44 protein-coding genes are annotated in these 57,671 nt (G+C 44.6%); 21 read left to right on the forward strand and 23 right to left on the reverse strand.

What is annotated here, in order from left to right; genetic code table 11:
* Window positions 1–124: 124 nt before the first annotated feature.
* Window positions 125–766: an outer membrane beta-barrel protein gene (locus tag MSG38_RS21650; RefSeq protein ID WP_029405474.1), complete on the reverse strand. Its 642-nt coding sequence runs from the start codon at window positions 764–766 to the stop codon at window positions 125–127.
* Between the two features lie 150 nt (window positions 767–916).
* On the opposite strand from MSG38_RS21650, the gene MSG38_RS21655 reads away from it, so the two are divergent.
* Both MSG38_RS21655 and MSG38_RS21660 read left to right on the forward strand, forming a co-directional pair.
* Entirely contained in the window at window positions 917–2,806 is a 1,890-nt protein-coding gene (locus MSG38_RS21655) for a DUF294 nucleotidyltransferase-like domain-containing protein (RefSeq protein ID WP_048609207.1), read from the forward strand.
* A gap of 5 nt (window positions 2,807–2,811) precedes the next feature.
* Window positions 2,812–3,528, forward strand: a complete 717-nt coding sequence (locus MSG38_RS21660) for a 3'-5' exonuclease (protein WP_248337639.1) — start codon at window positions 2,812–2,814, stop codon at window positions 3,526–3,528.
* A 77-nt stretch (window positions 3,529–3,605) separates the two neighbouring features.
* Here MSG38_RS21660 and MSG38_RS21665 read toward each other — a convergent pair whose 3' ends face one another.
* A complete protein-coding gene (locus MSG38_RS21665) occupies window positions 3,606–4,298 on the reverse strand; it encodes an MOSC domain-containing protein (RefSeq protein ID WP_248402583.1) in 693 nt (230 codons plus the stop codon).
* A 151-nt stretch (window positions 4,299–4,449) separates the two neighbouring features.
* Between MSG38_RS21665 and MSG38_RS21670 the strand changes: the two genes are divergently transcribed.
* Window positions 4,450–5,265, forward strand: coding sequence for a helix-turn-helix transcriptional regulator (locus tag MSG38_RS21670; RefSeq protein WP_248402584.1), 816 nt, complete (start codon window positions 4,450–4,452; stop codon window positions 5,263–5,265).
* Between the two features lie 25 nt (window positions 5,266–5,290).
* Here MSG38_RS21670 and MSG38_RS21675 read toward each other — a convergent pair whose 3' ends face one another.
* The 4 genes from MSG38_RS21675 to MSG38_RS21690 form a co-directional block, all read right to left on the reverse strand.
* Window positions 5,291–7,180: a GGDEF domain-containing protein gene (locus tag MSG38_RS21675; protein WP_248402628.1), complete on the reverse strand. Its 1,890-nt coding sequence runs from the start codon at window positions 7,178–7,180 to the stop codon at window positions 5,291–5,293.
* Window positions 7,181–7,200: 20 nt separating this feature from the next.
* On the reverse strand, window positions 7,201–8,325 hold the full coding sequence (locus MSG38_RS21680; RefSeq protein ID WP_248402629.1) for an extracellular solute-binding protein: 1,125 nt from the start codon (window positions 8,323–8,325) through the stop codon (window positions 7,201–7,203).
* A 375-nt stretch (window positions 8,326–8,700) separates the two neighbouring features.
* Entirely contained in the window at window positions 8,701–9,795 is a 1,095-nt protein-coding gene (serC, locus tag MSG38_RS21685; protein ID WP_086970254.1) for a 3-phosphoserine/phosphohydroxythreonine transaminase, read from the reverse strand.
* Window positions 9,796–9,958: 163 nt separating this feature from the next.
* Window positions 9,959–11,221 (reverse strand): DUF945 family protein, encoded by a 1,263-nt coding sequence (locus tag MSG38_RS21690; RefSeq protein WP_050643193.1) that lies wholly within the window; start codon window positions 11,219–11,221, stop codon window positions 9,959–9,961.
* A gap of 183 nt (window positions 11,222–11,404) precedes the next feature.
* Here MSG38_RS21690 and MSG38_RS21695 point away from each other — a divergent pair, with 183 nt between their 5' ends.
* The 3 genes from MSG38_RS21695 (at window position 11,405) to MSG38_RS21705 (ending at window position 14,668) form a co-directional block, all read left to right on the forward strand.
* Window positions 11,405–13,348, forward strand: a complete 1,944-nt coding sequence (locus MSG38_RS21695; RefSeq protein ID WP_248402585.1) for an ATP-binding protein — start codon at window positions 11,405–11,407, stop codon at window positions 13,346–13,348.
* Window positions 13,341–13,838, forward strand: a complete 498-nt coding sequence (locus MSG38_RS21700; RefSeq protein ID WP_017071960.1) for a response regulator — start codon at window positions 13,341–13,343, stop codon at window positions 13,836–13,838. Before MSG38_RS21695 ends, MSG38_RS21700 begins: the two co-directional genes overlap by 8 nt.
* 287 nt (window positions 13,839–14,125) lie before the next feature.
* Window positions 14,126–14,668 carry a hypothetical protein gene (locus MSG38_RS21705; protein WP_048609214.1) on the forward strand — a complete coding sequence of 181 codons (543 nt, stop codon included), beginning with the start codon at window positions 14,126–14,128 and terminating at the stop codon, window positions 14,666–14,668.
* Between the two features lie 150 nt (window positions 14,669–14,818).
* On the opposite strand, the gene MSG38_RS21710 is transcribed toward MSG38_RS21705, so the two are convergent.
* Window positions 14,819–15,400, reverse strand: a complete 582-nt coding sequence (locus tag MSG38_RS21710) for a TfoX/Sxy family DNA transformation protein (protein WP_017060401.1) — start codon at window positions 15,398–15,400, stop codon at window positions 14,819–14,821.
* Between the two features lie 358 nt (window positions 15,401–15,758).
* Here MSG38_RS21710 and MSG38_RS21715 point away from each other — a divergent pair, with 358 nt between their 5' ends.
* The 5 genes from MSG38_RS21715 (at window position 15,759) to MSG38_RS21735 (ending at window position 21,317) form a co-directional block, all read left to right on the forward strand.
* The gene (locus MSG38_RS21715) at window positions 15,759–16,679 is read left to right on the forward strand and encodes an HDOD domain-containing protein (protein WP_052878172.1); all 921 of its coding nucleotides are present in this window, start codon (window positions 15,759–15,761) and stop codon (window positions 16,677–16,679) included.
* Between the two features lie 54 nt (window positions 16,680–16,733).
* On the forward strand, window positions 16,734–17,639 hold the full coding sequence (locus MSG38_RS21720; RefSeq protein WP_061039215.1) for a lysine exporter LysO family protein: 906 nt from the start codon (window positions 16,734–16,736) through the stop codon (window positions 17,637–17,639).
* A gap of 174 nt (window positions 17,640–17,813) precedes the next feature.
* Window positions 17,814–18,341 (forward strand): hypothetical protein, encoded by a 528-nt coding sequence (locus MSG38_RS21725; RefSeq protein WP_017065407.1) that lies wholly within the window; start codon window positions 17,814–17,816, stop codon window positions 18,339–18,341.
* A gap of 118 nt (window positions 18,342–18,459) precedes the next feature.
* Entirely contained in the window at window positions 18,460–20,103 is a 1,644-nt protein-coding gene (panP, locus tag MSG38_RS21730; protein WP_193842242.1) for a pyridoxal-dependent aspartate 1-decarboxylase PanP, read from the forward strand.
* Between the two features lie 359 nt (window positions 20,104–20,462).
* Complete coding sequence (locus MSG38_RS21735; protein ID WP_004734686.1) at window positions 20,463–21,317, forward strand: MurR/RpiR family transcriptional regulator; 855 nt, start codon at window positions 20,463–20,465, stop codon at window positions 21,315–21,317.
* A 123-nt stretch (window positions 21,318–21,440) separates the two neighbouring features.
* Here MSG38_RS21735 and MSG38_RS21740 read toward each other — a convergent pair whose 3' ends face one another.
* Entirely contained in the window at window positions 21,441–22,733 is a 1,293-nt protein-coding gene (locus MSG38_RS21740) for an iron-containing alcohol dehydrogenase (RefSeq protein WP_248402586.1), read from the reverse strand.
* 406 nt (window positions 22,734–23,139) lie between these two features.
* Between MSG38_RS21740 and MSG38_RS21745 the strand changes: the two genes are divergently transcribed.
* Complete coding sequence (locus MSG38_RS21745) at window positions 23,140–23,403, forward strand: GrxA family glutaredoxin (RefSeq protein WP_009847069.1); 264 nt, start codon at window positions 23,140–23,142, stop codon at window positions 23,401–23,403.
* Window positions 23,404–23,652: 249 nt separating this feature from the next.
* Window positions 23,653–25,335, forward strand: coding sequence for an aspartate:alanine antiporter (locus tag MSG38_RS21750; RefSeq protein ID WP_017060395.1), 1,683 nt, complete (start codon window positions 23,653–23,655; stop codon window positions 25,333–25,335).
* Between the two features lie 380 nt (window positions 25,336–25,715).
* On the opposite strand, the gene fabV is transcribed toward MSG38_RS21750, so the two are convergent.
* The 4 genes from fabV to MSG38_RS21770 all read right to left on the reverse strand — a co-directional run bounded on the left by fabV (window position 25,716) and on the right by MSG38_RS21770 (window position 34,349).
* The gene (gene fabV / locus MSG38_RS21755; protein WP_029405477.1) at window positions 25,716–26,918 is read right to left on the reverse strand and encodes an enoyl-ACP reductase FabV; all 1,203 of its coding nucleotides are present in this window, start codon (window positions 26,916–26,918) and stop codon (window positions 25,716–25,718) included.
* Window positions 26,919–27,127: 209 nt separating this feature from the next.
* Entirely contained in the window at window positions 27,128–29,410 is a 2,283-nt protein-coding gene (locus tag MSG38_RS21760) for an acyl-CoA dehydrogenase (RefSeq protein ID WP_248402587.1), read from the reverse strand.
* Window positions 29,411–29,465: 55 nt separating this feature from the next.
* Window positions 29,466–30,095, reverse strand: a complete 630-nt coding sequence (locus MSG38_RS21765) for a TetR/AcrR family transcriptional regulator (protein WP_017065403.1) — start codon at window positions 30,093–30,095, stop codon at window positions 29,466–29,468.
* A gap of 444 nt (window positions 30,096–30,539) precedes the next feature.
* Window positions 30,540–34,349 carry a VCBS domain-containing protein gene (locus MSG38_RS21770; protein WP_248402630.1) on the reverse strand — a complete coding sequence of 1,270 codons (3,810 nt, stop codon included), beginning with the start codon at window positions 34,347–34,349 and terminating at the stop codon, window positions 30,540–30,542.
* 301 nt (window positions 34,350–34,650) lie between these two features.
* Here MSG38_RS21770 and MSG38_RS21775 point away from each other — a divergent pair, with 301 nt between their 5' ends.
* Together MSG38_RS21775 and MSG38_RS21780 are read left to right on the forward strand one after the other, a co-directional pair.
* On the forward strand, window positions 34,651–35,958 hold the full coding sequence (locus MSG38_RS21775) for a TolC family outer membrane protein (protein WP_248402588.1): 1,308 nt from the start codon (window positions 34,651–34,653) through the stop codon (window positions 35,956–35,958).
* Window positions 35,958–36,569: an OmpA family protein gene (locus MSG38_RS21780; RefSeq protein ID WP_086773632.1), complete on the forward strand. Its 612-nt coding sequence runs from the start codon at window positions 35,958–35,960 to the stop codon at window positions 36,567–36,569. Before MSG38_RS21775 ends, MSG38_RS21780 begins: the two co-directional genes overlap by 1 nt.
* A gap of 241 nt (window positions 36,570–36,810) precedes the next feature.
* Here MSG38_RS21780 and nhaA read toward each other — a convergent pair whose 3' ends face one another.
* The 5 genes from nhaA to MSG38_RS21805 form a co-directional block, all read right to left on the reverse strand.
* Window positions 36,811–37,974, reverse strand: a complete 1,164-nt coding sequence (gene nhaA / locus MSG38_RS21785; RefSeq protein ID WP_248402589.1) for a Na+/H+ antiporter NhaA — start codon at window positions 37,972–37,974, stop codon at window positions 36,811–36,813.
* A 274-nt stretch (window positions 37,975–38,248) separates the two neighbouring features.
* Window positions 38,249–39,397 carry a lipocalin-like domain-containing protein gene (locus tag MSG38_RS21790; RefSeq protein ID WP_050648771.1) on the reverse strand — a complete coding sequence of 383 codons (1,149 nt, stop codon included), beginning with the start codon at window positions 39,395–39,397 and terminating at the stop codon, window positions 38,249–38,251.
* The gene (locus tag MSG38_RS21795) at window positions 39,387–41,840 is read right to left on the reverse strand and encodes an ABC transporter permease (protein WP_050648772.1); all 2,454 of its coding nucleotides are present in this window, start codon (window positions 41,838–41,840) and stop codon (window positions 39,387–39,389) included. The genes MSG38_RS21790 and MSG38_RS21795 overlap by 11 nt, the downstream gene beginning before the upstream one ends.
* Window positions 41,821–42,492: an ABC transporter ATP-binding protein gene (locus tag MSG38_RS21800; RefSeq protein WP_017060385.1), complete on the reverse strand. Its 672-nt coding sequence runs from the start codon at window positions 42,490–42,492 to the stop codon at window positions 41,821–41,823. The genes MSG38_RS21795 and MSG38_RS21800 overlap by 20 nt, the downstream gene beginning before the upstream one ends.
* Before the next feature lie 122 nt (window positions 42,493–42,614).
* Window positions 42,615–43,988, reverse strand: a complete 1,374-nt coding sequence (locus MSG38_RS21805) for an MATE family efflux transporter (RefSeq protein WP_248402590.1) — start codon at window positions 43,986–43,988, stop codon at window positions 42,615–42,617.
* A 98-nt stretch (window positions 43,989–44,086) separates the two neighbouring features.
* On the opposite strand from MSG38_RS21805, the gene MSG38_RS21810 reads away from it, so the two are divergent.
* The gene (locus MSG38_RS21810; RefSeq protein WP_248402591.1) at window positions 44,087–45,535 is read left to right on the forward strand and encodes a DUF2867 domain-containing protein; all 1,449 of its coding nucleotides are present in this window, start codon (window positions 44,087–44,089) and stop codon (window positions 45,533–45,535) included.
* Between the two features lie 237 nt (window positions 45,536–45,772).
* Here the strand turns inward: MSG38_RS21810 and MSG38_RS21815 are convergent, their stop codons facing one another.
* The 3 genes from MSG38_RS21815 to rsuA form a co-directional block, all read right to left on the reverse strand.
* Window positions 45,773–46,432 (reverse strand): DUF2913 family protein, encoded by a 660-nt coding sequence (locus MSG38_RS21815; protein WP_010441495.1) that lies wholly within the window; start codon window positions 46,430–46,432, stop codon window positions 45,773–45,775.
* Window positions 46,432–47,649, reverse strand: a complete 1,218-nt coding sequence (locus MSG38_RS21820) for a Bcr/CflA family multidrug efflux MFS transporter (RefSeq protein ID WP_248402592.1) — start codon at window positions 47,647–47,649, stop codon at window positions 46,432–46,434. Before MSG38_RS21820 ends, MSG38_RS21815 begins: the two co-directional genes overlap by 1 nt.
* A 199-nt stretch (window positions 47,650–47,848) precedes the next feature.
* Window positions 47,849–48,544: a 16S rRNA pseudouridine(516) synthase RsuA gene (rsuA, locus tag MSG38_RS21825; RefSeq protein WP_017060380.1), complete on the reverse strand. Its 696-nt coding sequence runs from the start codon at window positions 48,542–48,544 to the stop codon at window positions 47,849–47,851.
* Window positions 48,545–48,641: 97 nt separating this feature from the next.
* On the opposite strand from rsuA, the gene MSG38_RS21830 reads away from it, so the two are divergent.
* The 4 genes from MSG38_RS21830 to MSG38_RS21845 all read left to right on the forward strand — a co-directional run bounded on the left by MSG38_RS21830 (window position 48,642) and on the right by MSG38_RS21845 (window position 53,152).
* On the forward strand, window positions 48,642–50,384 hold the full coding sequence (locus MSG38_RS21830; RefSeq protein WP_048609230.1) for a DEAD/DEAH box helicase: 1,743 nt from the start codon (window positions 48,642–48,644) through the stop codon (window positions 50,382–50,384).
* 180 nt (window positions 50,385–50,564) lie between these two features.
* On the forward strand, window positions 50,565–50,963 hold the full coding sequence (locus MSG38_RS21835) for a hypothetical protein (protein WP_248402593.1): 399 nt from the start codon (window positions 50,565–50,567) through the stop codon (window positions 50,961–50,963).
* 78 nt (window positions 50,964–51,041) lie between these two features.
* On the forward strand, window positions 51,042–51,701 hold the full coding sequence (locus MSG38_RS21840) for a response regulator transcription factor (protein WP_017060377.1): 660 nt from the start codon (window positions 51,042–51,044) through the stop codon (window positions 51,699–51,701).
* A 104-nt stretch (window positions 51,702–51,805) separates the two neighbouring features.
* The gene (locus tag MSG38_RS21845) at window positions 51,806–53,152 is read left to right on the forward strand and encodes an ATP-binding protein (protein WP_248402594.1); all 1,347 of its coding nucleotides are present in this window, start codon (window positions 51,806–51,808) and stop codon (window positions 53,150–53,152) included.
* Window positions 53,153–53,285: 133 nt separating this feature from the next.
* Here MSG38_RS21845 and MSG38_RS21850 read toward each other — a convergent pair whose 3' ends face one another.
* Window positions 53,286–54,323: an alkene reductase gene (locus tag MSG38_RS21850; RefSeq protein WP_248337614.1), complete on the reverse strand. Its 1,038-nt coding sequence runs from the start codon at window positions 54,321–54,323 to the stop codon at window positions 53,286–53,288.
* A 156-nt stretch (window positions 54,324–54,479) separates the two neighbouring features.
* On the opposite strand from MSG38_RS21850, the gene MSG38_RS21855 reads away from it, so the two are divergent.
* Complete coding sequence (locus tag MSG38_RS21855; protein ID WP_248402595.1) at window positions 54,480–55,376, forward strand: LysR family transcriptional regulator; 897 nt, start codon at window positions 54,480–54,482, stop codon at window positions 55,374–55,376.
* 57 nt (window positions 55,377–55,433) lie between these two features.
* Here MSG38_RS21855 and MSG38_RS21860 read toward each other — a convergent pair whose 3' ends face one another.
* Window positions 55,434–56,690, reverse strand: a complete 1,257-nt coding sequence (locus MSG38_RS21860; RefSeq protein WP_248402596.1) for an LssY C-terminal domain-containing protein — start codon at window positions 56,688–56,690, stop codon at window positions 55,434–55,436.
* Window positions 56,691–56,704: 14 nt separating this feature from the next.
* Window positions 56,705–57,433 carry a glycosyltransferase gene (locus tag MSG38_RS21865; RefSeq protein ID WP_017079049.1) on the reverse strand — a complete coding sequence of 243 codons (729 nt, stop codon included), beginning with the start codon at window positions 57,431–57,433 and terminating at the stop codon, window positions 56,705–56,707.
* Window positions 57,434–57,671: the final 238 nt, after the last annotated feature.

Here is a 57,671-nt window from a genome sequence, read left to right on the forward strand (position 1 = left end):
ATTTTAGCTCACGGCTATATTTGGACATAAAAAGACCCCCAATAATTGGTGTCCAACTATTGGGGGTCAGTTCATTAAGCTGGCTTTTTTGTGTCTCGACTTTCAGGTTTAGATACTTTGTAAGTTAATACTCTAAGAAAAACTCCACGCCCAACTCATTGGTTCGTTCGCTACGAATTTTACCTTCACCATCTCGATGTTGATATGACCCACCAATCGCAAACTTATTGGTCACTAGATAACGTAAACCTAAGTGATAGATCTCTTCATCAAACAGGTCACTTCGGTTCACTTGCACACTGCCATTGGCAATCCAACGTTTCGCAAATCCATAGTTAAGCTCAGCTTTTACCCCTTGGATGAACTCGGTGTCTGAAGATTCAGTTCGGTTGGTGTCATTATCTTCAACCTTACCTTTCGTGATACCAAGCAGGTAGTAAGCCACTATATCTAAATCTTTCTTAATGCTGTAACGGTAACCAACACCTGGCATCAGCGTATCAATTCGAGTTGTGGTGTCATCAGGGTGAATAAAGCGTGCGCTGTAATCGCCCAGCAACAACCAATCATCCGTCATCGCGTAACTGACGCCTAATCCATACGACGAGGCATTGTTATTACTGCCTGCATCTTCATTTAAACTGCCCGAATGCGCCGTGGCATAAATATGGTCGTAATCTAAAATATCCACCGCGTTAGTGTCCGCCCACAAACTTGGAGAAAACATAAAAACCGCAGATACAAAACTAAGCTTCCACTTCGACATTCCTATCATCCTTAAACTGTCACTCCATTAATTGAAAGGTTAGTCTATCCATAAGACTTTAAAAAGGTTTTAGCTCACAGATTGATTTGTGACGGCAAAATATTATCAAATGTTGTACCATGAAATCATACAAACCAATGGATGATCATTATGGATGCTGAGTTATTAGAGATTCAAAACTTTCTGGCACAATACCCCCCTTTCACAGAACTCCCTGAGGAGATGTTGGCGAAAGTGACCAGTAGCGTGGAAATTTCTTATTACCGCCAAGATACCCCTATCATTCACTTTGGTGATCAAATTCATGACTTATACATCGTTCGAAGTGGCGAAGTCGAAGTCTACCGCCGTAAAGGCGAACTCTATAACCGCCTGGATGAAGGCCACTTGTTCGGTCAAATGGGCCTACTGACCAACAACAAGGTGCGTTTCCCTGTTAAAGCGACCGAAGATACCCTGCTCTACTGTATTCCTGAGCCTATCTTTCAAGAGCTCTACGACAACTACGACTCCTTTGCCGATTTCGTAGAAGTAGAAGATAACGCGCGACTGCGCCAAGCCAACTCCGACAGCAACGACGCTAACGACCTAACAACATCCAAGGTTAAAACGCTGCTGACCAGCGAAGCGCCAATGATCGAAAAAACGCGCACCATTCAGCAAGCTGCGACCATGATGGCACAGGATAATGTTTCCTCTTTGCTGATCATCGACCCAGATATCGTTGAAGATGATGAAGATGACTCAACACCCGTGATTGGCATCATCACCGACCGAGATTTATGTACGCGTGTCCTCGCCGAAGGTCTCGACCCATCGGATGAAGTATCCAGCGTGATGACACCCGAGGTTATCTCACTCGACCACAACGCCTATGTATACGAAGCCATGATGACCATGCTTCGCTACAACGTGCACCATTTGCCAGTACTTAAAGATAAGAAGCCGATTGGCATTATCGAAGCGACCGATATTGTTCGTTACGAATCTCAAAACTCACTGCTATTGGTAAGTAGTATCTTCCAGCAACAAAGTATTGAAGACCTGAAGGTACTATCCGAGCAAGTGAAAGACAGCTTTGTGCGCTTAGTTAACGAAGATGCGAATGCCCACATGGTGGGTACTGCAATGTCGGTAATTGGCCGTAGCTTTAAGCAACGTATTATCGAACTGGGCGAAGAGAAATTGGGCAAGGCGCCTATTCCTTACTGTTTCCTCGCACTCGGCTCTATGGGGCGTGATGAGCAGCTGCTGGTTACAGACCAAGATAACGCAATCATTCTTGATGATACCTACGATGAGAAAAAGCACGGTAAATACTTTGAGGAGCTGTCGACCTTCATTTGTGATGGCTTAGATCAGTGTGGCTATGTGTACTGTACTGGCGACATCATGGCGACTAACCCAACATGGCGTATGACTCGTCGACAATGGGAAGAGTGCTTTGCCGATTGGATTGATGATCCAAACCCGAAAGCCCTATTGAATGCTTCAATCTTCTTTGACTTAGATGGCGTTTATGGTCGTCTGAAATGGGCTGAACAATTGAACAGCTTTATTGTTCGACGCGCACGTAAGAACAACCGCTTCTTGGCGTGTCTTGCACGTAACGCACTCAACCGCACACCGCCGCTTGGCTTCTTCAAAGATTTCGTGATGGAGAAAGATGGCCGCCACAACAACTCAATCAATCTTAAGCGTCGTGGTACTGCGCCACTGGCCGATTTGATTCGTGTTCACTCGCTGGCGGTAGCCTCTCGCTCTAAGAACTCGTTCGAACGTTTAGATGACATTATCGACGCTGGTATTCTGCCGAAAGGCCGAGCTCAAGATTTGAAAGATGCGATGGAGTTTATCTCTCTGGTTCGTATTCGCCACCAAGCACACGATGTCGACAACAACATCGAGCCTGATAACAACATCGAACCAGAGAACCTGTCTGACTTCGAACGACGTAACCTAAAGGATGCATTCCAAATATTAAGTAATGCGCAAAACTTCCTTAAGTTCCGTTATCAAGCCAGCAACAAGTTTAAGTAGGGCCTATGAACAAACTATTCAGATCACCTGCGGTCGATTGGCCATTTAAGTTTGCTCAGAAGCTAGAACGAGCGAGAGACGAGCGCTTAAAGCACTTTTATAGCCAGCCTCTTCCTGCGCCTGATACGCCACTTTCAGAAGTGATGTTCTTGGCTGTCGACTTTGAAACGACGGGGTTAAACCCAAACAAAGACGGCATCATTACCATTGGTTTAGTGCCATTTACGCTCAATCGCATCTACTTGCGACAAGCCAAACACTGGACGCTGAGACCAAAACAGAAGTTAGAAGAAGAGTCTGTCGTGATTCATGGCATCACGCACAATGACATCATTGATGCGCCAGACCTTAGCGAAGTGTTGGGGGAGATCTTAGAATCAATGGCGGGACATATCCCAGTGGTTCACTATCGTCGTATCGAACGTGACTTCTTGGATAATGCATTGAAAGTGCGACTCGGTGAAGGCATTGAGTTCCCAGTCCTCGACACGCTGGAGATTGAATCTCAGATCCAAAATAAACTGGCTGGCGGCTTGTGGAATAAGCTGAAAGGTAAGAAGCCAGCTTCAGTGAGACTGGGGCAAAGTCGTCGTCGCTACCACCTGCCCGATTACACGCCGCATCATGCATTAACTGACGCTATTGCGACCGCTGAGCTTCTCCAAGCGCAGATCGCTCATCACTTTGACGCTGATATGCCTTTGAAGAGTTTCTGGCTCTAGCTAGCGTTGAATGGAACGTACACATTTAAAGCCCACTACTTCCCATAAGTGGGCTTTGTCATTTTTATCGTCTAGGTTTATTCGGCAGTTGGCCCGACTAAGCGCATTTCCCAATCTTCAACTTCGCCCGTTTCGAGACGACGCTCAACCAGTTTCCCCCAAGACTCGACCAAAGGAAGTTCAGCCATCTTGCTCAGTTCTTCTCTATCTAGGCTTCCGGTAAAGACAGCGCCCATAATGCGCGCGAGCGACCAATCAGGGTATGGTCTTTCACACAAAGTAATCTCATCACCTGCGCCAATAACGCCCTCTTCCAATACACGGAAGTACCAACCAGTTCGAAGTGTGTCTTGCAGTCTTCTCGCCATATCGTTTTGATCGAATCGCACATTAAGCTTCCAACAAGGCATGCGCCCTTGCGAAACTTCCAGCAATGTTGAACCAATCCGAATCTTGTCGTTTAAACAAATAGACGCTTCAGTCACTCCGCTTGAGCTTAGGTTCTCGCCAAATGCGCCTGCAGATTGGAAGATGATTTTGTCGCCTAAGTCTTTTTCCCAAACTGGGTAATGTTCGCTTGGGTAAATATGAAGGGCTTTTTGAATGCCACCATGAAAACGAGGGTCACCTTGTTCGTCATTGGTAAAACCAAGCTCTGTGGCGTGTTGACGTTCCGACAAAACCTGTTTATTGATGGCACTCTGTGTACCGTGAGCAAAGGCAACGGTTTTCCCTACCAATACGCTGTTGATTACACCTAACTTCTTCATATCCCTTCCTTATTAATGGAAACTTTCTTACTGAAAACATACTTGCTGAACTGTATGAGGTAAGACGGCATCACACTCGACTTCATTCACTATGCCGAGCATGATAGCCTAACAAGCCAATGTCAGAGTAGAGATGTAAGGACAATTAACAATGCCAACCCGCCAAATAGATTCTCACTCCGATGTCATGACTTCCAACGAGATGATGGCTGCCAACCCAAGCTCACCAGCGCTAGTAAAGACCATCGACATGCCTAAAGGTTTCATCGATGCAATGCACCAACATACTTGGCATCAAGTGATCTTTCCAATCAGAGGTTTATTGCAAACTAAGACTGATCACTACCAGCATCTTGTCCCGCACACTTCTGCGCTGTTGGTACCTGCGGGTATTCAACATGAATCCATCGCATTGAGCCATACGACGTTTGTCGGCATCTACCTTAACCCTGCCTTTGGCAGTGAATATGAGCCTGAAGTGCGAACCATTACCCTCACGCCATTTCTAAATGAACTATTGCAAGAGATCCGAAGGCAGTGCGAAGGATTGGTGAGTGATGATGAGGTATCGCGTTTGCTCGCGGTTCTGCACGACCAAATAATGAAAGATAATGTGCAAACCTTTCAATTATTGCTACCCGAAGACAGGCGCTTGAAGCTGATATTCGAAGCGCTGACAGACTCACCAATATTAGATTATTCGCTAAAAGATTGGGGAGAAAAAGTCGGCGCATCGGAGCGAACGTTATCGCGCTTGTTCTCAAAAGAGTTCAACACGTCATTTCAGTTGTGGAGACAACAAATCAGACTGATTTATTCGTTATCTTTGCTTGATGAAGAGCTCTCGATCCAACGTATTGCTGACCAAGTTGGCTATCAAAACGACTCTTCGTACATCAAAGCGTTTAAAGCATATTTTAATCTCACGCCGCAGCAGTTCCGCTCTAATGGGCGGCGAAAGTCGTGATAGCTATTTGTCAGCTTGATTAGCGTTATTTCCCCACCACAGACAACGTTTGGTAATAACGACGCTTTTGCTGATACATATTCTCATCAGCGACTGAGAACAGTTGCTCAACGTCTGTTGAATCACTAGAGGCTGCACCAATCGAGAATCTGACAGGAATAGCGATACCGGTTTTGGTCTCGATTGTCTGTTGCTCCTGAGCAATGTACAACTGCTCAGCCATCTCTGCGACATTGAGCGAATTCGACTCACCAGACGTTAAGGTAAGCACCGCAAATTCATCTCCACCCAAACGATATAGATTACTGGCAGGTGTCAATTCGTGGCTGATTACGTCTACGCAGCGCTGTATCAGCTCATCCCCGACTTCATGCCCATGAACATCATTGGTCGTTTTCAAACCATTGATATCAATAATGATCATAGAAATCTGATTTTGATTGTCGTTAATGCTGCGTTTACTGAATTCGAGATCTTCATTAAAAGCTTTACGATTCAAACAGCCAGTTGGCATGTTGATGCGCGTAATATTTTCGAGCTCTAGCCAACCGGCTAACTGTTTTTGGTACATGTCAAAAATCAGCAGGTCTTCTTCACTGAGTAGAGCAAATGAGCTCGAACAAAAATACCCAATTGCCGTCCCCTGCGAGTCACAGAGTATCAGGTCAGCCTCGCTAGTTCGGTTAAAATGAAACTGGGTCGAATGTTGAGCAAGTAATGTCTTTAACTCTTGATCGACCATTTGAGGAATCAACCGATATTCAGCCGCCTGTCTCGATGACGCAAACTGCACGATCTTCAAAATACGATGCTTCTGGGATTCTTCACGCGCAAGCGAATACGTTAACTTGCTGGTTTTCTCTTCAACTAAGTCCTCTAGCTGTACATTAAATCTTTCGAGTTTATCGTTGCTTTCGGTCAGTTCACGGACTTGGTATTGTATGCGACCCCACATGGTTTCCAATAAACGACTCAGTGTGACGAACTCAGTAAAACGATGTTCATCCACACTATGAGTCGGTGATTGGTTATGCGAATACGACTTAACAGATTCAGCCAACAGGTTTAACTGCCCTGAGAACCAGCGGCTTAGGAACAGAGCAAACACAATCGCGATGGCAAGCGTCGCCACCAATATTCTGACAAAGACCACCTGAGCTTGTTGCATCTCTAATAAGCGCGCACTGTCGGAAATATGATGTTTGACGTTCAGTACCAACTTGTCGGTAAAGAATTTACTGTCGATAGATATAATGTTCGCACTTTGTTCAGAAGACTGAGCATCCGTTGAATCAACATAGTTAAACTCAACCGACTCATTTTGATAAAGGAAAGGCGTCACTTTAGTGTTAAGTCTGTCATACCCCATAAGAACCACAAGATAACCCTGCGGCGTGTATGTAGAACCTTCAATCAAACGATAAGGTAAAATCGGCGCGACAAAAGCAATACCGGCAGTGGCATTATCCGCCACTTCCGTTTCGGTAAACTCGGTGTGGAACAATTTCCCTTGCCCATAAACCGATTGAGGACGCTTCAAGCTTTCTAATAACTGGCTCTGTTCAAAATGGTACAAGCTGCCTTTGCTGTCATAAATGGGCTTCCAGTTTTGGTCCAGAATATAAGTCGCGGACACACTCTCCGCTAGCGCATTGAAGCTATCCATCTTGTCCCAAACCACACTCGAGAAAAAGATATTACCACCCGCTTTAATGAGTGATCGGTCTTGCGAATACCATTGGGTTAGGCTCGCCGTCAGCTTAATTTGCTCTTGTACAGTTTGACGAATACCGGTCGTAGAGTTGTCCAGCTTGGTTTCTTTTTGCTCTAAAGAACTTTGGTTTTGTTTATTGAGAATCAACTGTCCCGCTAGGTAAACAGGGAGCATTGAGCAAGCCAGCAACACCAAGCCCATGGTGTATTTTAATGATAGCTTCAATCTCTTACCCTCATATTCGCCGAGTAATATTGAACAAAATCATTGTAAAACTTATGCAGTTCACTCTTTGGCATCCCTGACTTGTAACGCTGATACGCCCGAGCCGATGCCTCCCAAACGATCGCCATCTTGTAGTCACTCGACATCATTTGCGACGCTTGAAACTCATCGTACATATTTGAAAATGTCTGGTTACCTTCCTCAACACGACGTTGATTAACCTCATAAAACGGCGAAACCATGGCACTCGAGTGAGCTAAATAGGTAAAACTGTTTGATTGCAGGTATTGAACGACTTCTTTCAAAGCCAATTTCTTATCGGGGTTTTGCATGCCTTTTTCCGTGACAGCAAAAACCTTCGCACCACTAAATGAAGACATACTTTCACCACGGTAGGTCGGCAACGAATTGATGTACAAATCTCGACCAAAAGCGGCATCGAGTTCGCTGAACGCCCAGTCGCCGTCAATTAAAAACTCGACTTCCCCATTGATGAACCTCTGCCTCGCGCAAATATCACTGCACGATGATTCGATGACTTTTTTCTGCTGCAACATGTCGATGAAATCAAAGATAGCAACTAACCCTTCACCATTAACATTCTTCGACGATAATAAGTCTTCAGAAAAAAGCTGATAGAAAGCTAGATAGAAGTACATGTTTGGATTGGGAAAAAGCACGCTCACTTGATCGGACTGAGCAGAGCGTTCAATGAGACTTTCCCATGTCACGACTTGCGCTTGAGGTTTACTCGAATACAGAACGACCTGGTTTCCAATACCAACCGGTAACGCCTTAAGCTCACCGTTGATGACCACCGCGTCGAGCGCTTTTTTCTCATAGCGTTGGGTATCGACCCAAGCATCAGGAAGTGTCGCTAAATCGATATATTCAGTTAGACCTAAGAAGTCAGAAGGAACCCAAATGGCGTCGGGAAAGGTATTGTCTCGAGGATCAGCGACAAGAAGTTCAGAACGAATACTGTTGACGTCAAACGAACGAATTTCTACACGATGATCAGTCATCGCTTCGATATGTTCTTTTACATAATCGGCCGTTTCATAATTAATACCAGCCCATATTTCAAGTGTGGACGAACAAGCAACGGCCGGAAATAGCATCGCAAATAGACTCAATAACCTCACACTTGGTTCCTTGTGGTAAAAATTAGACGTTGGATTTTAATCGCCCATCAATAAACCGGGCGATGCGGCTTATCGCTCGCAGCTCATGATTAGAGATTCAGTTTTGGGCGACACGTTATATAGTAAAAACTGTCTAAAAAACAGTTGGTACTCTCGCTTTAAGAGAAAGGTCTGCTCATTCCGATACATCCGTCATATCTCTGGATGACTGTTCTTACAATAAATCAACATACCATACCCTTTATTATTAACGACAAAAAAAATGCCGCAAAAGCGGCATCTATCTCGTTCGGTGCATTCGACACAATAAAAATCAAATAAGCAATTTATCAGTCAAAGCCCTATCATCGATTAAGCGTATTTCTCTTCGAAATTTTTCATGAAGCTAACCAGCGCTTGAACGCCTTCCAGAGACATTGCGTTGTAAAGTGAAGCTCTCATTCCACCTACTGCTCTATGGCCTTTCAGTGATTTCAGACCTGCAGCATCTGCCAATTCTAGGAACTTGCCATCTAACTCAGGTTTCGCCAGTTGGAACGGCACGTTCATTCTAGAACGGTTTGCAGTGTGAACATCGTTTTTGTAGAAAGCTGAGCTATCGATTGCATCGTAAAGCAGCGCTGCTTTCTCTTTGTTCACCAACTCCATCGCCTCAACGCCACCTTGAGCTTTCAGCCACTTGAACACAAGGCCTGATAGGTACCAAGCGTACGTTGGTGGTGTGTTGAACATTGAGTCTTTTTCAGCAAGCACTTTGTAGTTCAGAATACTCGGCAACACGTCGTTTGCGAGTTCGAGTAGATCATCACGTACGATTGCAATGCAGATACCCGCTGGGCCAATATTCTTTTGTGCGCCCGCGTAGATAACACCGTACTGAGACACATCAATCTTACGAGACAGAATGTTAGATGACATATCTGCTACGATTGGCTTATCCGTTTGAGGAAGTTCGCTGATTTCAATACCGTCGATGGTTTCGTTTGGACAGAAATGTACATACGCCGCTTCCGGGTCAATTTTCCAATCTTTAGCTGGAACAACCGCTGCTTTGCCATCAATTGACGTCTTCGCGTTGAATACATCGATTTCGCAATATTTGCTCGCTTCAGTCACTGCGCTTTCTGCCCAGTAACCCGCATCGATGTAAGTCGCTTTGGTCGCGTCACCTAAAAGGTTTAGAGGAACAGCAGCGAATTGAGCACGAGCGCCCCCCTGACAGAAAAGAACTTTGTAGTTGTCTGGGATGTTCAGAAGATCACGTAGGTCCTGTTCGGACTCGTCAGCAACTTGAATAAATTCCTTGCTGCGATGGCTGATTTCCATCACGGAAGTCCCTAAACCATTCCAATCAATAAAGTCCGCTTGCGCTTGTTTCATTACCGGTTTAGGCAGTGCAGCTGGGCCAGCACTGAAGTTGAATACGTTATCTAATGTAAGTTCCATGGGGATGATTGCTCCTGCTAAATAATAACTATGCAAGTAATACCATGTTTTACCCAACATAAAAACAACAAAAGAGGTCTTAAGACCTCTTTTGTTTTGTACCGTATAAAATGTTTAAGCTTAACCTGCTAAATCACCCTATCAGTATTCAAGCCTGCTCTGTTTATTGAACAAAAACCGGCATAAGTAGAGCGATTAATGGAATTTCTTGTCCATTTTCGAACACTAGGTTTCCATTTTCTAGGTCAGCGCTGATTTCATAACCACTGTCCGTTTCCTTGATCATTTCCATCACAAGCAATTCATCGATGCCTTCACGGATGAATGGGTATTCTTCAACAAGCTCATTTGAGAAGCTAGAGTGAATGTTACCCGTTAATGCAGGCATGATCATCGAAGGGTTGCTGCTGATGTTTTCTGTCCCTTCAGGTACGCTCACCAACCACTTAGATTCGAACTGCCCTTTACCTAGCTCTAGTGACATGTTGTTCATTGAAAGGTCGAAACCTTTAGCAAACAGGATATCGATAAATGGAATGATCTCTGCAACGTCTTCTTGCGTCATCACAGGATTAGATTGGTAAATCTCAAAGATTTTCTCAAACGACTCGCTATCCAACTTCGACATTTCAAAATCGACGTTTAGGTTGTTCAACTGGCCTTCATTGGTCTCGATGTTTGCGATATCCAGCTTAAGGTTGCTGCGCAGACGCTTAGTAGCTTCATCTAGATGTGATTCAAAATCGTACTTAGAGTTTTCAATGGTCATGAAAGGCTGCATTGCAGAGTCTGAAACCAAGAAGCTATCGATAGTAAAATTCTGAGTACCCAACCAGTAGCCTTTCGCTTGTTGGCCTGAACCCACACCTTTCAGATTAGACAGCGTTACCTCTTCACCGGTTTCAAAATCAATTTGAACTGAAGGGATTGAAAGCTCGTAATCAACTTGGCCTAAAACAGTCGCATGGCCAGAAAGATTCGATTTAGTGATCGATACCGACGTACCATTCTCATCAGAACCTTGATGATTGAACTGGCTTAACTCGAAGTTAAAGTCAGTGTTGCCGTTTAGCTCAGTGCTAGTCGTCAGAGTTAGAGGCAGAATATCGGTATTCTCAAACGTCGACAGTGCATTTAGGCTCACCAAACCGTGGCTAACCGCACTATTGATGACAAACTCACTCGGCAGCCCATCAATCGCAAGTTGCTCTTTCAGGTTTTCATCCGTCACAGTTAGACGAGTGGTGACGTTGGAAGACAGGTAACCTCTATCGTATTCCACGATCTCAGCTTGAATGCTTGAATTGTTAAGCTTTGCAACGCCATCAGTAATCGCATTTTGTCCAATTTGGCCAACCGCTAGTGGCCAACAAAGTGCCAATGAGATTGCGCCGCCAATTGCACCAATTTTTCTTAACTGTTCCATGAGTTCTCTTTCTACACGTGTCTGTTTTTTTTAGTCTAACCCATCAGTAGCAAACAAGAAACATTGAGTTAAATCAGTCTATTGCTCGATACTTCGATTGCCTCAATAAATTAACGGCTAGCTCTCATCCTTATTCGGCGGTTCTTGCTAGGCTAAAGACGTCGCTACTATTAAGGTTGAGCTGTGAATCAATACGCTGTTATCTGTTTGGACAATAATCCGGTTAGCATTGAAAGAATACGTTCGGAGCTGGCTCCGTTGGCTTCTGTATTCGATATTTATACTGCCGAGAACATAGAAGACGCACATCATGCATTAGAAGATATTCATGATCACAACCAAACCGTTGCCTTGGTGATCACTCATCATCATTCTGAATTTAATGGCGTGCAATTCCTGATTGAACTTGAACAGCTGCCCCATAGTAATACCGCAAGAACGATATTAGTCAGCGCTTCGTCAGACATTCAATCCATTCTGACCGCTGTGAATGAAGGCAGGCTCAACCACTGTTTAACCAAACCGGTTCAAGATCAGGTTCTGTTCAAATCAGCGCAAAAAGAGCTGACCTCTTTTGTTATCCAATACGACTCAGAAAACCTGCTCTCTTACAGTGATGCATTAGATCAACAGCGCTTACTCAGAGCGCACATTGAACAAAAGATTCACTCTTTCCAATCGGGGTTCATTCACGACTACCACCAGCTTTCTGATAATGCCCTTGCAGAGCGTGTCGTCAGTGCCTTACAAGATGTGTTTTCAAAAGATGACAAAACCAAGGCCATTCGTGATTATTCGCCCGAACATCTGCTCACTGTGGAAGGCGAAGACAATCGCTTTTTATGGCTGATCATTGAGGGTGAAGCGGCTCTATATAAGAAAGATGAACTTGGGCAACAGCGGGAAGTGGTACGTCACTCCAAGGGCAACATTGTCGGCGGGATGTCATTTGTGACAGGCGAGCCTTCGTTTTCTACCGCGATCACCCTAACGCAGACTCGCGTTATCAAACTGGATAAAGATAGCTTTGCTCAGGTGATGCACTCGAACAATACCCTGCTGCCTTTATTTACCAATCTATTGCTCCGTCATTTCAATCGACGCTTGCAACGCAGCATCACCAATAAGATCAAACTGCAGCAAACATTAGAATCATTAGAATCTGCACATCAACAACTGATCGAAAAAGAGAAAATGGCGATGCTCGGACAGCTTGTCGCGGGAGTCGCACATGAGCTGAATAACCCGATTGCAGCCATATTGAGAAGCATCGAAACTCTGTCAGACCACCTCGACCAGATATTGGCAAACCTATCTGTTCCAGAGTCCAATAAAGGGACTGACGTACTGGCACATTCAAAGTTAGCTAAGCCACTATCAACAGCCCAAGAAAGACAGCTCGTAAAGCATCTTACGTCGACTATTGATGACCGTGCTTTAGCAAAAAAAGCCGTGAGACTAAACCTAAGCCAAGACTCTACGGTTTTAGACACATTAAAAGCGTCCCCTGTCGCAGGCAAAGAGCTACTCAATGACTTAGAGCATTACCACTATGTTGGAAACTCTATCCGCTCAATTCAAGTGTGCAGCAAGCGTATTGCCGATATGGTCAAAAGCCTAAAAAGCTATGCTAGAGAAGATGAAGAAGTTCGCCACTACACAGATATCCACGAAGGGCTTGAAGATACCTTAGTGATCTTTGAAAACAGGCTTAAACACCACCAACTCGAAAAGCATTACGATACCGACTTACCGCCTTTATTGTGCCAGTCGCTCTCGCTGCAACAAGTGTGGACCAACCTTATCTCCAATGCGCTCGATGCCCTAACTGAACGAGGAAAAGTGTCCATTACTACCTCTCAACAGATAAAAGGCGACGACACGTTTCTTGTGGTTCAAATCTCGGATACTGGTCACGGCATTGCCAAAGAAGACATCAACACCATTTTCAACCCAAACTTCACCACCAAAAAAGAAGGCAACTTTGGTTTAGGGATTGGGTTGTCCATTTCTCAACAAATCGTTTCGGCTCATCAAGGGTTTATTTTGGTGGAGTCAGAGGTAGGCAGCCATACAAACATGCAAGTGTGGCTTCCATTCAAACAAGAAGGAGCACCTCATGAATAAGTACCTAATTTTATGTGTCGATGATGAACCTGAAGTTCTCAATAGTGTCCTTCAGGACTTGGCGATATTTGAAGAGAACTTTCTGGTTGAAGGTGCTGAGTCGGTCGATGAAGCCAAGCAAGTCATCAAAGAAATGGGACAAGATGGTATTAAGCTCGCGTTAATCTTGTGCGACCACATCATGCCAGAAAAGACCGGCATTGATTTTCTGATCGAACTCAACCAACACGACGCGACTAAACCAACGCGTAAGCTGTTGCTCACCGGGCAAGCTGGGCTAGAAGATACCGTCACGGCCATTAACAACGCAGCACTTGATTTCTATATTTCAAAACCTTGGCAAGGCGACCAACTGAGAGACACGATTACTCAACAATTGACTGACTATGTCATTGCCAACGACAAGCAATTGCTTAACTGGACTTCGATCTTAGATACCGAGCGCATACTGACTTCAATGGCGGATAAACGCACCAGTTTTGGTGAATAGCACTGATTGGTTAATGGATACTGAGAAAAGCGGCATCCGATATAAGAAGCGCCCGAACACATACAAATTTTGGATAATTCGCTCGTCTATTTTTCTCATTCGCCCTAAAACATGAGATCTCCGTTACATACTGATCCTTAATTTGCTTGTTTTTTAACTAAATGAGTAAGGTTTTACATTTTAAAGGATTACTTTTCCGTGAGTTAGATTAAACTGTCTCAATGTTTATGGTTTGCCGATTTGTCTCAAACCAAAGGAATTAACACTAATATAGGTTTACGGTCGTTATGCGCAAAATTCTACTTACTACCGCTATGCTATTGGCTTCTGGTCAAGCACTAGCTGTTGATGAACAACCACAGGTAATGAGCAACTTTAACTATGATTACTTTGAAGCACGCATCGGTGCTAGCCCAGTAACATTTGGTGGTGCGTTCAGTAAGTCAATTCACCCGAACGCTCACGCTATAGCACGTATCGATTCAGAATTTGAAGGCGATTACGACTCAGCTGTAGGTCTTGGTTTCCATGCTCCATTAAACAACTGGGCAGACCTAACTGGTGAAATGCTAGCTCGTATCGTTCAGCCTGAGAACTCAAGCTCTACTGATATCGGTATGGAAATCAACGTTGGTGTTCGCCAATGGCTTGGTCCACAGCTAGAAGTTGGTGGTAAAGGTGGTTACGTTTCTATCGATGACAACGATGATTGGACAGGTTCTGTTTACGCGCGTTTCCACTCTACAGAGCTTTTCTCTCTAGGCGCTGAAGCTCGTATTAACGACTTCTACGGTGACCAACTTATGTTCACTGCTCGCTTCAAGTACTAATACTTAAAGCCAAACTAGCTCTTAATGAGCACTTAGCCTTTTGATACTTAGTCTTTTAAGAAATCCGGCTAAGACAGAAACAAAAAAACCGAGGACATTCCTCGGTTTTTATTTATTAACAGTAATCTTAAGCATATAAGGCAAACTTCTTTAGTGGCAGCTCTTTAGTAGTTGCTGCTTGCGTGGCTCTTGTAATAGTTTCCAGTGAATACCATCAATTGCACCCGCAAATTTCCAAAGTAGTTTAAGGTCAACATCGTTTCCGTACGCTTCGCGAACCTTATTAAACACTTCAGGCGCGCCCAACTGCATAAACATTGAAACATCATCCACACCCGCTTTTTTAACCATGCGCTCTAACGTAAGCTGCATGTTTGGTAGATCTCTTAATCTACGGCTAGCTGATGATTTCTTGAAGCTACGCTGCTGAATTGAATTATCGATTGAAGTACGAATAATACTATCCAATTCAGGATGTTCACAGGTAAACAGATCCGTAATGTCGTAATAGTTTACGGTTGCTGTTGTCTGCTTTTTTACATGACGATACTTTTCACAATCAAGATCGGTCAGTTTTTTATCTAATGATTTTCCACCTCTAATGAATAAACAACCTTCACTCAATAAAGCGAACATAGCGTCATTTTGAAAGAGGCCAATACCTCCGAACATAGAACGTTTTTGATGCTCACCAAATTGATTCACGTAATTAATAAATGCTGTCTCGGTCATATCCGTTGATCCTTAATCAAATTACCCCGATTAGGTTGATCACCAGACAAGCAGCTTGTTATGCGAAAAATTATAAATCTATTTTGTTATTCTATAGGTGAATATTATGGTTTCGTTTTTCACCTTTAAATAAATCATACTTCGAAAAGAAAAATAAGTCTGGACTTAGTTCACATCAATCAATTGAGTATTCTGGTTTTTCATGATTGACGTCACAGTAAACTATCAAACCATGCTTGAATTTGGACACCTAGTGATACACCGGTTCAAATTATTAAAGGTTATGTGGACGGATGAGTATTGCCTCGCAGCATCGCGGCTTGTAAAATGGCAAGACATACATGTTTTTACTTTTTATATGAATCATTTATCGTTTTTCTGGCTACCTCAAAATAAGGCTCTTCTCTTAAAGGGTCTAGAATCAGAGTTTGCCCAACTTGTTGGACATTCTATCTCAGCGGGAAAAATAACACTTCCTCCTATCCCTAACGTTGTACTGAAGATTCAATCGCTTTGTACCCTTGAATCAACCGGGATTGCTGAAGTTGCCGAGTGCTTACTCGAAGACCCAGGCCTCGCTGCTATTGTCATTCGTGTGGCTAACTCTGTCGTCTTTAACCGACGCAATATTACTTGTGTTGATATTATGACGGCTGTGTCGCGCCTTGGCATATTAAGAGTACGTGACATCGTGACGGCTCAGGCTATTGAGCAACTCAAACACTCAGTCAACCTCAGTAAAGAGTGTAATAAGTTATTGGTTCAGAGCGCATCTGTATCAAAAGAGCTAGGCGCCACTATGGTACTGGTGACCAACGGCTTCAAAGAGCTCTCCCCTATTGAATACCGTTACCTTGAACATGAAAAATCACTGCTTGTTGGATTACTGGCTGACATTGGTTTGTTCTGTTTGGTTAGCGAATACCACCTCTACCTCGAAAATGGCAATTACCTAGATCACGACATCGCTCTACAAATCTTCCAAGGCCAATGTTCTGCTACCAGTAAATTGGTGCTTAACCGTTGGGGCTTTGACAGCGACTTTATTGATGTGTGCAGCAATACCATCAATAACCACGAACAGCGTGAAGTGTCTTACTTGGATATTGCTCGAATCGCTAACCACCTGCTGATGTTCAGAAACAAGGATGAGAACATCGATGATCACGAAGTTGAACTTAACGTGACTGGTGCAGAGGTGCTTTATAAATTAAGCAACTTGAGCAAGCATGATTTTAATGCAAAGCTAAGCGACGTGATCAATACTAGCGGCTTCTAAGTCACTGTTAAATTACAAGTAAGTGTAATATGAAGTAAATGCAATGGGGAAAGCATGTTTACAGGGATGATCTTTATATTTGCGCCACTCGTCGTGGGGTATCTTTTTGCAATTTCGAACGCTCAGACATTAGAATTTATCAACCGCTCAACATCGCGGTTGATCTACGTGATTCTGGCGTTAATGGGACTAAGCTTAGCCGCCCTCGATAACCTAGGCAGTAATCTGCAGACAATCCTTCTATATACCGTCACTTTCTTTGTCTGCTTAAGCGTATGTAACCTAATGGCATTGCCCGCTATTGATAAGTTATTGCCACTCAAAACCGACAGTAGCAAGAAGAAGCTTCCCCTCTCTTCGATGGCGATGGAATCTGCCAAACTTATCTTAGTGGTGGGTTCAGGGCTAATCGCTGGCTTAGTGCTGCCTATTAGCCTTGATTGGGTTGATACCGCAAGCGAATGGATTCTGTTTGTTCTTCTATTCTTTATCGGCATTCAACTGCGTAATAGCGGACTCACACTTCGTCAGATCTTACTCAACAAGCACGGCATGGTTATCGCAATCACGATTATCATCACCTCAATGTTAGGTGGTGTCATCGCGGCTTACATCCTAGATATCCCTCTGTTCAAAGCCTTGGCGATGTCTTCTGGATTTGGTTGGTATTCTCTGGCTGGTATCTTAATGGGTGACGCCTTTGGCCCTGTCTATGGCGGCGCTTCTTTCATGCTTGAGCTGTTAAGAGAGTTAGTTGCCTTGGTACTGATTCCAGTGCTGATTCGCAGCTACCCATGCACTTCCATTGGTTATGCTGGTGCGACTGCGATGGACTTCACCTTACCGGTCATTCAAACAACAGGCGGCGTTCGATGTGTGCCTATCGCTATCGTCAGTGGCTTTATCCTCAGCTTGCTTGTTCCGATATTGATGTTGTTCTTTGTATCTCTTGCTAACTAGATCGCAGGAATAGCGTTTGTTTTAGATTAGAATGCAACTCGAATACCAATGCCCAAGACACCGATACAGTTACCGAAATAAAAAGACACTAAGTGTCATTGCTCAACAAATAACGATCACGGTAACCTGTAACGACAAAGTTATAAAAAGAATAAACTTACAAAAGGAACCACTATGAAACGCCTTTGCGTCGCATTACTGCTAGCTTCAACTTCTACTTTCTCTTTTGCAGCAGATTCAATGTCTGAGACAAACCAGTGCCAAGCAAAAAAATATGATGCGTACATCGACGCTTCTTTGAATTGGTATGCCGACCTTGCTGCATTAACCTCTGAGCAATACCCAGAGCTAACAGAAGTGAGTGAGTGGTTCCTAGAAGGTCGTAAGCACCACTTTGAGCTCAACCGTGCTGCGGTTAACTACTACCTTGTGAACGATTCAAGCAAAGTGGCAACAGAGCAACCTGTAGAAGGTTGGTTGCAACTCGAGCAACACGACATTAAAACACTATCAACACGTGATGATGAGCTTGGTAAAATCGCGAAAACAACGTTCGATGATCGCCAATCAACGCCTCATGCTCAAAACTACGAACTACGTTCTGCCTTTGCAGAGCTGCTTAGCCACCCTAAGCAAATCGACTCAGCGCTGCAGCGTTACAACCAGTCGATCAGTAAACTTGAAGCGATTAAGTGTAAATAACCCCTCATTTAATATGCTTTTTTGAGAAGTTGGATTTCATAATTAAGACGGGACATTGTTCCCGTTTTCGTTTAGATTGTCCCGCTCGCGTCAATATTAGAAAAATAACTCGCTTGCTATGGTTACGGAACAAAAAACAGCAGATGTTAGCTTCGACAGTCTTCTACGTATCTTCACGGTACCTGAAGGCCCAGATTCAACACTCACTCAAATTGAAGACAAACTTTCACGAAACCTGAATCAATTCTTACGTGAACATATTGTGGCTGAAGAAAAGCCGCTGCGTGAAATTGAGAAAGATTTTTCAAATGCTCATATCCCAGAGCAGCCTGAGTTTGTTTCTGAACATACTGAGCATCTCCTCGATTCTCTTGTGTCTCATTCGGTTCACACGTCTTCGCCAAGTTTTATTGGCCACATGACCTCTGCGTTGCCGTACTTCCTGATGCCGCTTTCAAAAATCATGATTGCGTTGAATCAGAATCTAGTAAAAATCGAGACCTCAAAAGCTTTCACTCCCCTAGAGCGTCAAGTTCTGGGCATGTTACATCGTCTGATTTATCAAGATAGCGACCAGTTTTATTCTCGTTGGATGCACAGTGCAAACCACTCTTTAGGTGCGTTTTGTTCTGGCGGTACCATCGCGAACATTACGGCGCTTTGGGTTGCGCGTAACAACGCACTAAAAGCGCAGGGTTCTTTCAAAGGTGTAGAAAAAGAAGGCTTGTTTAAAGCCATGAAGCACTACGACTACGAAGGCCTTGCCATCTTAGTCTCTGAACGTGGTCACTACTCTCTTAAAAAAGCCGCGGATGTCCTTGGTATTGGTCAAGAAGGTCTAGTGTCTGTTAAAACAGATAACGACAACCGTATTTGTACTGATGATCTAAGGCTCAAGATCGAGCAGCTCAAGCAGAACAAGATCAAACCTTTCGCCGTCATTGGTGTGGCTGGTACAACCGAAACCGGTAACATCGACCCGCTAAGAGACATCGCCGAGGTGTGTGCCGAATCCGATTGTCATTTTCACGTTGATGCTGCTTGGGGCGGTGCGACTCTAATGTCTAACAATCATCGTCACCTGCTTGATGGTATTGAACTAGCGGACTCAGTCACAATTGATGCGCATAAACAGCTTTATATCCCTATGGGTGCGGGCATGGTTCTGTTTAAGAAGCCAGATGCGATGACAGCGATTGAACATCATGCTCAATACATTCTACGTAAAGGCTCAAAAGATTTAGGCAGCCATACGTTAGAAGGCTCTCGTTCAGGCATGGCAATGCTGGTTTACGCCGCAATGCACATCATTAGCCGCCCTGGTTATGAACTACTGATCGACCAAAGCATCAACAAAGCACGCTACTTTGCCGACCTAATTAAAGATCAGACCGACTTCGAACTGGTTTCAGAACCTGAGCTTTGCCTACTGACTTATCGCTATGTACCTGAATCAGTCAAAGCTGCACTGCTTAAAGCTGAGCCTGAACATCGTATCGAACTGAATGAGTTGCTCAATGAGCTGACTAAGTTTATTCAGAAGAAGCAGCGTGAAACAGGTAAGTCTTTCGTGTCGCGTACACGCTTAAACCCTGAAGCATGGGCACATCAACCAATCATCGTTTTCCGCGTGGTGTTAGCAAACCCACTAACAGGCAATGACATTCTTTCATCAGTGCTTGAAGAACAACGTGAGATCTCTAAACTAGCACCAAACTTGATGGGCAAAATCAACAAACTGGTTACGCAAATCAACGCATAGTCATTCAATTTTAGTTGCATCAAATTGAAAATTTCTTTCTTTTTGATGTAACTAAGCTGTCAGTTCATACTCATTTTGCATTCTTTTTGCTCAAACTCTCTTCCAATTCTGTAGTTTTCTAAAATTTTGTTGAGGTTTGTCATATTCTTAAGCATTCATGCCCTGTTTTTGTATTAGTAAATAGTATGTTGGGTTTATACTGACTCTATGGTGCTAGTTAGCTTGATATCTATTTGACGCAGCAGTATTTACGATACCGAATATACATTTGGCTTTGTGTTTACTGATATTTGCTTCAGCCATACCCCCTGGTAAAAGATATTAACTAGCAAGTTGTTCTCTATACCCTTGTGAACACTATGAATACATTAGAAAAAATACAAAAAAACCTGGAAAATTTCAGCAAGTCTGAGCGTAAGGTAGCCGAAGTAATTATGGCTTCCCCTCAAACTGCAATTCATTCTAGCATTGCTACCTTAGCTAAAATGGCTGACGTGAGTGAGCCTACAGTTAACCGCTTCTGTCGTCGATTAGACACAAAGGGCTTCCCTGACTTCAAACTTCACCTAGCTCAAAGCTTGGCGAACGGTACACCTTACGTGAACCGTAATGTTGAAGAAGATGATGGTCCAGATGCTTATACGCATAAGATTTTCGAATCAACTATGGCTTGTCTAGACGTTGCTAAAAACAGTCTAGATGCGATGCAAGTAAACCGTGCGGTTGACTTGCTGACTCAAGCAAAACGCATTTCATTCTTCGGACTGGGTGCCTCTTCTGCTGTCGCCAAAGATGCTCAAAACAAGTTCATTCGTTTTAATATCCCAATCACATGTTTCGAAGACATCGTGATGCAACGAATGAGCTGCATTAACTGCAGTGATAACGACGTTATTGTTCTTATCTCTCATACTGGCCGCACTAAAAGCCAAGTTGAGATTGCAAACTTAGCGCGTGAAAACGGTGCGACAGTGATTGCTATCACAGCAAAAGATTCTCCACTGGATAAAGCGAGCTCGTTGTCTATTTCTCTGGATGTTCCAGAAGACACTGACGTTTACATGCCAATGGCAAGTCGCGTTGTTCAAATGACGGTTATCGATGTGCTAGCGACAGGCTTTACGCTACGTCGTGGTTCAGGTTTCAGAGAGAACCTAAAGCGCGTCAAAGAATCACTTCGTGATTCACGTTACGAGAAGTACTCTCAGTTCTAATCTGCTTAGTCATGAACTAAAAACAGATGACCAGAGAACAAGCGAAATAAAAAAACGGAGCCTAGCGCTCCGTTTTTATTTGTCTGTATAAAATGACTTATACAACGAACGAGTTTAAGACCGCTAGATAGTCCAGCTATTGCCCTTCTCAACCACGCTGTTTTCGGACGCATAAGAATTGATAATGGTAAAACTCGACTCGACAGCAGGTTCATGGTCAATTTGATTCATTAAAGTTTCCTCATACTCCCCCTCTCCACAACTGCACTTCTCGCATACCTGCTTCAAAATATGTACGAGCCTCTCTTGATTCAATGGTAAGGGATTTCCTTTAATCGCCACTGACTTGAGTGCATCGGCAGACACCTCATCAAACTGGGCTTCACAGACACCAAACTCCAACAAGTTGGGTAACTTAAGCGTATCAAGCACTTCAGATAACCAAGAAATTGCCTCCTCTTCTGCTGCTTCTACGTTACCTGTTACTATCTGAGCGATTCGCTGATAACGCGCTAGGATGTCACTTCTTTGCTGCTCTTTCGCGACAGCTATGTTCTCCAACATCACAAACGGCGCTAAACGCGCGGTAATCACACTATGAGGCGCAGAAATCTTACCTCCTAATGCAGAGGCTAAACCATGGGCTGCGCCAAGCTTGGCATTGGTTATCGCCATACCACCGAGCATAGAAGCGAAAGCAAGATCAGAACGCGCTTGTGGCTCATCATAAACACACGCCTGAACCACAGAACCACTCAACTTACGCAGCCCTTCTTCACAGATCATATCGGTTAACGGATTCGGTTCACCACACACGTAGGCTTCCATTAAATGAGTAAAGGCATCCATCGCACCTCGCCCAGATAGATAAAGATTAGTTCCATGAGTTAGGGTTGGGTCGACAATCGCAACGTCGGCCAGCATGTCTGGGCTTCTGAGGCTGATTTTTACTTGGTCTTGGCCTGATTTTAGCACCGCATTTTTAGTGACCTCGGCGCCGGTACTCGCTGTGGTTGGAATTGCGATAAACGGCAGTGGTTTGGTTTTAAGAGGAACATTACGCCCGACCACTTCAACATAGTCATATAAATTGCCTTGATTAGGTAAAACCGCAGCCAACGCTTTGCCCATATCGATGGCACTACCGCCCCCCATCGCGACAACCATATCTGGCTTAAATCGACGTGCAGAAATAGCCGCCTCTTCAACCATTTTGATATTAGGTTCACCGGAAACGGCAATGTGCTGATAACGCATACTCTGCGCATCGAGATAGTCAGTAACAATTGAAGTGCGCTCTAATGTATTGCCTGTAACCAATAGCACGCTGTAGCCGTATTGATTAAAGAGAGACAATGAAGCGGAAAGTGCTCCATCACCAAAGATGATCTTTGTAGATGTCATAAATTGAAACATGGTGCCTCCTGCGCCTATGACCGAACAAAACTGCGAACTCTTGGTTATTGGAATTTAGCCTTTATATCGTGCATCAGTATTAAGATGCCTCGTTCTGTATGCGCTTTTTTTGACGAGGTGCAACTTGTCGCATTAAAGATAGATTAATGTCGTATTTCTAGGGGTAATTCACACTCTTAAATTAAGGGTAATCAATCTAGATACCCATCAGAAATCAGCATGGTTCCTTTTTGTGACCATTATTTGCTCTGATAGACAAAACCTATTGTATTAAGAGGTAATTCCATCTTTATTTCCCCATGGCATTGAGGCATAGTTGGTTTTAAGAAATTTTGAGTGGCATTCACTAAAGAATAGTTAACATAATCGAGTTAACGAGCCTCATCCCGTATTTAGGAGAAATTAAATGTTTGTAGTTATTTTTGGTCGCCCTGCTTGCCCATTCTGTGTTCGTGCAAAAGAGCATGCTGAAACTCTTAAAGCTAAACGCGATGACTTCAACTACCGTTACGTTGACATCCACGCTGAAGGTATCAGCAAAGCTGATCTAGAGAAGACTGTTGGCAAACCTGTAGACACAGTGCCACAAATCTTCATCGACCAAGACCACATCGGCGGCTGCACAGAATTTGAAGCATACGCAAAAGAAAACCTAGGTCTTTTTGACTAAGCTAGGATTTCTCAGACGAGAATCGAGGCTAAGGCCTTAAACAGCTAGCCCATTTAGGAGTTAGACTGTACGATTTATAGAAAGCCCGCTCACTGTAGCGGGCTTTTTTATGACCAGTTTTCATACGGAATAAGAATAAGGTCAAAATCAAGTAAATTAGCAAAATATTGCTTATAATTTATTTATATTTAGATACAATTCACCTCTCAAACTTACCCTGTGTTCCACGCCAATTATTGAGCGACCACCGTGAATATCGACGTTGTTTTTCTGTTAGAACAAAACCCCATTCTCCTCATCTTTGTTGTTTTATCGATTGGATTAGCCATTGGTAAAATTCGTTTCGGTAGCCTCCAACTTGGTAACTCAATCGGTGTTTTGATTACTTCCCTTATCATGGGACATCTTGGCTTTTCTTTTAACGCAGATGCGCTCACCATTGGTTTCATGCTGTTCATCTACTGTGTTGGCATTGAAGCTGGGCCAAACTTCTTCGGTATCTTCTTCAGAGACGGTAAGCACTATCTCATTCTGAGCCTTGTGGTACTTTCTACAGCTATTGCCCTAACCTATTTCAGTAGTCATTACCTTGGCCTCGGGTTTGGTTTATCCGCTGGTATGATGGCGGGAGCCTTAACAGCCACGCCGATATTGGTAGGTGCTCAAGATGCTCTGAATTCTGGGCTTGCAGAATTACCAAGAAATATGGATTTGAGCCTGATTATCGAGAACCTATCAGTGGGTTACGCGATGGCTTACTTGGTTGGCTTAATCAGTATGATTATGTTTGCCCGCTTGATTCCAAAGCTTCAAAAAGTGAACCTACACGACTCGGCAGAGCAAATCGCCCAAGAACGTGGTTTAGGCGCTTCAGGTCAGCGTAAGGTTTATCTACCCATTATTCGTGCTTATCGAGTAGGCCCAGAGCTCATCTCTTGGACTGACGGTAAGAACCTGCGTGAACTGGGCATCTATCGCCAAACAGGCTGTTACATCGAGCGTATTCGACGTAATGGTATTCTTGCCCATCCAGATGGTGATGCAATTCTGCAAGAAGGCGATGAGATCGCATTGGTTGGTTTCCCAGACAGCCACGCTCGTCTAGACCCAAGTTTCCGTAACGGTAAAGAGGTTTTCGACCGTAACCTTCTCGATCTACGTATCGTGGAAGAAGAGATCGTCGTTAAAAGTGACAGCATCGCAGGTAAACGTCTATCTGACTTAAACTTGTCTGAATATGGCTGTTTCCTTAACCGCGTAGTGCGTGCTCAGATTGAAATGCCGATGGACTTAAACATTGTGCTTTCTAAGGGTGACGTACTGCAGGTGAGTGGCGAAAAGAGTCGTGTGCACGGCCTAGCAGAGAAAATTGGTTTCATCTCAATCCACAGCCAAATGGCGGATTTGATGGCCTTCTGTAGCTTCTTCATTTTGGGTATTTTGTTTGGTTTGATCACCATGACATTCGGTCAGGTGTCGTTTGGACTAGGTAACGCAGTTGGCCTGCTTCTATCGGGCATCATGCTTGGTTTCCTACGAGCGAACCACCCTACTTTCGGTTATGTGCCTCAAGGTGCTCTGAACATGGTCAAAGACCTCGGTTTGATGTTCTTTATGGTCGGTATCGGCTTAAGCGCCGGTGGTAAGATATTCGAACACTTAACCCAAGTTGGTCCGCAGGTAATCGGTATCGCTCTGGTGGTCAGTGTCTTGCCGGTATTCTTTGCTTACTTGGTTGGCGCTTACGTATTGAAGATGAACCGAGCTCTGTTGTTTGGTGCGATCATTGGCGCGCGAACTTGCGCTCCAGCGATGGACATCGTTAATGACCACGCTCGCTCAACCATTCCAGCTCTGGGTTACGCAGGTACTTACGCGATAGCCAATATATTGATGACCTTAGCAGGTACCTTCATCATTATAATTAGCTAGCTTATTCAGCGTTATAGATTAGATATTTTAAATGCACTAGTTCTTGTTTGGATTAGTGCATTTTTTATGGCTTCTTTTCTCTCACTTGCTCTTAGAGATCGTCGAACCTCGAGTCCCATATCTGCTCTTAAATCTTTTCGCATCTCGTCACCCGTATCTCTCATCTGCTCTAAAATCTCTTCGCATCTCGCTACTCGTATCTCTCATCCGCTCTTAAGTCTTTTCGTATCCCGCCACTCGAATCCCGCACCTGCTCTTAAATCTCTTCGCATCTCGCCACTCGAATCCCGCATCTGCTCTTAAATCTCTTCTCACCTGCTTTTGAGCAAAAAAATAGGCGCTCAGTGAGCGCCTATTTCGTTTTGATTCGATTGTTTGAATTAGATGTCAGCTACATCAAATTCAACAGCTGGGTTAACCTCAGCTTCGTAATCAACACCTTCAACACCGAAACCGAATAGCTTCAAGAACTCTTCTTTGTACTCTACGTAGTCAGTCAGTTCTTTCAGGTTCTCAGTTGTGATTTGAGGCCATAGGTTACGACAGTGATCTTGAATGTCTTCGCGAAGTTCTAAGTCATCTAGACGTAGACGGTTCACTTCATCCACTTCTGCTGCGCTGCCGTCTTCTTTGTATAGACGTTGGCTGAACATACGGAAGATCTGTTCCATACAACCTTCGTGAATACCTTCTTCACGCATCTTCTTGAACACCATAGCGATGTAAAGAGGCATTACAGGGATTGCAGAACTTGCTTGAGTCACAACAGACTTAAGAACAGCAACGTTTGCAGTACCGCCAGTTTGGCCTAGTTTCTCGTTAAGCGCTGACGCTGCACGGTCTAGATCCATCTTAGCTTTACCTAGCGCGCCATCCCAGTAGATTGGCCACGTTAGTTCAGTACCGATGTAGCTGTAAGCAACAGTTTTACAACCGTCAGCTAGAACACCCGCTTCAGATAGAGCGTTGATCCAAAGTTCCCAATCTTCACCGCCCATTACAGTAACAGTGTCTTTGATCTCTTCTTCAGATGCAGGCTCAACGCTTGCTTCGATGATCATGTCTTTGTTGGTATCAACAGCCGTTGATGTGTACGTTTCACCGATAGGTTTTAGAGCTGAACGAATCACTTCGCCAGTCTCTGGCATTTTACGCACTGGAGACGCCAGTGAGTACACAACCATATCGATTTGGCCTAGATCTTCTTTGATCAGGTCAATTGTTTTCTGTTTCGCTTCGTTAGAGAAAGCATCGCCGTTCAGGCTTTTTGAATACAGGCCTTCTTCTTTAGCTAGCTTGTCGAACGCTGCTGAGTTGTAAAAACCAGCTGTGCCCGGTTTTTTCTCAGTACCGGCTTTCTCAAAGAAAACACCGATAGTTGAAGCGCCGCCACCAAATGCAGCCGCAATACGTGAAGACAAGCCGTAGCCACTTGAAGAGCCAACAACTAGTACACGTTTAGGTGCGTTTGCGATTGGGCCTTGAGCTTTTGTGTAAGCAATTTGTTCTTTTACATTAGCTTCACAACCGACTGGATGTGTTGTAGTACAGATGAATCCGCGAATTCGAGGTTTGATGATCATATTCAACTTCCTTAAAAAATCAGGTTAAGGATAAAAGTTTCGTACGCAAATGGCATCTAATTTCTGTAAAAATGTGGTGAAAATGCAAGTGGTTGGAGCACTCAGCTGATATTTGCTGACTAAGTCACCATTTGTTAACGCATCTATTGCGACTTCTACGACAAAAACAAAAAAGGCACCTAATTAGGTGCCTTTTATCGTTTCTTTATCTAAGCAACGCTATTTAGCTTAGGTTTTAACTCTTTTCGCGTCAAAGTTTCACTAAAGTCATGACTGAAGTGGTCAACTTGAATCGCAGCGTAACGCAGTTTATCTGCAGCCACAATTTGGTCGACTTCTTCTTGCGTCAGCACATCAGCAGCAAGTGCTTGAGCAAGTTTGTCTTGCAGTAAGCCTTTACGAGCCACTTTGCCCTCTTTCACTGCTTTGAAGATCTTACGCTCTAATGGCTTGATGCTGTACATCGCATTGAACGCGTTCTCCATTAGACCAACGCTGTCCTCTTCTTCTTTGCCAATGTAGCAAAGGTGAGTCAGACGTTCGCGGTGTGCGCCCGGAGTCATCAAGCTTTCTGCTAATTGCACTGTTAGGTTATCACTTGGTTTTTCGAAGTGGTTACCGACAGGGAAAACTAGACCTTTAAGTACTTTACCCACCATCTTGTTCGGGAAGTTTCTGTACGCTTCTTGTAGCGATTTAGCCGCGTTGTGGAAACAGTGTTGAACCGCGTAGTGTACGTAGTCTAGGTCAGCTTGTTGACGACCTTCGTCTTCATACTTCTTAAGCGCAGCAGACGCCATGTATAGATAACTTAGACCATCACCTAAACGTGCTGAGATAAGCTCTTTACGTTTCAGTTCACCACCTAGCGTTAGCATTGCGAAGTCCGCACTTACTGCAAGCGCACGGCTCAAACGAGTTAAGTCTTGGTAGTAAGGCTTAGTTGGACCGCTCATGTCGGCTTTAATGAACTTAGAGCCAGTTAGTGCTGCGCCAAACGCGCCGAACGTGTTCTTAGTTGCGTGAGAGATATGCTTGAACAGCAAGCTATCAAAGTCTTTAGCACCTTGCTTCTCGTCTGGATTTGCTGCCGCTTCCATTTCGCTCAACACGTATGGGTGACAACGTGTCGCACCTTGACCAAAGATCATCAGGTTACGAGTCAGTATGTTCGCACCTTCTACTGTGATAGCAACTGGAATACCTAGATAAGGCGCAGCCAAGTAGTTCATTGGACCATCTTGAATTGCACGACCAGAGTGAATATCCATTGAATCATTCAGGATAGTACGTGCCATCTCTGTCATATGATATTTCGCGATAGCCGTTACGATACCCGGCTTTTCTTTCATATCAAGTGAAGTAGTTGTCAGCGTTCGAGTCGCTTCTAGTAGATACGTTAAGCCACCTATACGGCCTAAGCTCTCCGCAACACCTTCAAACTTACCAATCGACATACCAAACTGCTTACGAACATACGCGTATGCGCCAGTTGTTCTCGCAGTTAGGTGGCCCATTGCTGTACCTAGTGCTGGTAGTGAGATACCACGACCTGCAGACAGACATTCCACCAGCATACGCCAGCCTTTACCTGCGTAATCTGCGCCACCGATTAGCCATTCCATAGGGATAAACACATCGTGACCGCGTGTTGGACCATTCATGAATGCAAGACCAAGTGGGTCATGACGTTCACCAATTACAACACCTTCGTGATCTGCTGGGATAAGCGCACAAGTGATACCGATGTCTTCTTTGTCGCCAAGTAGTTTCTCAGGATCGTGCAGTTTGAAAGCCAAACCAAGTACCGTCGCCACTGGCGCTAGCGTGATGTAACGCTTGTTCCAGTTCAGCTTAATACCTAGCGTCTCTTTACCTTCGTGAATACCCATACACACAGTTCCGACATCAGGGATACCACCCGCATCAGAACCCGCTTCTGGGCCTGTTAGTGCGAAACACGGAATATCGGTACCGTCAGCAAGACGAGGCAGCCAGTAGTCTTTTTGATCTTGAGTTCCGTAGTGAGAAAGCAGCTCACCAGGACCAAGAGAGTTTGGAACCATTACTGAAACCGCAGTACTGATACTACGCGTCGCAATCTTAGTTACGATAGTTGAGTTAGCGTGTGCTGAGAATTCACGACCGCCGTACTCTTTCGCAATAATAAGAGAAAAGAAACGCTCTTTACGTAAGAAGTTCCACACTTCTTCAGGAAGGTCTCGATCTTCTTTTACAATTTGGTGGTCATCAAGCATAGCCAGCAAAGTTTCAAGCTCATTATCCATGAACGATTGCTCTTCTGCTGTCAGCTGAGGTTTAGGGTATTGGTGCAGCTTAGTGAAATCTGGTTTGCCAGAAAACAGCTCTCCGTCCCACCACACGCTACCCGCTTCCATCGCTTCTTTCTCGGTGCTAGATAGTGGTGGTAGTACTTTTTTAAAGAGTTTAAAAGCTGGGTCACTTACCCATTTTTGTCTTAGAGAGCTCATAGTTCAGATCCTTTTGTTCACTATATTGGTTGTGAATGTTTCGCTTTTTATTGTTTTATTCTTCTGCTGACATGCCAGCGGCTAAATATGGAATAAGAATATCGACCACTGCCTTAGCATCTATCTTTCTGTCATAGTCATTCTCTGCAATTTCTACCAGAGCCTGACTTGATGCCATGGTGAATACACAAGTCCCTAGGGTGAAGTGTAATCGCCAAAATAACTGTTCTTGAGTGAGGTTCGGATTCGCCTTCATTACTGACGTTGTAAACAAAGAAAGTACTTCGCTATAACGGGTAGTAATGAACCAACGCAAGTGTCCTTGCACATCCGTATAGCCTCTGCCGATAAGTAACATGAACCGGCTTGTACCATTTGGCCTAACATCATTAAGTGCTCTTAGTGGCTGTCTCAAAGACTCAAACACGTCACTCATAGAATACGTTTCGTTCAAGTTTAAGTTCACTAATGCATCTTGCAGTGCTGGCATAAATGCTTCTAAGTAACGATTGAGTACCGCACGAACCAGAGTCTTCTTATCGCCAAAGTGATAGTTCACTGAAGCTAAGTTGACATTCGCTTTACTCGTAATCGTGCGTAAAGAGGTGTCATTAAAACCGTGCTCAGCAAATAAGCCTTCAGCCACATCTAAGATTTTGTCTTTGGTTGTACTTCTTGGTGCCATTTCAATCACTCGTATTAAACAACTGTTTGAAATATACGCTTAGTACATTTATTTAACAAGCAAGCAACATCACATTTTCACAAATTGGTCGTACCAGTTAATAAAACTCAGCACTAACCGATTGAATCGCTGTGTGTTTACAAAAAAAGAAAAAAATAATGAATTTTCTTGGAACTGAAATGGAAATGGTGGGTCATAAATTATATAGAAAACAGCGTATTTAGAAGTTTAACAGGCCGTCAAACTTGTTCTTCTCACTGCTTTCTTAATTACTGCATTTTCCTTATTAACTCCTATACTTGTATCCGCCCAAACCACGTTGGTTTGGGCTTTTTTTTGTGTGTTGTTCCGATACCTTTTCTTTAGCGGGTACTCGACACAAAAAAGCCCCCGAAATCGAGGGCTTTTCTTACGTTAAACGTTAGAACCTTTCACATTATCTAATTAAGCAGCATCATTTTTTATCAGCTCTCCCAGCACGGCTAGGTCATTACCTAGGTCAACCGAACCACCCAGTTCAGTCGCAATCCCCTCAACAACGATAGTTTGGACATCATCACCTCCATTGATTGGAATGGACAACGCGATATCTTCTCCGTCGACAGAGACCTCAATCGCATCAAGTAGCTCGGCCATTTGAGTCTCATCTTGAGGGTCTTCGACCAAATCATTGAGGTCAATCAGATCCCCAGAACCACCTGTATAAAGCTCGAAATCTTTAATAATATCAGTACCGTTGTCGAGCGCAGAGTCTAGCCAAGTGAAGATGTTGTCTCCGCTATCTCCAATAAGCAGATCGTTGCCTGACTCGGCATACAAAGGTTCATTACTCGCAGCACTAATAACGTTATATTGCTGCGGATCTTCGATATCTATAGTGACCGTCTCTACCGTGCTTTCTGCACCATTAGAATCGACTGCGACATAATCAAACTGCGGATCTTCGGTTACTGCCTCGTTACCTTGGACATAGCGTAACTCCCAACTGCCCCCTGTCGATGACAGCTCCATCCCAACAATCGGATTGTCTGGTGAAGAATAACTAAAATCATACAGAATTTGGCTATTCCCTGTATCTCCTGGATCTTTTTGATATTGCTCCGTCTGAGTAGTGCCATCAGCAAAGGTATAGAGCACTTCAACATAAACATTGCTATCAGTGTTAAATGAACCACCCAACCCATCTAAACCAAAGTCAACAACCTCTAATGGATTATTAGTAAAGTCGAGGACCAAGGTCTCCTGTTTGTTCATGCCTCTACCGTCTGTATCACCGATACCAAAGCCGACATGAGGTTGCTCACCTTGATACTGTTTCAACGGTTTATTATTGTTATCTTCGATCGTTAATGTAATCGTATTACCGTTATCTAGCGTAATAAGTCTCTCTGTTGGTGAAACTTCCACACCCCAATTATAGAAACCATCAACAAGCTCTGGCATATCCTCAGGATCGCCACTAAAGCCCATTTCAAACATTTCTCCAGGCCCGGCAACGAAGCTGATATTGTTCGGAACAAACAACTCACCGTTATCAACATCAGACTGTACAATTTCTCTCGTGACGCCATTTTCGTCGGTATACAAGAGGCTGCCGTTGGTTGGCAGACTTTCGATTCGAATATTAAGTGGAATGTCGTCATGGTCATCTTCTATATCTGAGATGTAATCAGGCATGCCGCCATCTTCAGAATCGAAGAGAATAGGTATAATCGCGTCCTCATCATTAACGACCGTAAAGCTGGTCGCTTCAGGTGCGTCATTGACACCATTGATTGTTATCTCGATAACATGCTCTACACCATCGATCGCGGTTACCACATATCTTTCAATAACCGTGTCATCATCATTCAAGTATTGAACCGCATCGTTATCAACGACATAACTCCATGCGCCCTCTGGAGTAATCGTTAACATACCCAAAGCAAGTGCATAAGTAGACCCAATCGGGGTAAACACACCATTAGGTTTAAAGGCGGGCATGTCACTCGTGTCGACATCAGTAATCGTTAAAGTACCTGACGCTGAAAGTTCGTTGGTATCAGGATCGACATTAACATCTTCCGTCACCTCACCCATGTCAGAATCACCTTCACCAACGGTAATCTCAGATGGATCATCGGCACCATTGATGGTAATCGTCACTTCGCTTGTGGTTCCGTCAATCGCAGTAACCGTGTAAACCTCAGTAACGAACTCATCGTCATCAAGATATTGCACATCATCGTTATCTACAACGTACGTCCATTCGCCATCATCGGTTATGGTCAACATACCTAACGCGGTATCATTGGTCGAACCTTCTGGATTAAACGTTCCGTTCGGTTCAAAGGCCGCAACATCATTGGCATCTACATCAGTAATCGTCAGTGTTCCCGTCGCCATCAAGTCATTGCTTTCAGGATCGACATCGACATCTTCTGTCACCTCACCCATATCAGAGTCACCTTCTCCAACGGTGATCTCCGATGGATCATCGGCACCGTTGATGGTGATGGTCACTTCACTTGTGGTTCCGTCAATCGCAGTAACCGTGTAAACCTCAGTGACGAACTCATCGTCATCAAGATATTGCACATCGTCATTGTCTACGACGTAAGTCCATGCTCCATCATCGGTTATGGTCAACATACCCAATGCGGTCTCATTGGTCGAACCTTCCGGGTTAAACGTTCCGTTGGGTTCAAAAGCCGCGACATCATTGGCATCAACATCAGTGATCGTCAATGTTCCTGTCGCCATCAAGTCATTGCTTTCAGGATCGACATCGACATCTTCCGTCACTTCACCCATGTCAGAATCACCTTCACCAACAGTAATCTCAGACGGATCATCGGCACCGTTGATGGTGATAGTCACTTCACTTGTGCTTCCGTCAATCGCAGTAACTGTGTAAACCTCGGTAACGAACTCATCGTCATCAAGATATTGCACATCGTCGTTGTCTACGGTGTAAGTCCATTCACCATCGTCGGTAATGGTCAACATGCCTAACGCGGTATCATTGGTTGATCCTTCAGGATTAAACACACCGTTTGGTTGAAAAGCAGCGACATCGTTATCGTCGACATCGGTGATCGTTAGTGTCCCAGAAGTAATTAAGTTGTTACTCTCTAGGTCTACATCCACATCTTCAGTCACTTCACCAGTATCTGAATCACCTTCACCTACGGTTATATCAGATGGGTCATCGGCACCGTTAATAGTGATGATCACCTCACTCGTAGTACCGTCACTTGCTGTCACAGTATAAACTTCAGTAACGAACTCATCGTCATCCAAGTACTGAACGTCATCGTTGTTAACTACGTAAGTCCAAGCACCATCAGGGTCGATGCTCAATACACCTAGCTGTGATTCGTTTGTTGAACCTACGAGGTTAAACTCACCGTCAGCTGAAAAAGTAGGAGTGTCGCTGTCTACATCTGTAATCACAATCTGACCAGACGTCACTAATTGATTGGTGATTTCATCTACATCAATGTCCTCAGTCACACTGCCTGAGTCATCAGTAGCCACAGCCGCATCATCAGTACCAATTATCGTTACTGTAATGACTTGTTCGCCTCCATCGGAGGATTGTACTGTCGTCGAGTCTTGAATTTGCTCACCATCCGCAAGCTCATCATAAGGACTGTTGGCCACGAAGGTCCAAGTACCATCTTCGTTTACAACAAAAGTACCGAGATCATTATCCCCAGCGACCTCTTTAACAATAAAGGTAACGTCTGGGTCTTCACTCGTTAAAGCGCCCCCAGTTTCAATAGGTTCATCCTGCTCAAACTCAATAACATTAGTTTCACCTGAAATAAGCGCAAAAGCGATGATATCAAAAAGAGCAAGACTTTGAGTTTCGGACAAACCTTGAGACTCAAACCCATCAGTTTCAAAATTTGTGGCAGCTTGAGTTTCGGCGCCGGTACGTTCAATCCTACCGCTGTTGGTCAAACTAGAGCCTTGCTCACCAGCTGCAGTATCAAACTCATCTCCTAATTCCGTTGGATCAAATCCTTCTTCAATAGCACGCTGAACTTGAGCGATCGCATCATCAGTATCTAGTGCATTTTGTTGGCCTTGGTTATCTACAAAACGTGCAGATACGCTTGGCACGCTCTCTTCACTAGTCCCAAAACTGATAATTACGTCACTAGCAGCTGGTTGTTCGCCCGGAGACAAACGTCTAACTTGCCCTTGAGCGTCGAGTACTACACTCCCGCTAACAAGGCCTAGTATACTTAGGTTGATATTTCCCATATCCATATTCCCACTTCTGCCCAGAACACGCCAAACGCGGAACCAATCCCACCCTGCGCTGTGGCTATTTCCTACAATAAATCTAGTAGTGGCGCTATTGATAATCAACTCACTAAAAGTTGGTAAATCTGGTGCTTTTTAAATTAGTCAATAGCAATAGCGACTTACATTCAAAAAAAAACCTACAAACTTCGCATTTTTTTGCAAATGTCCTAAGCTTCGTTTAACACCCTTCTCTCAATTCAGCGATAAACGTAGGTTGGGAAACGGATGAGACATTGAAAGTAGAAGGAGAGCTACTTTGAAATTGTTTAAATTATCCATCTTATGCTGCTTAGTTGCTGCAACACCACTCGCCGCTCAGACTCTGGAACAGTCTGTTGCTATTACCTTGGCAACGAATCCAGAGATAAAAAGCATCTTCAACGAATATGTGAGCGTGCGAAAACGTAACGATGCCTCAGGAGGAGCATACAAGCCAAGTATCGACCTTGACGCCGGTATTGGTTACGAAGGTATAAACCCTGCACCAAACAACGGTCCCGATACGGATCTAACACGAAAGGAAGCTACGATCTCCCTCACTCAATTGCTGTGGGATGGTTCCGCGACTCTGTACGACATTGATCGTACCGCCGCAGAAGCTGAGTCGGTTCGCTTGCAATTGATCGCAGACGCCGAAGACAAAGCCTTGGAGGTGACCCAAATCTATCTAGATGCAGTGAAGGCCACTGAAGTGCTGGCACTGTCTGAAAGTAACCTTTCAATACACAAAAAAATCTATAAAGACATTAAGAAACGGGCTAACTCCGGAATAGGTTCAACTGCGGATGTGTCGCAAGTTGAAGCTAGGATAGCAAAAGCTCACGGTAACTTATTGGCCGCACAGAATAATTTGATCGATACACACACCCAATTTAGACGAGTGGTTGGTCAAGAACCTTTAGGCTTGATTTACCCAAGAGCCGATATTTCTAGAATTCCTTTGTCGTTAACGGACGCCATTGTTGATGCCTTAGACAAACACCCCGTTATAAAAATTGCAGCAGCTGACGTTGATGCTGCTCACTTCCAATACAAACAATCGAAAGGCGTGAACTATCCAACCTTCTCCATCGAAGCATCACAGTCATGGCGCGACGATGCGGGTGGTGATGAAGGCTCAAGTCAAGAAACGCTCGCTATGTTGAGAATGCGATACAACCTCTACAACGGTGGTACAGACAGTGCTAACTCTGAAGCTGCAGCTTACCAGCTGAATAAGGCTAAAGATCTTAGAGATCGTGCGTATCGACAAGTGGAAGAAGGTCTTCGTCTCTCATGGAGTGCGCTGGACCTGACGTTACAACAAAAGAACTTCTTATCTGATCATGTTGATTCAGCTTCGGAAACCGTTATCGCATATGAAAAACAATACCGAATAGGTAAGCGTACTCTACTTGACTTGCTCAACACTGAGAACGAACTGTTTGAAGCCCGTAAAGATTACCTCGATGCCCATTACTCCGAACAGTACGCTAAGTACCGTGTAATGAACGCAACAGGTTCTTTATTGAATGCTCTACTGGTCGATATTCCAGAAGAGTGGACAACGGCCGTGGAGTATTAATGATGAAAAGAACTTATTTATTACTTCCCGTATTAACGATGACTTTACTTGCCTGTTCGAGCCAGCAGGAAGAGGCCTATATCGAGACACCTGAAGCAGAACAGATTGCAGACCTGCAAGACGATGATAGAGATGGTGTGGTGAACGCTCGTGATATCTGTCCAGGTACGCCTGAGACATCACAAGTCGACAATGATGGTTGTGGAGAAACGATTCGTGCGGAAGAAGTCAGACAGCTAAAAATACTCTTTGCTCATGACTCATTTGAAGTGAACCCGATCTTCTCAGACCAGATCAGCACGATGGCAGAGTTTCTTGAAACCTACAAAAGTGCCTCGATTGAAATACAAGGCTACGCGAGTAAAGTGGGTTCTAACGAGTACAACTTAGACCTATCAAAGAGACGAGCAAACAATGTTCAAGACGAGTTACTGTCGAATGGTATCGAACCAGAGCGAGTGCGAATTGTCGGCTATGGTGAAGAGCGCCTAGAAAGCGATGGCGACGACCCTACTTCACACGCATTGAACCGTAAGGTAACAGCGACTGTGGTAGGGTTAAGTGAACAAATCGTCGAGGAGTGGACCATATTCACCACGCTTGAAAAATAGCGTGACATTGTCACTGTGGATTTCGATGATGTAAATATAGCTATGATATAGAGCAAGAGCGAGTGTCGAACAACAGCAGCTTAGTTATAAGATCAATAAAGCCGTGATAGGGTTGCCCATCACGGCTTTTTTGTTCTTTATCGTCACATGAGTCGAGGGAGACTCTGTGACTCTTCTTGCTACTCAGAAGTTGACTTGTTACTCAGTGAGTAGGCTCCCTATTAAGCGAGCCTACTACTGATTATAGTTTTACTTCTTGATGCTTAGTTTTCGGTAGAGAAATACTTAGCAGGAAGTAACCTAAGATAGCTGCAGTCGTTGAGCCCATCAGGATACCTAATCGAGCAAGCGTATCAAAATCTGCGTTCGTTGGACCAAATGCCAGTGACGAGATAAAGATAGACATCGTAAAGCCAATACCACACAACACAGATACCGCGAAGATGTTCATGAAGTTCACACCTTCAGGAAGCTTAGCTACGCCGGTTTTCACAGCACCCCAGCTGAATAGGAAGATACCCAGTGGCTTACCAACCAATAGACCCATAGCAATACCAAGCGGTAGCATGCCTGTAAGGTTTGAAATTGAGATGCCTTCTAGTGAGATACCTGCGTTTGCAAATGCGAAAATTGGCAAGATTGCAAAAGCGACGTATGGGTGCAGAGCATGCTCTAGGTGTTTCAGCGGAGAACGCTCCCCTTTATTGCCTTTCAGTGGGATAGCAAAACCAATTACCACACCTGCCAATGTTGCGTGAACACCAGACTTCAATACTGCGAACCACAGAATTGCGCCAACAATAAGATAAACGCTCAGCTTAGTCACATGCTTATTGTTTAGCATGAACAACACACCAGTCGCGATGAAGCCAACTGTAAGTGCAAGCGTTGATAGGTCGCCTGAGTAGAACAGTGCAATGATAACAACAACACCTAGGTCATCGATAATTGCTAGTGCTAGCAGGAATACCTTCAAGCTTACCGGTACACGGTTGCCAAGAAGAGCCATGATACCCAATGCGAATGCGATATCAGTCGCTGCTGGGATAGCCCAACCTTGAAGCGCTTCAGGATTACTTGAGTTAAATAGCACGTAAATAAGTGCAGGAGCTAGCATACCACCCACAGCTGCGATAGCTGGGAAGATTGCTGTCTCTTTAGACTTTAATGCGCCTTCTAAAAGTTCGCGCTTAACTTCTAAGCCGATTAGAAGGAAGAAGACAGCCATTAAGCCATCGTTAATCCAGTGAGACACAGACATACCAAGAACGTAACTATGAAGTATACCTTGGTACATTTCGTTCAGTGGTGAGTTTGCTACAAACATTGCGATCGCCGCAGCGATGACTAGTATGATGCCGCCAGCAGATTCCATTTTAAAGAAGTCACGGATGACGTCGGTCATGATTTCGCCCTTATATTTATTATTTAAATAAACGAATAACAAAGAATAACCACGAGTTTATATCCAAGTTTAATTGATAGATAATCACTTCTTCGGATGTTTAACTTCGGTTTTTCCTACAAATACTAAACAATACGTCGTATATTCCATAATGTTGTTATGCACCATAAATTAAGTATAGATGAGATCATCGAACCTGTATGCACAATTCATTGGGGTGGCTAAAAGTCACAGGCATAAAAAAAGGCTATCAAATGATAGCCTTAGGTGTTTTTTAGTAGCCAGTTAACTGCATAAAGCCTGTCGCTTCATGGCTGCCGCTCGCCTTAATCGGCCCTTCCCAATATGGTATGACAAAAGGAAGCCACATATCCCTGCGTATAATACGCGTTGTGAGGTTGATATCATGCTTAGGGACGTTAATGATCCACTGTAAAGGCATCCGTCTTCCATTCATCAACGTTGTATTTTGCAATGGTTGAATGGAAATGTCGGATTCCGTTAACTGGTAAACTTTGCCTGAGCGCGTTGCTAATGTCCCGAATACGTAAGGCAACTGTTGGTTATGACGATAGCGGTTAATGCTCAGCGCAGTCCCGTCATCGAGGTTAAATACAAACCAATCCCAACCTTGTTGGCCCACTCCAAGTAAGCCACTGCCCCACTCTTTGTGTACCCACGCTGTGCCTTCCACTTCCTTAGTAACGCCGTCTAGGTTCAACACACCACTCAACGATAAAAATGGAGCGCTGAAGTTATAAGACGCGACAGGTAATAAGTCGTGCTTTTTCTGATAACCGTTATCGCCGTTGAGCACATAGGGCCCTTTTGCAATGGTGTCTAGCTCCAGTCCAAACGTATCAGTTTGCACTTGAAGGCGCCCTGGGAATGGGGTGTTGCCGAGTGCACGCCAGTTCCAGTTATCAATCCAAAGCCTGAATGGACGATTAGTCATTCCCGCTTGGCCAATGCCGCCACGAGCCATGCGCTGTTCTTTCCATACTTTGGATTTAGAAGAGACCACTACATTTGAGATATAGACTTGAGGGCTTTGCCATCCCGGCGTTTCACGTTCGTCCGTTGCGATACGGAAAAAACTCCACTGAACCGAATAGTCTTTACCGTCATCACCTTTCAAAGATGCAAAGTAATGCCACCACTCGTGCTGAAACTCTGGGTGAAACTTAAAATCTTGTGGTAGCGACACGTTGCGGTCTGGCAAAACAGGTTCGAACACATTGAAGTGTTCATTAACCAATATTGAGTTAACTTCATTCATGCCCTTTTCACCAGGATCGATGAAATAGGAGTAATACCCCCAAACACTTAAAAAGATGCCGAAGAAACTGATTAATAGAAGAGAAGACAAGATTCGTTGTCTTAACTTAGTTGAGGTGTTCCGTAAAAACATACTAAAGCGCATCCCTCAGTGACTTCATCGGAGTGTTCCGAATCATTCTCATCACTGGTAAAGCACCAGCTAGCATCAATGCTGCCATGGCCCATGCAAATGTCTGCAAATAGTCCCATGGAATCACTTGTAACTCGAGTGACCATCCAAAAGACTGCTTTATCACGATATCAACAATTAAACTCGCTAACGCCAATCCGAGCGGAATCGCAATTAAGGAGGAAATAAGCCCAAACACAAACAACTGCAAACTACCTGTCAGAATCAGCTCTTTCGCCGAGACACCCAAACAGCGCTGCAAGGAAATATGCCTTTGACGAGATACTTCACCCGCAACCGTCGCGAAGAAGATACCGAAGACGGCGATAACCAAAGTGATGTTACCTAGTGTATCTGCAATCGCGAACGTCCTATCGAACACCCGCATAGCTTGACTGTGAATATTGTTGTTATCGAACACACGCTCAGAGCCAAGCCTGAATACGCTTTCCAATCGGCTGCGAAGCCCTAATGAATTCACATCGTCTTTGAGTATTACGCCAAGGCCGACATTACCCCGCCCAGCAAATCCATACAGCCAGTTTCGATGCGACATCATGACTTGATGGTAAGGGTTACCATAATCGTAATAAACACCGACAACCTGCCAACCAGAGCCGAGACTGTCATAGAGGTCGATGTAGTCGCCAGGGCGAATCCCCAACTTGAGAGACATCGATTCACTGATCAACACACCTTTAGAGTGATGCAAGTGATACCAGTAATTCGGAATACCTAATTTGATCGTAAGCGCTTCTAGCTCGCCTTCAGAAGGACCTGTACTGACCACCTGAATGCTACCAACTGGAGACGCAACATCTTTCTCCCAACGCCACCAAACCGAATCCACTTCAGGTTGATCAGATAACCAATTACTCATACGAGCAGCGGCATTGTTGGTTGGGTAGATATAAAGATCGGCTGCCAAGCGCTGCGTTAGCCATTTATCAGTGGTATCTCTAAAGCTACCGACCATGGTTTCTACACCAATATTGGCTGTTAAGGCCAACATAAACGCCATCGTCGCCACGCCACGGTAACTCATACTGGAAGCAGCATCAGCAAAGAACCAGCGAGCACGAACCCAGCGCAACGAATAAGAGAGGCTGTTAAATAACTTCCACATCAAAAACGGAGTAAATAGAGCCACACTGATCAGCATTAGCGCGATAATCGCAAAACCCGTTTCTTGAGTCTGAGGAGCTTGGTATACGGCGACAGCGGCAACTAAGAAGCCACAGCCAATCAATGCTTGCCAAGTAAACTCAGTACCCGCAAAGCGCATCAAAGATAAGCGAGAAGTCAAACGAATCGGTTGTGATCTAAGCAAGCGCACCAATGGCCAAGCACATGCTAAGAACGCACCAAGTAACGCCATCAATAAGCTGTAGCCGCTCCATCGCCAATTCCAGTCAATCGTTAAGCCAACGTTGGCGTCGTATAAGTCGCCTAAGCTTGAAGATACCGCTGGTAATAATTGGTTGGCTAACATGACCCCAAATACATTACCGCAGATCCAGCTCAGTACGACCAATATCAGCAATTCTAAGCACAGCGCTTTAGCCAATTGCCAGCCCGATACACCTGTTTGTCTTAAGATTCCGACTAACGGTTGGCGCTGGATAAACGACAACGACATCGCCTGATAGAAAATGAATAAGCCAACCACAAACGACAGCATACCCATCGCTTTTAGGTTTAAGTGGAACGCACTGGTTAGCGACTCAAGCTCTGCCTTAGAGCTACGAGAGATCGTCAAACCATTAGGTAGCATGTTTTTGAGACGTTCAAACTTCTCAGTGGACATGTCTGAACACGCAATTACAGAAAGCCCTGCACTGCGTTTTAGCATTCGGAGCAAGGAGATATCCGCAATCAGCCTTGTACCATTAATCAGGTTATTTTGATCGACAACCACAGGACCAAGCTCAGAGCCATCCATCAAAGGGATGTAATCTCCGTTGTGCCATTCCATGTGTTCAGCAAGATCATCACTGACAAGGATTGGGTATGGTGGCTTCATGAGGTTCAAAGCGGTGAGATCTTTTAACGCAATACCAGGTTGTAGCTGAAGCATAGAAACAGGGTCTATGCCGACAAGCATAAAGTTTGCGCCATTTTCATCAGTGATACGATGGTGATCAAGAGGAGAACACTGTTGAAAGCCTTCACGGCGAAGGTGGATATAAAAGCCTTGCGGGATTTTATTGGCGTTGTGTTTTGGTCGAATACGGTAAGGGAGAGGATTCGAAAAGAGTTTTTCGCCATGCGCATAGCTTTGCTTGGCGTGTTGGTTGATAGCAGTAACACCAACCAAAAGTGATACGCCGAGGGTTAAACCAAGCCATACCAAAATAATCTGCAGTGGGTAACGTCGATAGTGACCGAGTAGCGCCTTAACTACGGGCCATAACATGCAGTTGCCCTCCTTGTAGACGGATCCTGCCATCCATATGCAGAGCTACTTTTTCACTGTGTGTTACCAACAGCAACGTACATTCTAATTGACGAGCTAAAGAGGTCAGCAAACGCATTACCGCTTCTGCATTACGCTCATCTAAACTACCGGTCGGCTCATCGGCCAGCAATATTTTTGGTTCCATATACAGCGCACGCGCAATGGCCGCACGTTGTTGTTGGCCACCAGACGCTTCTTCAGGGTAACGGCCAAGCAAAGGCATAAGGTCTAAAGCAGAGAGAATCTGTCTCCAGAGACCTTTGTCTTCAGGTAAGCCTTTTAACTGACGGCAAAAGCGGATGTTATCGGCAATATTTAGCGTTGGCAGTAAGTTGAACTGCTGAAAAATATGGCCAATGTTGTTTCTGCGATAAGCGGTACGATCACGCTCGGTTGAGTCGTGCATATTGAAGTGAGGGAAAGCAATTTCACCTGAATCCGCTAGGTCTAAACCCGCGATAAGATTCAGTAACGTACTTTTACCTGAACCGCTTTCTCCCATTAATGCCAGCTGGTCACCTTGGTTTAATGTTAATTCAGCACCTTGCAAAACAGGGTGAAACTCCCCCCCATCGACATAGCCTTTACATAGGTCTGACAGCTTTAACATTAAACAGCTCGCATTAGTTAGAATTTGGAAGGAGAATCTACACTAATTCCCTGTTAGGAGGAAGTATTTTGAAAGATAGATCACACGCCAACGATAAAGTGATGCGATTGGTGCGCCCTACTTCAACTTCCTATCAAGTTTTTAATCCATTTTCTTGTTTTCATACGATATAGCGACCCACCCCACTTGAGGACTTCTTCCGTTAGGAAAAGCAGATATACCCACTCAGGTGGAAACTTAAAATAGATAGCCGCGATGGCTGCCAATGGGATACCGATCACCCACTGAGCAATCAAATCTTGGTAGAGGCAGAACTTCACATCACCACCCGCTCTCAACACCCCAACGATCACAGTTAATGGCACCGAGCGAATGACAATACCCACACTGAGGATCAGAATGAATTTCTCTGAGAGGGCTCTGGTTTCTTCCGTCAATGCGCTGAAGGCATTGAGTATTGGCGTTTGAACGAAATAGAGAAAAACGGCCACAACGATACTGGTTAAGAAACACAGAATTGTTAAGCCAAGTGCTTGATAGTAAACCGCTTCATTATTTTTCGCGCCAAGCTGGTTACCCACCAGAACCGCTGCCGCATTCGATAAACCAATTAATAAGCTCAATGAGATAGATTCAACCGGCGTCATTACTGAAAGCGCAGCCAGACCTTGAACGCCCGATTGCCCCATGATCGCGTGGTAAGCAAACAAGCCACCCGCCCATGCTAAGAAATTAAACGTGGTCGGCAGAGACAGCTTCAAGAAGCGAATCACCTTATCAATCGAAGCTGCTGCTTTAATATCGCAGAACTTAAAAGCCAATAAATGCTTAGAGAAATAGAGATAACCAAACAAAGTCGCGACTTCAATCGCGCCACTCAGTACCGTCGCAATCGCCGCACCTTTGATTCCAAGCGCAGGAAAGCCTAAGTTACCAAAGATCAGCACCCAGTTTAAGAACACGTTAGACAGGATGCCGATACCGCTGAAGAAGGTGCTTAGCCCGGGTTTGTGCATCGCTCTCAAACCCACAGCCATACTGCTGACACACGATACTGCTAGCATGCTAAATGAGGTAATGACAATGTATTCAACGCCTAGGTTAATGACCTCTTGAGAGTCAGTCGTCACGCTCATGATTTGTGCAGGAAATGAAACGAAAAACGCAATGGTCAGTAACGCAAACAGTGTCGAAACTAGCCACGTCAGCGCAGTGCTTTCTCTCACACCTTGTCTGTTACCCGCGCCCCAATATTGAGCAGTAAGAAGAGCGCCGCCTGTAGTGACACCCACCAGCATAATAGTCGTCACGAACATCGCTCGGCTCGCCACACCCACAGCTGCAATGTCTGCTTCGCCAAGTTGGCCCAACATCAACACATCCACCAAGCCTCGGCTTGAAAACATAATGCTCTGCAAGGTGATAGGCAGTGCAATCGCAATAAGCCTGCGAACAAAATCACCTCGTGTGTGATGAATAATTGAAGAGAGCAACATAGAGAGAGACCTAAACGGAACGTATTGATGAATAAAGATAAATATCGCGCTATTATATCAATGTTCGGTTTTTAACCACAGATATAAATGGAGTAACAATGAAGAAAGTACTGGTTTTAGGCGCTTCTGGATATGTTGGTTCGCAACTCCTCCCTCTCCTGCTTGAGCAAGGCGATCAAGTCACGGCAGCAGCAAGGCATATCGACTATTTAAAGGCACGAACCGAGCCTCACGAAAACTTATCGCTTGAGTATCTTGATCTGGCCGATCAAGCTGCGACACAAGCATTAGTCCCCGACTTTGATCTTATCTTCTTTCTCGTCCATGGCATGGCAGAAGGCCACGACTTTATCGATTATGAGCTGAACTTAGCCCGTAACTTTGTTTCTGCTCTTGGCCCAAAGAATCAACACGTCATCTACCTGAGTTCTTTACAGCCTCAGACTGGCGATTCAGAACACCTTCAAGCGAGAAAGAAAACCGGCGAACTGCTTCGTAAAGGGCCAGTTCCAGTTACCGAGCTTCAAGCAGGCGTCATCATAGGCCCCGGCTCAGCGGCATTCGAGATCATGCGAGATTTCGTGTACAACTTGCCTATCATGATTGCGCCAAAGTGGGTTGACTCTAAAGCGAACCCTATTGCCTTGCAGAACCTGAACCATTACCTAATAAAACTCGCACAAGACCCGCCTAACGAAAGCCAAACCTTTGAGGTTGGCGGGCCGGATATTGTCTCTTACCGAAACCAGTTTGCTCATATTGCCAAAACTGCCGATCGTCCACTCAGGCTGTGGGCGACATCGCTACTGACACCAAAGATTGCTTCATATTGGTTAGGCGTGGTGACTTCTGTACCGTCCAACATAGGCAGAGCACTGCTTGCAGGCTTAAAGCACGACTTCATCGCCAGTTCGACCACCATCAGAGAAAAGTACCCTCAGAAGCTCGTCTCGTTCGAGAGCATGGTTGAACAAGCCATTCACGCTGAAGGAAACTTTGTCAAAAGCAATGTGTGGGGCTTTGATAAAACCGCCTTTAAACGCTGGCAAGCTGGATACGGTTATTATCCGAAGAAAACAGGTGCAAGTATCACTTCAAGCGCTTCACTGGAATCGCTCTGGCACGTGGCTCAACAAATCGGAAGCCCGAAGCAAGGTTACTTCTTTGCCAACGTTTTATGGCGCACACGCGAATGGTTGGATGTTCTTTTCGGTGGCGGTGTACCAGTTCGACAAATGCCAAAAGGACCCAATCTAAAAGTCGGTGACAAAATCGATTCGTGGAAAGTCATTCGTTGTGAAGAAAACCAGTTTTTATCTCTGCTTTTCGGTATGAAAGGCCCCGGTTTAGGGCGACTCGAGATTACCGTCTGTGACCACGGTGACTCTCGCGAGCTGAATATCTCGGCTTGGTGGCATCCAAAGGGGTTTCTAGGGTTACTGTATTGGTTTGCTATGATGCCAGCCCACCTGTTTATTTTTAAAGGCATGGTGAAAGCGATTGAGAAGCAAGCACAAGAGCAGATGCGAGATTCGAGATTCGAGTAACGAGATGCGAAAAGATTAAAAGCAGATACGGGATTCGAGTGTCGAGATGCGAAAAGATTAAAAGCAGATACGGGATTCGAGTGTCGAGATGCAAAAAGATTAAAAGCGGATATGGGATTCGGGTAACGTGATGCGAAAAGACTTAACAGCAAATTAGCGACACACGCTATAAGAGGCAAAAAAAAGAGCGGATATTTCCGCTCTTCGTATCTCTTATCTCGTATCCCGAATCCGCTACTAGCCGATAACGCTAATTGGGATCTCAGCCAGTTGGTTGCCTTGGTTAGCAGGGTAAACGATGTATTCACCGTGATACTTCACCGCAGACTTATAGTCCGTCACTTTGTGAAGCATGAAACCCGCTTCCATCGCCGCTTGGATGAACTCGGCGTGGTTACCACGAACAAACCAGTTCATAGGCTTAACCATCAATTCACCATCGAAAGAATCGTCACACTGTTTACCACATAAAGCAAAAGAGTGCTCGCCATCGGTGAAGAATTGAATCTTACCGCCAGTCGTTAGCTCATCTTCACTCGATACGCTCCAACCCATCTCGTACATTTTGTCCATGAACGCTTCAACATCACTGTCTTTTAGTGCTTTAGGCTCTTCGCCTTCAGGGAAAAAACGTCCGTAAAACGCAGAAATGCGTTTAAAGGTAAAAGTTAAATCAGAGTTATTGCCTTTTGAGCGACCCTGTTTCTGCCAGCGAACTAAGTCAGGCACAATTACGCGATCATAAGCTTGAGATTTAATCGCTTTTGTTACCCAACGAACAAGATAAAGGTTGTTCGCGATAGGCGCGTCGATCGCTTTGCCAGACTTATGCAGAGCATATAGCTCGCCCAGCGCATCGTTCACTAACTTCTGAATTTCAATATAGTATTTTGACATTATGCCTTCTTTCCTAATGTCCAATATAGTAATGCTGACAGTATTGCACATGCTGCCATCATCATAGCCATTGGCCCTGCAGTGTCACTTGGTAGCATGGCAACAATTGCCCCCACCACAGAACCAGTACCAAATCTTAACGTGCCCGCAAGCGAAGAAGCTGTGCCGGCCATATTCGGGTATCCGCTTAAAAGCAGCGCCATTGAGTTACTACCAATGGTAGACAGTGTGCCGATAAACAGCATCACGAATGGCACAATACCCCACAAACCGATATCTAACATCCAACCAACTAACAGACCTAAGCCTGCAAACAGTTGAATGGTTAAACCGACTCTGAGCATAGCGTGAGAGCCCACTTTCTTAACGATTCGACCGTTGATGCTCGTCATCAAGATCATAGCAACAATATTCAAGCCGAATAGGTAGCCAAACAGATCAGGGCGAACGCCATAGATATCGATGTAAACGAATGAACCTGCCGTTAAGAACGCAAACATCCCTGAAAATGAGAATGCACCAGAGAAAATCAGGCCCATCGCCGTTGGGTTCTTACACAATCGAGCATAGTTACGAATCGTTGTTTTAAAGCGCAGTGGTTGTCGGTTTCCTGCAGGAAGCGTTTCTGGGATCTTCATCGATACCGCTAGAATCACGATCACCGCAAAGATAGCCAGTACCCAGAAAATTGAACGCCAGCCGAACCACAACGCTAAGTAACCGCCAATCATCGGAGCAACCAATGGCGCAACTGTCATCACCAAAGTAACGAAAGACATGGTTCTTGCGAAATCTTCACGATCGAACATGTCTCTTACCACCGCTTGGATGATAACGGCTGCCGCAGCACCAGCAAAACCTTGAGCGGTACGGATGTAAGTCAGCGCTTCAATACCGTGTGTTGTCGCACTCACCATTGAAGCGATAGCAAACAAGAATACACCAATAAGCAATACAGGCTTGCGACCATAGCTATCCGCCAACGGGCCATGCAGTAACTGCCCCAGCGCGAAACCTGCGGTATAAGCTGTTAGCGTGATTTGCACCTCACCCGCCGTCACACCAAGATCTTTGGCAATGGTCGGCATCGCTGGCAGATACATATCAATGGCTAGCGGAGTAAGTGCACCAATCGCGCCAAGAATCAAAAACAGCATTAAGCCTAATTGAGGGGTTTCTGGTTGGGAGCTTTGGCTCTGTGAGGTCGATGTTTGCATGGTTCTCCGAATGTTCAACTGATAGAGCTAGGGACTAGCGTGAGTACGCGAGTCAAAGATTGGCTGAGACTTTCCTAGTACCAGTCAACATCATCAGCCGACGCTATCCATGGTCGGCTTTACAACGAAAGGGCTATTTCCAGCAAAAGTTATCTCTTGTTAAGAACAATTTCTTATTAAGAGCACTTCTAGCTAAGGACTACTTCCAGATTGAATCGACTTCTTCTTGCGTTAGGTAACGGTATTCACCTAACTCTAAAGATTCGTCCATCTCAATTTCGCCAATACGTTCACGGTGTAGTGCTTCTACCTTGTTACCAAGAGCAGCAAACATACGTTTAACTTGGTGGTATTTGCCTTCGTGAATCGTTAGCAGTACTTCACGCTCTGCACGAACTTCTAGGTGTGCAGGAAGTGTTAGGCCATCTTCGCTCTTAAGCTGGATGCCCTCTTTGAATTTTTCAACGTAATCGTCTTCAACAGGTTCAACCAACCACACACGGTACGTCTTCTCGCACTTGTGCTTTGGCGAAGTGATACGGTGAGACCACTTACCATCATCGGTAATCAACACAAGACCTGTTGTATCAATATCTAGACGGCCAGCAAAGTGCAGCTTGTCCATTTTGATTTCATCAAGTAATTCAAACGCGATACGATTTGCGCCATCTTCATGCGAACAAACAAAGCCTTCTGGCTTATAAAGCATGATGTAACGTGGGCCGTGAACATTCAGTTCATTGCCTTGCCATTCCACAACGCATTCTTCAGTTACCTTGAGTGAACCGCTTTTTTGAATGACATCATTTACTGTCACTGCCTTGGATTTTAATAAGTGTGTTGCTTCTCTTCGAGTGACGCCTAATGCATCGCACAGAAATTTATCTAAACGCATGAATACCTCAACTAATCTAAGTCGGGTATTATAGTCACCTTTGCTCAATTAGTTGAGCTATTTCACACTATTTGTTTTCCTTCTTACAAGACGCGATATGTATACACTCCGCCCGTACCAAGCTGATTCAGTAAAATCAGTGATTCATTACTTCAGAAAACACCAAACTCCGGCTGTTCTCGTGCTTCCGACGGGTGCAGGGAAAAGCCTTGTGATTGCTGAGTTGGCAAGGCTTGCGAAAGGTCGAGTGTTGGTACTTGCTCACGTAAAAGAGTTGGTTGAACAGAACCATGAAAAGTATGAAGGTTACGGGCTGAAAGGCTCGATTTTCTCTGCGGGTTTAGGACGCAAAGAGACCGACCAACAAGTCGTGTTTGCTTCGGTGCAATCTGTGGTGCGAAATCTCGATTCATTCTCTAACCAATTTTCGCTGTTGGTTATCGACGAATGCCACCGTGTTCCCGATGAAAAAACCAGTAGTTATCAGAAAGTGATCACTCACTTGCGCGAGAATAATTCAGGCATCAAGGTGCTTGGATTAACAGCGACCCCATATCGTCTTGGGATGGGTTGGATTTATCAATACCATACTCGCGGTCAAGTGCGTTCAGATGAGCCTCGCTTCTTCCGCGACTGTATTTTTGAGTTGCCGATTCGTTACCTGCTCGACGAAGGCTTCTTAACTCCTGCACGTATGATCGATGCACCCGTGTTGAGCTATGACTTTTCGCAGTTAAAGCCAGCGAGCACTGGTCGCTACAAAGAAGCAGAACTCGACATGGTGATCGAGCAATCGAAACGCGCGACCCCGCAGATTGTCGACCAAATCATTCACCTAGCCCAAGACAAACTAGGCATCATGGTATTCGCTGCCACTGTTCGACACGCGCAAGAGATCCTCGGCTTATTGCCAGCAGGTGAAGCTTCAATTGTGATTGGCGATACACCAACTCTCGAACGTGACCAAATAATCAGCGACTTCAAAGAACGTAAAATCAAGTTCTTGGTTAACGTGTCGGTATTAACCACAGGCTTTGATGCGCCACACGTCGATTTAATCGCGATTTTACGCCCGACAGAATCCATCAGTTTGTATCAACAAATCGTTGGCCGTGGCTTACGCCTATCTCCGGGTAAAAAAGAGTGTTTGGTGCTCGACTATGCGGGCAACAGTTACGACCTTTACCAACCTGAGGTCGGCGACCCTAAACCCGATTCAGACAGTGAAATCATCACCATCCCTTGCCCGGCGTGCGGCTTCAATAATAACTTTTGGGGCAAGCTAGACAGCAATGGCTTCTTGCTTGAGCACTTTGGTCGTAAATGCCAAGGCTATTTTACCGATGAAGACACGGGCGAACGCGAACACTGCAACTATCGTTTCCGAGCGAAATATTGCGGTGAATGTGGTGCTGATAACGACATTGCCGCGCGTATTTGTCATGAGTGCGATGCAACCTTAGTCGACCCAGACAAAAAACTGAAAGAAGCACTGAACTTAAAAGATGCCTTGGTATTTGAGTGTTTAGAAATGGACCTCAACGTGCTTAAAGACGACAAAGGTAAATCACAACTTAAGGTCACCTATCGCGGTGAAAACCAAGCGCAAGTGCATGAGTTTTGGTCATTAACCACCAAAAAGCAGAAGCAGAACTTCAAAGACCAGTTTGTTCGCCCTCACCTTGCAGACAGACATCGCCCTTTTGAAGAAGCCTCACCAACGAAAGTGGTTGCTCACCAACATAGATTCCGCCCACCTCAATTCGTGATTGCACGTAAGGTCGGACGCTTTTGGAAAATGAGAGACAAGATATTCGAAGACGAACTACAGCAGCGTTAAAGTTAAGAATAAAGGTAAGTCTTACGTTCTTAACACTCGGCAATTAATCTTATGTATTAAAGCCTGCGCCATTTAAGCGTTAAGTTTTTCGGTATCAAATTCTCATTATTAATCAGGTTCACTTTCTGTTCAGAATTACTTTTTTATACTGAACGCTATCAACCTTCTCTAGGATTCGCTATGTTTAGTAAAGCTATGATTTCTTTGTTTTCTATAAGCTTAGGCTTATTTGTTTCTGCTGGCGCATGGGCTGACTCACACCATAATGGTCATGAATTAGTGCAGGACGTTCACAAAGCAGGAACCAGCATCGAATTTGAAGAAGATCAAGACGAAGTCTACGAAGCCGTACGAGAAGGCTACATTCGCCCTTTCTCAGAAATGTATGCCGCGGTTGAAAACGATCTTCATGGCAGAATCATTAAAGTCGAACTAGAAGAAGATGACGACATTTGGGTGTATGAACTAAAAATCAATTACCAAAACAACATCATCAAAGTCGAATACAACGCTGAAACGTTAGAAATGCTTATGATCAAAGGCCGCAACTTTAAAAACGCAATTAAACACGGCGACTAGTTACGTACGACGAAGAGCTAAGCACAACGAATAGTTAAGCACGACGAACCGTCATTACAAGAATTAAGAAGAACAATTATGAAAATTTTAGTCGTTGAAGATGAGCCTCGTTTGGGCCAACAAATTATTGAAACACTTGAGGGAGCCGACTGGGTTCCAGAGCTTTCTCAAGATGGTATCGACGCACTCTACCGTGCAACGTCAGAAGAATGGGACGCGATTGTCCTCGATTTAGGTCTACCTAAGCTTGACGGCCTAACCGTATTAAAAGGCATTCGAGACGAAAACATCAACACACCAGTGATTATCTTAAGTGCTCGTGACACGCTAACTCAACGTGTTGAGGGCTTGAACGCAGGTGCTGATGACTACCTAACTAAGCCATTTGAGATGGTCGAGCTCATTGCCCGTATCCGTGCTCAACTGCGCCGAGCGTCAGGCAGTGCTGCTCCGATACTTCAAATCGGCGATCTAAGCCTAGACACACGCAGTTCTAAAGTATTGTGGCAAGGCCAAGCGGTTAGCCTAACTGCACTCGAATATAAAGTTGTTGCGTACTTCATGCATAACCAAAACAAGGTTATCTCACGCACAGAGCTGGTTGAACACATCTATAAACAAGACTTCGATCGCGACTCAAACACAGTTGAGGTGTTCATTGGTCGTATTCGCAAAAAAATCGCACCAAAGATCATCAAAACCGTTCGTGGCCTTGGCTACCAACTGAATGCCGAATAACTCAGTCGTCAATCACGCCAAGAGTAACCATCAATTAAGTGGACAGCCTGTTCTGATCATCGCAATACGATAAGTCACGATGAGCAAAGGCAGGCTGGAAATGCATGAATCTAAAGAAACGAACACTTAAAAACATCAGTCTAAAAAGCCGCTTGCTCCTTGCTGCGGCTTTTTGGCTAGGTGCGATGATATTAGCGGCAGGTGTCGGGATCCCGAAGCTGGTTAACGACTACCTCGTCGACGACATGAAGCAGCAGCTTGGTTTAACCATGGATGAGTTAACCGCCAATATCGAAACCAATGACAGTGGTAACCTGATCATGGCAGAGCGTCTGTCTGATCCTAGGTTCAACCAGCCCTACAGTGGTATTTATTGGCGCGCCGCAACCCAAGACCAGATCATCCGATCTCGCTCGCTATGGGATAAAGACCTCACCATCAAGCGTTCGCCAATTCACACATCAGTCAAAGGGCCTGAGAAAGAAAAGCTGATTTACATCGAGCAAGATATCTACCTGCCTGAACTGAGCGACCCTGTCACGATCACCATTGGTATTGATGAAGATCCGCTAGAATCGACACTGACCGAACTGACTGGCCAAGTCTGGTTGATCCTAATGCTGCTGTTTGTTGGCGTGTTGATGTTGATCGGTATTCAAGTCAGTTGGTCGCTATTACCGCTCAGCAAGATGCAACGCGAACTGGTGATGCTAAGAAACGGCGAACAACAAGGGTTAAGCGATAACTACCCGAAAGAAGTTTCTCCATTAGTCTCGGATCTCAATGCCCTGCTCTTCCACTATCAAGAGCTATTAGAGCGAGCTCGTAACCACGCGGGTAACTTATCTCATGCGTTGAAAACACCGCTTTCAGTTCTAAAAAATGAGATAGAGCGACTTCCAGAGGATGACAAAGCACTGCTGCAACAGCCCATTCATCAGATTCAAAGCCAAATTGATTATCACCTTGGCCGCGCTCGTATGGCAGGTGCAATGAACATTCTTTCGGTGAAGTCTTCACCTTGTGAGCGTGTTGAAGCTATCTCAATGGCGTTTGATAAAGTCTACGCAGCCAACGAAGTCACCATAATTAACGAGCTAGACTCTGAGATTGAAGTGGCGGTAGAAAAAACCGATCTTGATGAAATGGTCGGCAACCTACTCGAGAACAGTTACAAGTGGGCTGGCAGCATTATTCGCGTCCATGCAAATGAACTCGACGATGGCAACATAGAGTTGGTGATTGAAGATGATGGCCAAGGCATTCCTGAAGAGAAGCTTGAGCAAGTCACCAAACGTGGCGTTCGACTTGATGAAACCACACCAGGAACAGGCTTAGGGCTTAATATCGTGAATGAAATGGCACACAGCTACCGAGGCAGCCTAACGCTCAGCAAGAGCTCAATGGGCGGCTTAAAAGCTTCTTTGGTGCTTAAAGTAAGTAAAGGTTAAGTAAGCTAAACGCGCTAAATAAACCAAGTAAACACGATAAGCCCTAGCACAACGCTAGGGCTTAACTTTATTCTGGTTTAACCGAATTCGAAATATCCACTATGGCTCATACTGATAACCCCACTTATCACATTTACACCAACTCAGCTAACATCTCATTACTGTACGGTTTTATTTCCTGTTGAGTCTTCACTCTTTCTATATAGTCTGGGTTTGCAATCAATGGACGACCGATAGCCACTAAATCAGCATCTCCTCTGGATAGCATTTCACGCGCACTCTCTGCGCTATATCCGCCACTCGCGATAACGGTCCCTTGATACAAGCTTCGGATATATTGAGTAACCGAACCATCAATATGCTGATAAGGCTTGTCATCAATCGAGCCGTTATGAACATAGGTGAGCTCGTACTGATTGAGCTGCTTCAAGTAATAATCTGAAATCACCTTATCTTCTTCGTTTTCCTCTAAATGCAGATACCCGACCGGAGATAAACGAACGCCTACGTGTTCAACTTCTTGTTTTACAGCCTCAATAATCCTGAATAGAAATTGACTCATTTTCTCAGGAGTTCCGCCCCATGCGTCAGTTCGTTGGTTTGTCTCCCAGTGAAGAAATTGATCGATCAAATAACCGTTCGCACCATGAATCTCAACACCGTCAAACCCAGCCTTACGAGCGTTAGCCGCGGCTTGTTTAAACTCTCCTATTACAGAAAAAATGACCTCTTCGCTCATTTCACTCGGCATGCCATACTCCAAATCTTTGCCTCGTGGCACTTTCCCCTGTAAAGGAACAGCCGAAGGTGCTAGCGGCAACTTCCCTTCAAGGTAAAAAGGATGCGAGACACGACCACAATGCCAAAGTTGAGCAAAGATCTTGCCTCCATTCTGATGAACTTTGTCCGTTACCTTTTTCCAGCCTTCAATCTGTTCCTCATTATATAAACCGGGACTATTTGGGTAACCTTGCGCCATTGGAGAGACGATCGTGCCTTCAACGATAATTAACCCGGTATCGGCTCTACGAGCGTAATAATCAGCCATAGCGTCCGTCGGTATCAAATCATCACTCGCTTTTGAGCGACTCATTGGAGGCATAACAATACGGTTATCAAGATTCAGCCCATTACCTAATTCAATGTTTTCAAACAAAATATCTTCTTTCATGTTGCCTCTCTTCATACCCTAATTTCGTCATTTTCAATTAATTCAAACTCAGTCTTGTTACTACTTTCGTTTGCTGGAGAGAATCTTAACCACAAACAAAAGCGACTAGAAGTATGCTAAATTAACTACCAAGTATGCGTTTTTGGAATATTTAAGATGGATCAATTAGGTGCAATGCGAGCCTTTGTCAGAGTTGTTGAAACAGGCAGTTTCTCTGCTACAGGGAAAGAGATGAACACGACTCAAACCACCATTAGTAAAAAGGTGGCGGCACTGGAAAAGAAGGTTGGTGTGAAACTATTAACTCGAAGTAGTAGAGATCACTCACTGACTTCTGCAGGGGCACAATACTATGAGACATGCGTTGCCATTTTGAGTGAGCTTGATGAGGCGGAAGCAAAAGCTCGCTTGGAGGTATCCTCCCCTCAAGGAGTGGTGAGTGTTGCTGCGCCGATTGCATTTGGTCGACTTATCATTGCGCCGTTAATTACCCAATTCTTTGAACTGTATCCAAATATAAAAATCAATTTGCTCCTCAATGACAAGCATATCGATTTGATCAGTGAGGGCGTTGATGTTGCTATCCGAGCAAAAGAGTTGGAAGACTCATCTCTTGTTGCAAGACACCTTTTCGACGATCCAATGTTAACGTTAGCGTCCCCAAGCTACTTAGCCAAGCACGGAGAGCCAAAGCAACCCGAGGACTTAAAAAATCACAACTGTCTAGTTTATTCTAGGTTGAAATCACCTAACCTCTGGCATTTCACCAGCAAAGAGAAAACGATGTCGACAACTGTATCTGGCAATTTTCAATGTGATAATGGAGATACGTTGCTTGAAGTTGCTTTGGTAGGTGCAGGCCTAGTTCAACTGCCTCTTTGGATGGTAAATAACGAGCTCTCGTCTAACCGACTAAAAATTGTTCTAGATAACTACTCTAACCAAAGCCTGCCCTTTAATGCCATTTATCCACGAAACAGATACACACCTTTGAAAGTTCGTTGTTTTGTCGATTTTTTAAAAGCAGCGCTCTCTAAAAAGAGCATTACCTGAGAGGCATGCATGCTAAAAGCAGAGATATCAAAAGCAGACAAATTAACTTAGCGAGTCTTAAGAGCCGATAACCAGAATCCTGCCATCCGTATAATAGTCATGATCGTCATTCATTACTTCCACCGTTGCCAATGGGTGTTTAACTAACTCGATGTCTGGTAGTGACGTTCGTATCTGATTAGCGAGCCTATCTCGCTCTTCATCAACGTTAGGGTCAATGTTATGAAGTACGGTTACAATGCCTGAATAAGGGGTGACTTTAAGGCCATCATCATAACTAATTGCGCCTAACCACTGAGGCTGGTTAGTTTTAATATCAACACCAGCACGCCACCAGCGAATATGGCTACGCTTCATCAAGTTACCCGGCAATTGAAACGCCATATCTTGCGGCTTGTCTCTCCAATATAAATCGGACACTGGTGGCGTTTTGTCTCTAAGCAATGCGAGGTAACCAGCCCATTCAATCTCATTTCGAGAGAAAGTTTGATTCTCTATCCAGCCTAATTGCTTCATTAAATCTCTTGGAGTTGCTCCAACATAAATTACGTTGATCGCTTGTGCCGAGTAGAACGAAGATTTGCCAGGGAACGCTTTATAGGTAACCGAATTCCAGTCGACTTTGTCAATTTGAGCCGTCTCTGGTTGATTCTGAAAATCATCCGCTTTCCAGAAAAAGTGAGCGTAGTTCGCAAACAATACCCACGCCAACAACAGCGCACTCGACTTAAGTACCAAGCGTCGCCACTTCATTCGATAACCAATAATGGTGAAAACCGATACCGCGAACACACCGGCGATCAAACTATTATGCTCAGAGATAAATATCTTAAGGCTATTAAGCCACGGGAAGTTTTCAACGCCGTGCGCCAGTAACATGCCCCAAGCAATGAACTGTCCGCCACCAAGAGCCAAGCCGATAAACGCCAACACACTGAAATTGCGCCACGGTACACGGTGCGAACCCGCTATAAATGGCACAACCCAAGCGATAGGCCCCAATAAGCGAGCAAAAAGAATGATGTATGTGCCTTTTCGAGCAATCAGATAGCGGCAGCGCGCAATTAACCTTTTGGTTTTAGGACGAAACTTAATAAGCCTTCGTTGCGCCTTAGCACCGTATCTATAACCAATGAAATAACTGAGTTGGTCGCCAAGCAAACCACCTAGCATTACCAAAACCAACGCCATCCATGCACCTGAATACAGTTGAAAGCCAGCTGCGATAAAGAAGGGCTCTCCCGGTACAAATAGGTTTGGGCCAATGAGAGCATCACCCAATGCTCCCAGAAACAGCCCTAGTCCATCAAACATAACAACCTCGATGCTTACTGTTCTTTGTAGTGACCAAACTTGTAGTTCATCTCGTTGTTACGCATTTCGCCTTTAAAGAAGCGTCTTACATTGGCTTTAAGATAAGTAGAGCCTGTCTTCACAACGCCATCTTGGTCTAAGCGACGTGGGTCAAAACCAAAAGTCATATTTAGGAATCTAAATCGCCATGTTTTGCTCGCACGTTTTACGTAGTCACAGTCTTCACACAGGACGATCTCTTCATCAAAACCGCCGATCTCATCATGCGCCCGTTTAGTCGAGAAAATACATGCGCCAATCGCCGTCGGGAAAAAGAACTGAGTAGTAAACAAGCCTGCGTTAAATAGCCCGTAACCAAACTTGTGTACAAGCGGCAAACCTTTCGAGCTCATGTACACACCCGCTACTTCAAGCTTCTTCTCTTCTAGTTCATAAAGCGCTTTCGCAAGGAAGTTTCGAGGCAAGCTCACGTCAGCATCTAAGAAAAGGATTCTGTTGTATTGCGCCAATGACGCACCTGTGTTTCGGCCAAGGCTCACACCACGGTTTTCCATGTGATGCACCGTTAATTTTGGCAGCGCGTTTTCATAAGCTTGCGCCACTTCTCTCGTGTTGTCTTCACTGTTCGAGTCGACAACAATCACTTCAAACTCTTGGTGGGTTTGCACGCTCAACTCTTCCATTAAGCGGCTAATGCGTTTCTCTTCGTTTAGCGTAATTACGACAATGCTTACCGGTTCCATATTTTCACCTATTAATTCTGCTGTTTAATTAACACTAAGATTAACGAACTAAGCCTTAACGAAGTCTTAGGTAAACATTCATTTTCCGTTCATTAACTTGATGATTTAGCGATGATATAAATAGATAAGGATTGCGATGTAAAAGGGGGCAAAATACTCTAAACAAGCGTTAGCGAACGTTTTATCTCCAAACGAACCCATTATCGAAGGAAATTCACTTTGAGATGGGCTTCTTACT

The sequence above is a fragment of the Vibrio sp. 1CM24A genome (genome assembly GCF_023161725.1).
GTDB lineage: Bacteria > Pseudomonadota > Gammaproteobacteria > Enterobacterales > Vibrionaceae > Vibrio > Vibrio coralliirubri.

What these genes read in the sequence shown, in the direction of transcription:
- MSG38_RS21715 (WP_052878172.1), top strand. Translation starts at nt 15,759, where the DNA reads ATGAATCATTTATCGTTTTTCTGGCTACCTCAAAATAAGGCTCTTCTC.
- MSG38_RS21780 (WP_086773632.1), top strand. Translation starts at nt 35,958, where the DNA reads ATGATGAAAAGAACTTATTTATTACTTCCCGTATTAACGATGACTTTA.
- MSG38_RS21865 (WP_017079049.1), bottom strand. Translation starts at nt 57,433, where the DNA reads ATGGAACCGGTAAGCATTGTCGTAATTACGCTAAACGAAGAGAAACGC.
- MSG38_RS21760 (WP_248402587.1), bottom strand. Translation starts at nt 29,410, where the DNA reads ATGAGCTCTCTAAGACAAAAATGGGTAAGTGACCCAGCTTTTAAACTC.
- MSG38_RS21735 (WP_004734686.1), top strand. Translation starts at nt 20,463, where the DNA reads ATGAATACATTAGAAAAAATACAAAAAAACCTGGAAAATTTCAGCAAG.
- MSG38_RS21800 (WP_017060385.1), bottom strand. Translation starts at nt 42,492, where the DNA reads ATGTTAAAGCTGTCAGACCTATGTAAAGGCTATGTCGATGGGGGGGAG.
- MSG38_RS21795 (WP_050648772.1), bottom strand. Translation starts at nt 41,840, where the DNA reads ATGTTATGGCCCGTAGTTAAGGCGCTACTCGGTCACTATCGACGTTAC.
- fabV (WP_029405477.1), bottom strand. Translation starts at nt 26,918, where the DNA reads ATGATCATCAAACCTCGAATTCGCGGATTCATCTGTACTACAACACAT.
- MSG38_RS21810 (WP_248402591.1), top strand. Translation starts at nt 44,087, where the DNA reads ATGAAGAAAGTACTGGTTTTAGGCGCTTCTGGATATGTTGGTTCGCAA.
- MSG38_RS21655 (WP_048609207.1), top strand. Translation starts at nt 917, where the DNA reads ATGGATGCTGAGTTATTAGAGATTCAAAACTTTCTGGCACAATACCCC.
- nhaA (WP_248402589.1), bottom strand. Translation starts at nt 37,974, where the DNA reads ATGACCGACGTCATCCGTGACTTCTTTAAAATGGAATCTGCTGGCGGC.
- MSG38_RS21845 (WP_248402594.1), top strand. Translation starts at nt 51,806, where the DNA reads ATGAATCTAAAGAAACGAACACTTAAAAACATCAGTCTAAAAAGCCGC.
- MSG38_RS21705 (WP_048609214.1), top strand. Translation starts at nt 14,126, where the DNA reads ATGCGCAAAATTCTACTTACTACCGCTATGCTATTGGCTTCTGGTCAA.
- MSG38_RS21815 (WP_010441495.1), bottom strand. Translation starts at nt 46,432, where the DNA reads ATGTCAAAATACTATATTGAAATTCAGAAGTTAGTGAACGATGCGCTG.
- MSG38_RS21650 (WP_029405474.1), bottom strand. Translation starts at nt 766, where the DNA reads ATGTCGAAGTGGAAGCTTAGTTTTGTATCTGCGGTTTTTATGTTTTCT.
- MSG38_RS21835 (WP_248402593.1), top strand. Translation starts at nt 50,565, where the DNA reads ATGTTTAGTAAAGCTATGATTTCTTTGTTTTCTATAAGCTTAGGCTTA.
- MSG38_RS21850 (WP_248337614.1), bottom strand. Translation starts at nt 54,323, where the DNA reads ATGAAAGAAGATATTTTGTTTGAAAACATTGAATTAGGTAATGGGCTG.
- MSG38_RS21710 (WP_017060401.1), bottom strand. Translation starts at nt 15,400, where the DNA reads ATGACCGAGACAGCATTTATTAATTACGTGAATCAATTTGGTGAGCAT.
- MSG38_RS21680 (WP_248402629.1), bottom strand. Translation starts at nt 8,325, where the DNA reads ATGCTATTTCCGGCCGTTGCTTGTTCGTCCACACTTGAAATATGGGCT.
- MSG38_RS21820 (WP_248402592.1), bottom strand. Translation starts at nt 47,649, where the DNA reads ATGCAAACATCGACCTCACAGAGCCAAAGCTCCCAACCAGAAACCCCT.
- MSG38_RS21720 (WP_061039215.1), top strand. Translation starts at nt 16,734, where the DNA reads ATGTTTACAGGGATGATCTTTATATTTGCGCCACTCGTCGTGGGGTAT.
- MSG38_RS21670 (WP_248402584.1), top strand. Translation starts at nt 4,450, where the DNA reads ATGCCAACCCGCCAAATAGATTCTCACTCCGATGTCATGACTTCCAAC.
- MSG38_RS21665 (WP_248402583.1), bottom strand. Translation starts at nt 4,298, where the DNA reads ATGAAGAAGTTAGGTGTAATCAACAGCGTATTGGTAGGGAAAACCGTT.
- rsuA (WP_017060380.1), bottom strand. Translation starts at nt 48,544, where the DNA reads ATGCGTTTAGATAAATTTCTGTGCGATGCATTAGGCGTCACTCGAAGA.
- MSG38_RS21700 (WP_017071960.1), top strand. Translation starts at nt 13,341, where the DNA reads ATGAATAAGTACCTAATTTTATGTGTCGATGATGAACCTGAAGTTCTC.
- MSG38_RS21790 (WP_050648771.1), bottom strand. Translation starts at nt 39,397, where the DNA reads ATGCGCTTTAGTATGTTTTTACGGAACACCTCAACTAAGTTAAGACAA.
- MSG38_RS21765 (WP_017065403.1), bottom strand. Translation starts at nt 30,095, where the DNA reads ATGGCACCAAGAAGTACAACCAAAGACAAAATCTTAGATGTGGCTGAA.
- MSG38_RS21770 (WP_248402630.1), bottom strand. Translation starts at nt 34,349, where the DNA reads ATGGGAAATATCAACCTAAGTATACTAGGCCTTGTTAGCGGGAGTGTA.
- MSG38_RS21830 (WP_048609230.1), top strand. Translation starts at nt 48,642, where the DNA reads ATGTATACACTCCGCCCGTACCAAGCTGATTCAGTAAAATCAGTGATT.
- MSG38_RS21660 (WP_248337639.1), top strand. Translation starts at nt 2,812, where the DNA reads ATGAACAAACTATTCAGATCACCTGCGGTCGATTGGCCATTTAAGTTT.
- MSG38_RS21725 (WP_017065407.1), top strand. Translation starts at nt 17,814, where the DNA reads ATGAAACGCCTTTGCGTCGCATTACTGCTAGCTTCAACTTCTACTTTC.
- MSG38_RS21690 (WP_050643193.1), bottom strand. Translation starts at nt 11,221, where the DNA reads ATGGAACAGTTAAGAAAAATTGGTGCAATTGGCGGCGCAATCTCATTG.
- MSG38_RS21805 (WP_248402590.1), bottom strand. Translation starts at nt 43,988, where the DNA reads ATGTTGCTCTCTTCAATTATTCATCACACACGAGGTGATTTTGTTCGC.
- MSG38_RS21740 (WP_248402586.1), bottom strand. Translation starts at nt 22,733, where the DNA reads ATGTTTCAATTTATGACATCTACAAAGATCATCTTTGGTGATGGAGCA.
- serC (WP_086970254.1), bottom strand. Translation starts at nt 9,795, where the DNA reads ATGGAACTTACATTAGATAACGTATTCAACTTCAGTGCTGGCCCAGCT.
- MSG38_RS21745 (WP_009847069.1), top strand. Translation starts at nt 23,140, where the DNA reads ATGTTTGTAGTTATTTTTGGTCGCCCTGCTTGCCCATTCTGTGTTCGT.
- panP (WP_193842242.1), top strand. Translation starts at nt 18,460, where the DNA reads ATGGTTACGGAACAAAAAACAGCAGATGTTAGCTTCGACAGTCTTCTA.
- MSG38_RS21675 (WP_248402628.1), bottom strand. Translation starts at nt 7,180, where the DNA reads ATGGGCTTGGTGTTGCTGGCTTGCTCAATGCTCCCTGTTTACCTAGCG.
- MSG38_RS21855 (WP_248402595.1), top strand. Translation starts at nt 54,480, where the DNA reads ATGGATCAATTAGGTGCAATGCGAGCCTTTGTCAGAGTTGTTGAAACA.
- MSG38_RS21840 (WP_017060377.1), top strand. Translation starts at nt 51,042, where the DNA reads ATGAAAATTTTAGTCGTTGAAGATGAGCCTCGTTTGGGCCAACAAATT.
- MSG38_RS21860 (WP_248402596.1), bottom strand. Translation starts at nt 56,690, where the DNA reads ATGTTTGATGGACTAGGGCTGTTTCTGGGAGCATTGGGTGATGCTCTC.